At 67.1% G+C, this 55,589-nt stretch carries 53 protein-coding genes and 4 pseudogenes (1 of these 57 only partly in view); 26 read left to right on the top strand and 31 right to left on the bottom strand.

The window, feature by feature from the left end:
• The 5 genes from HWX36_RS29635 to HWX36_RS29615 form a co-directional block, all read right to left on the bottom strand.
• Positions 1-2,480, bottom strand: the 5' portion of a protein-coding gene (locus tag HWX36_RS29635; RefSeq protein ID WP_175957210.1) for an efflux RND transporter permease subunit. 727 nt of this gene lie to the left of the window's left edge; only the first 2,480 of its 3,207 coding nucleotides appear in the window; it begins with the start codon at positions 2,478-2,480; the stop codon falls past the left edge of the window.
• Positions 2,477-4,012, bottom strand: coding sequence for an efflux RND transporter periplasmic adaptor subunit (locus tag HWX36_RS29630; RefSeq protein ID WP_175957208.1), 1,536 nt, complete (start codon positions 4,010-4,012; stop codon positions 2,477-2,479). The genes HWX36_RS29635 and HWX36_RS29630 overlap by 4 nt, the downstream gene beginning before the upstream one ends.
• Positions 4,013-4,023: 11 nt before the next feature.
• Positions 4,024-5,316 (bottom strand): TolC family protein, encoded by a 1,293-nt coding sequence (locus tag HWX36_RS29625; RefSeq protein WP_175957206.1) that lies wholly within the window; start codon positions 5,314-5,316, stop codon positions 4,024-4,026.
• A gap of 92 nt (positions 5,317-5,408) precedes the next feature.
• Positions 5,409-5,795, bottom strand: a complete 387-nt coding sequence (locus HWX36_RS29620; RefSeq protein WP_175957204.1) for a hypothetical protein — start codon at positions 5,793-5,795, stop codon at positions 5,409-5,411.
• 93 nt (positions 5,796-5,888) lie between these two features.
• The gene (locus HWX36_RS29615; protein WP_175957201.1) at positions 5,889-6,521 is read right to left on the bottom strand and encodes a glutathione S-transferase C-terminal domain-containing protein; all 633 of its coding nucleotides are present in this window, start codon (positions 6,519-6,521) and stop codon (positions 5,889-5,891) included.
• Positions 6,522-6,657: 136 nt separating this feature from the next.
• Here HWX36_RS29615 and HWX36_RS29610 point away from each other — a divergent pair, with 136 nt between their 5' ends.
• From HWX36_RS29610 to HWX36_RS29595, 4 genes are all read left to right on the top strand, one after another.
• Complete coding sequence (locus HWX36_RS29610; RefSeq protein ID WP_175957199.1) at positions 6,658-7,053, top strand: helix-turn-helix domain-containing protein; 396 nt, start codon at positions 6,658-6,660, stop codon at positions 7,051-7,053.
• Positions 7,054-7,084: 31 nt separating this feature from the next.
• Positions 7,085-7,453 (top strand): hypothetical protein, encoded by a 369-nt coding sequence (locus HWX36_RS29605; RefSeq protein ID WP_175957197.1) that lies wholly within the window; start codon positions 7,085-7,087, stop codon positions 7,451-7,453.
• A 47-nt stretch (positions 7,454-7,500) separates the two neighbouring features.
• On the top strand, positions 7,501-8,370 hold the full coding sequence (locus HWX36_RS29600) for a hypothetical protein (RefSeq protein ID WP_175957195.1): 870 nt from the start codon (positions 7,501-7,503) through the stop codon (positions 8,368-8,370).
• A 182-nt stretch (positions 8,371-8,552) separates the two neighbouring features.
• A complete protein-coding gene (locus HWX36_RS29595) occupies positions 8,553-9,938 on the top strand; it encodes an MFS transporter (protein ID WP_175957193.1) in 1,386 nt (461 codons plus the stop codon).
• Positions 9,939-10,008: 70 nt separating this feature from the next.
• On the opposite strand, the gene HWX36_RS37705 is transcribed toward HWX36_RS29595, so the two are convergent.
• Positions 10,009-10,137 (bottom strand): hypothetical protein, encoded by a 129-nt coding sequence (locus HWX36_RS37705; protein ID WP_279613406.1) that lies wholly within the window; start codon positions 10,135-10,137, stop codon positions 10,009-10,011.
• A 20-nt stretch (positions 10,138-10,157) separates the two neighbouring features.
• Positions 10,158-10,585, bottom strand: a pseudogene (locus tag HWX36_RS37415) (FAD-dependent oxidoreductase); the annotation flags it as partial.
• A gap of 199 nt (positions 10,586-10,784) precedes the next feature.
• Here HWX36_RS37415 and HWX36_RS29590 point away from each other — a divergent pair.
• Entirely contained in the window at positions 10,785-11,669 is an 885-nt protein-coding gene (locus tag HWX36_RS29590; RefSeq protein WP_175957191.1) for a helix-turn-helix transcriptional regulator, read from the top strand.
• 215 nt (positions 11,670-11,884) lie between these two features.
• Positions 11,885-12,205 (top strand): annotated as a pseudogene (locus HWX36_RS29585) (aldehyde dehydrogenase family protein); the annotation flags it as partial.
• 141 nt (positions 12,206-12,346) lie between these two features.
• Here HWX36_RS29585 and HWX36_RS29580 read toward each other — a convergent pair.
• Positions 12,347-13,231, bottom strand: coding sequence for a patatin-like phospholipase family protein (locus HWX36_RS29580; RefSeq protein WP_175957189.1), 885 nt, complete (start codon positions 13,229-13,231; stop codon positions 12,347-12,349).
• A gap of 547 nt (positions 13,232-13,778) precedes the next feature.
• Here HWX36_RS29580 and HWX36_RS29575 point away from each other — a divergent pair.
• On the top strand, positions 13,779-15,116 hold the full coding sequence (locus HWX36_RS29575; protein ID WP_175957187.1) for a DUF2325 domain-containing protein: 1,338 nt from the start codon (positions 13,779-13,781) through the stop codon (positions 15,114-15,116).
• Between the two features lie 96 nt (positions 15,117-15,212).
• On the opposite strand, the gene HWX36_RS29570 is transcribed toward HWX36_RS29575, so the two are convergent.
• The 4 genes and pseudogenes from HWX36_RS29570 to HWX36_RS29560 form a co-directional block, all read right to left on the bottom strand.
• Positions 15,213-15,578, bottom strand: coding sequence for a LysR family transcriptional regulator (locus HWX36_RS29570; protein WP_226198995.1), 366 nt, complete (start codon positions 15,576-15,578; stop codon positions 15,213-15,215).
• A 63-nt stretch (positions 15,579-15,641) separates the two neighbouring features.
• Positions 15,642-15,838, bottom strand: a pseudogene (locus tag HWX36_RS37410) (molybdopterin-binding protein); the annotation flags it as partial.
• A 50-nt stretch (positions 15,839-15,888) separates the two neighbouring features.
• Positions 15,889-16,656 (bottom strand): DeoR/GlpR family DNA-binding transcription regulator, encoded by a 768-nt coding sequence (locus HWX36_RS29565; protein ID WP_175957185.1) that lies wholly within the window; start codon positions 16,654-16,656, stop codon positions 15,889-15,891.
• Between the two features lie 43 nt (positions 16,657-16,699).
• Positions 16,700-17,380, bottom strand: a complete 681-nt coding sequence (locus HWX36_RS29560) for an MgtC/SapB family protein (RefSeq protein WP_175957182.1) — start codon at positions 17,378-17,380, stop codon at positions 16,700-16,702.
• Positions 17,381-17,648: 268 nt separating this feature from the next.
• Between HWX36_RS29560 and HWX36_RS29555 the strand changes: the two genes are divergently transcribed.
• The 4 genes from HWX36_RS29555 (at position 17,649) to HWX36_RS29540 (ending at position 22,099) form a co-directional block, all read left to right on the top strand.
• Positions 17,649-18,593: a choline ABC transporter substrate-binding protein gene (locus tag HWX36_RS29555; protein WP_175957180.1), complete on the top strand. Its 945-nt coding sequence runs from the start codon at positions 17,649-17,651 to the stop codon at positions 18,591-18,593.
• Positions 18,594-18,616: 23 nt separating this feature from the next.
• Positions 18,617-19,297, top strand: coding sequence for an HAD family hydrolase (locus tag HWX36_RS29550; RefSeq protein ID WP_175957178.1), 681 nt, complete (start codon positions 18,617-18,619; stop codon positions 19,295-19,297).
• 169 nt (positions 19,298-19,466) lie between these two features.
• Positions 19,467-19,604 carry a hypothetical protein gene (locus HWX36_RS37405; RefSeq protein WP_226198990.1) on the top strand — a complete coding sequence of 46 codons (138 nt, stop codon included), beginning with the start codon at positions 19,467-19,469 and terminating at the stop codon, positions 19,602-19,604.
• Between the two features lie 44 nt (positions 19,605-19,648).
• Complete coding sequence (locus HWX36_RS29540) at positions 19,649-22,099, top strand: phospholipase C, phosphocholine-specific (protein WP_175957174.1); 2,451 nt, start codon at positions 19,649-19,651, stop codon at positions 22,097-22,099.
• Positions 22,100-22,430: 331 nt separating this feature from the next.
• On the opposite strand, the gene tam is transcribed toward HWX36_RS29540, so the two are convergent.
• Entirely contained in the window at positions 22,431-23,216 is a 786-nt protein-coding gene (gene tam / locus HWX36_RS29535; protein WP_175957171.1) for a trans-aconitate 2-methyltransferase, read from the bottom strand.
• A gap of 137 nt (positions 23,217-23,353) precedes the next feature.
• Between tam and HWX36_RS29530 the strand changes: the two genes are divergently transcribed.
• Positions 23,354-24,244 (top strand): LysR family transcriptional regulator, encoded by an 891-nt coding sequence (locus tag HWX36_RS29530; RefSeq protein ID WP_175957169.1) that lies wholly within the window; start codon positions 23,354-23,356, stop codon positions 24,242-24,244.
• A gap of 146 nt (positions 24,245-24,390) precedes the next feature.
• The gene (locus HWX36_RS29525) at positions 24,391-25,674 is read left to right on the top strand and encodes a cystathionine gamma-synthase family protein (protein ID WP_175957167.1); all 1,284 of its coding nucleotides are present in this window, start codon (positions 24,391-24,393) and stop codon (positions 25,672-25,674) included.
• Between the two features lie 187 nt (positions 25,675-25,861).
• Here the strand turns inward: HWX36_RS29525 and HWX36_RS29520 are convergent, their stop codons facing one another.
• The 4 genes from HWX36_RS29520 to HWX36_RS29505 all read right to left on the bottom strand — a co-directional run bounded on the left by HWX36_RS29520 (position 25,862) and on the right by HWX36_RS29505 (position 27,853).
• A complete protein-coding gene (locus HWX36_RS29520) occupies positions 25,862-26,296 on the bottom strand; it encodes a GNAT family N-acetyltransferase (protein ID WP_175957165.1) in 435 nt (144 codons plus the stop codon).
• 64 nt (positions 26,297-26,360) lie between these two features.
• Positions 26,361-26,621 (bottom strand): hypothetical protein, encoded by a 261-nt coding sequence (locus HWX36_RS29515; RefSeq protein ID WP_244136556.1) that lies wholly within the window; start codon positions 26,619-26,621, stop codon positions 26,361-26,363.
• A gap of 71 nt (positions 26,622-26,692) precedes the next feature.
• Positions 26,693-27,163 (bottom strand): cyanase, encoded by a 471-nt coding sequence (gene cynS, locus HWX36_RS29510; RefSeq protein ID WP_175957163.1) that lies wholly within the window; start codon positions 27,161-27,163, stop codon positions 26,693-26,695.
• Positions 27,164-27,193: 30 nt separating this feature from the next.
• A complete protein-coding gene (locus tag HWX36_RS29505) occupies positions 27,194-27,853 on the bottom strand; it encodes a carbonic anhydrase (RefSeq protein WP_175957161.1) in 660 nt (219 codons plus the stop codon).
• A gap of 113 nt (positions 27,854-27,966) precedes the next feature.
• On the opposite strand from HWX36_RS29505, the gene cynR reads away from it, so the two are divergent.
• Positions 27,967-28,899 carry a transcriptional regulator CynR gene (cynR, locus tag HWX36_RS29500; protein ID WP_175957159.1) on the top strand — a complete coding sequence of 311 codons (933 nt, stop codon included), beginning with the start codon at positions 27,967-27,969 and terminating at the stop codon, positions 28,897-28,899.
• Between the two features lie 37 nt (positions 28,900-28,936).
• Here cynR and HWX36_RS29495 read toward each other — a convergent pair whose 3' ends face one another.
• On the bottom strand, positions 28,937-29,140 hold the full coding sequence (locus tag HWX36_RS29495) for a hypothetical protein (protein ID WP_175957157.1): 204 nt from the start codon (positions 29,138-29,140) through the stop codon (positions 28,937-28,939).
• A 52-nt stretch (positions 29,141-29,192) separates the two neighbouring features.
• Positions 29,193-30,512, bottom strand: a complete 1,320-nt coding sequence (locus HWX36_RS29490; protein ID WP_175957155.1) for a DUF3422 domain-containing protein — start codon at positions 30,510-30,512, stop codon at positions 29,193-29,195.
• A 161-nt stretch (positions 30,513-30,673) separates the two neighbouring features.
• Between HWX36_RS29490 and HWX36_RS29485 the strand changes: the two genes are divergently transcribed.
• The gene (locus HWX36_RS29485) at positions 30,674-31,549 is read left to right on the top strand and encodes a LysR family transcriptional regulator (protein WP_059605089.1); all 876 of its coding nucleotides are present in this window, start codon (positions 30,674-30,676) and stop codon (positions 31,547-31,549) included.
• On the opposite strand, the gene HWX36_RS29480 is transcribed toward HWX36_RS29485, so the two are convergent.
• From HWX36_RS29480 to HWX36_RS29470, 3 genes are all read right to left on the bottom strand, one after another.
• A complete protein-coding gene (locus HWX36_RS29480) occupies positions 31,550-32,110 on the bottom strand; it encodes a hypothetical protein (protein ID WP_175957153.1) in 561 nt (186 codons plus the stop codon).
• A gap of 148 nt (positions 32,111-32,258) precedes the next feature.
• Positions 32,259-32,609: a hypothetical protein gene (locus HWX36_RS29475; protein WP_175957151.1), complete on the bottom strand. Its 351-nt coding sequence runs from the start codon at positions 32,607-32,609 to the stop codon at positions 32,259-32,261.
• Between the two features lie 224 nt (positions 32,610-32,833).
• The gene (locus HWX36_RS29470; protein ID WP_175957149.1) at positions 32,834-33,754 is read right to left on the bottom strand and encodes a LysR substrate-binding domain-containing protein; all 921 of its coding nucleotides are present in this window, start codon (positions 33,752-33,754) and stop codon (positions 32,834-32,836) included.
• 325 nt (positions 33,755-34,079) lie between these two features.
• Here HWX36_RS29470 and fae point away from each other — a divergent pair, with 325 nt between their 5' ends.
• From fae to HWX36_RS29450, 4 genes are all read left to right on the top strand, one after another.
• Entirely contained in the window at positions 34,080-34,604 is a 525-nt protein-coding gene (fae, locus tag HWX36_RS29465) for a formaldehyde-activating enzyme (protein ID WP_011356415.1), read from the top strand.
• A gap of 41 nt (positions 34,605-34,645) precedes the next feature.
• A complete protein-coding gene (locus tag HWX36_RS29460; RefSeq protein ID WP_175957146.1) occupies positions 34,646-35,668 on the top strand; it encodes an aldo/keto reductase in 1,023 nt (340 codons plus the stop codon).
• Positions 35,669-35,724: 56 nt separating this feature from the next.
• Positions 35,725-37,176 carry an NAD-dependent succinate-semialdehyde dehydrogenase gene (locus tag HWX36_RS29455; protein ID WP_175957145.1) on the top strand — a complete coding sequence of 484 codons (1,452 nt, stop codon included), beginning with the start codon at positions 35,725-35,727 and terminating at the stop codon, positions 37,174-37,176.
• A 167-nt stretch (positions 37,177-37,343) separates the two neighbouring features.
• Positions 37,344-38,678, top strand: a complete 1,335-nt coding sequence (locus HWX36_RS29450; protein WP_244136562.1) for an MFS transporter — start codon at positions 37,344-37,346, stop codon at positions 38,676-38,678.
• A 116-nt stretch (positions 38,679-38,794) separates the two neighbouring features.
• Here the strand turns inward: HWX36_RS29450 and HWX36_RS29445 are convergent, their stop codons facing one another.
• Entirely contained in the window at positions 38,795-39,688 is an 894-nt protein-coding gene (locus tag HWX36_RS29445; RefSeq protein ID WP_175957141.1) for a LysR substrate-binding domain-containing protein, read from the bottom strand.
• A gap of 230 nt (positions 39,689-39,918) precedes the next feature.
• Here HWX36_RS29445 and HWX36_RS29440 point away from each other — a divergent pair, with 230 nt between their 5' ends.
• The gene (locus tag HWX36_RS29440) at positions 39,919-40,857 is read left to right on the top strand and encodes a LysR substrate-binding domain-containing protein (protein ID WP_175957276.1); all 939 of its coding nucleotides are present in this window, start codon (positions 39,919-39,921) and stop codon (positions 40,855-40,857) included.
• Between the two features lie 48 nt (positions 40,858-40,905).
• Positions 40,906-41,440, top strand: a pseudogene (locus HWX36_RS29435) (IS630 family transposase); the annotation flags it as partial.
• A 293-nt stretch (positions 41,441-41,733) separates the two neighbouring features.
• On the opposite strand, the gene HWX36_RS29430 reads toward HWX36_RS29435, so the two are convergent.
• The 4 genes from HWX36_RS29430 to HWX36_RS29415 form a co-directional block, all read right to left on the bottom strand.
• On the bottom strand, positions 41,734-42,477 hold the full coding sequence (locus HWX36_RS29430; protein ID WP_244136555.1) for a cupin domain-containing protein: 744 nt from the start codon (positions 42,475-42,477) through the stop codon (positions 41,734-41,736).
• 10 nt (positions 42,478-42,487) lie between these two features.
• Positions 42,488-43,066 (bottom strand): hypothetical protein, encoded by a 579-nt coding sequence (locus HWX36_RS29425; RefSeq protein ID WP_175957139.1) that lies wholly within the window; start codon positions 43,064-43,066, stop codon positions 42,488-42,490.
• Between the two features lie 252 nt (positions 43,067-43,318).
• Positions 43,319-43,735, bottom strand: coding sequence for a type II toxin-antitoxin system VapC family toxin (locus tag HWX36_RS29420; RefSeq protein ID WP_175957137.1), 417 nt, complete (start codon positions 43,733-43,735; stop codon positions 43,319-43,321).
• Positions 43,726-43,980, bottom strand: coding sequence for a type II toxin-antitoxin system Phd/YefM family antitoxin (locus HWX36_RS29415; RefSeq protein WP_124619309.1), 255 nt, complete (start codon positions 43,978-43,980; stop codon positions 43,726-43,728). Before HWX36_RS29415 ends, HWX36_RS29420 begins: the two co-directional genes overlap by 10 nt.
• A 254-nt stretch (positions 43,981-44,234) precedes the next feature.
• Between HWX36_RS29415 and aldA the strand changes: the two genes are divergently transcribed.
• The 4 genes from aldA (at position 44,235) to HWX36_RS29395 (ending at position 50,014) form a co-directional block, all read left to right on the top strand.
• The gene (aldA, locus tag HWX36_RS29410) at positions 44,235-45,659 is read left to right on the top strand and encodes an aldehyde dehydrogenase (RefSeq protein WP_175957135.1); all 1,425 of its coding nucleotides are present in this window, start codon (positions 44,235-44,237) and stop codon (positions 45,657-45,659) included.
• A gap of 133 nt (positions 45,660-45,792) precedes the next feature.
• Entirely contained in the window at positions 45,793-47,115 is a 1,323-nt protein-coding gene (locus tag HWX36_RS29405) for an MFS transporter (protein WP_244136554.1), read from the top strand.
• Positions 47,112-48,329 carry a mandelate racemase/muconate lactonizing enzyme family protein gene (locus tag HWX36_RS29400; protein ID WP_175957131.1) on the top strand — a complete coding sequence of 406 codons (1,218 nt, stop codon included), beginning with the start codon at positions 47,112-47,114 and terminating at the stop codon, positions 48,327-48,329. The genes HWX36_RS29405 and HWX36_RS29400 overlap by 4 nt, the downstream gene beginning before the upstream one ends.
• A gap of 17 nt (positions 48,330-48,346) precedes the next feature.
• Entirely contained in the window at positions 48,347-50,014 is a 1,668-nt protein-coding gene (locus HWX36_RS29395; RefSeq protein WP_175957129.1) for a GMC family oxidoreductase N-terminal domain-containing protein, read from the top strand.
• 48 nt (positions 50,015-50,062) lie between these two features.
• Here HWX36_RS29395 and HWX36_RS29390 read toward each other — a convergent pair whose 3' ends face one another.
• Positions 50,063-50,968 carry a LysR family transcriptional regulator gene (locus HWX36_RS29390; protein ID WP_175957127.1) on the bottom strand — a complete coding sequence of 302 codons (906 nt, stop codon included), beginning with the start codon at positions 50,966-50,968 and terminating at the stop codon, positions 50,063-50,065.
• 122 nt (positions 50,969-51,090) lie between these two features.
• Here HWX36_RS29390 and HWX36_RS29385 point away from each other — a divergent pair, with 122 nt between their 5' ends.
• Positions 51,091-52,122 carry an NAD(P)H-quinone oxidoreductase gene (locus HWX36_RS29385; protein WP_175957125.1) on the top strand — a complete coding sequence of 344 codons (1,032 nt, stop codon included), beginning with the start codon at positions 51,091-51,093 and terminating at the stop codon, positions 52,120-52,122.
• Between the two features lie 15 nt (positions 52,123-52,137).
• Here the strand turns inward: HWX36_RS29385 and HWX36_RS29380 are convergent, their stop codons facing one another.
• The 3 genes from HWX36_RS29380 to HWX36_RS29370 form a co-directional block, all read right to left on the bottom strand.
• Entirely contained in the window at positions 52,138-52,959 is an 822-nt protein-coding gene (locus HWX36_RS29380; protein WP_175957123.1) for a betaine/proline/choline family ABC transporter ATP-binding protein, read from the bottom strand.
• A 14-nt stretch (positions 52,960-52,973) separates the two neighbouring features.
• Positions 52,974-53,939 (bottom strand): proline/glycine betaine ABC transporter permease, encoded by a 966-nt coding sequence (locus HWX36_RS29375; RefSeq protein WP_175957121.1) that lies wholly within the window; start codon positions 53,937-53,939, stop codon positions 52,974-52,976.
• Positions 53,940-54,009: 70 nt separating this feature from the next.
• A complete protein-coding gene (locus HWX36_RS29370) occupies positions 54,010-55,047 on the bottom strand; it encodes an ABC transporter substrate-binding protein (protein ID WP_175957119.1) in 1,038 nt (345 codons plus the stop codon).
• Positions 55,048-55,589 lie beyond the last annotated feature (542 nt).

Here is a 55,589-nt window from a genome sequence, read left to right as displayed (position 1 = left end):
TCGACGTACACGTAGCCGGACAATCGCGCGTTCTCGCTGCGGATCATCGGCGGGCCGTCGGCGATCGCGATGCGCGCGACGTCGCCCAGGCGGATCTGCGCGCCGCGCGCGGTGACGACCGGCAGTTGCCGCAGGTTCTCGACCGAATCGCGCACCTCGCGCGGGTAGCGGAGGTTGATCGGGAAGCGCTCGCGCCCCGCGATCACTTCGCCGACATCCTCGCCGCCGACCGCCGACGACACGACCGACTGGATGTCGGCCACCGACAGCCCGTAGCGCGCGGCGGCGAGGCGGTCGATGTCGACGTCGATGTAGCGGCCGCCGTTCAGCCGTTCGGCGAGCGCGGACGTTACGCCCGGCACGGGCTTCACCGCGGCCTCGACCTGCTTCGCGATCGCGTCGATCCCGGCCAGGTCCGGCCCGGAAATCTTCACGCCGACCGGCGTCTTGATGCCGGTGGACAGCATGTCGAGCCGGTTGCGGATCGGCGGCACCCACACGTTCGACAGCCCCGGCACCTTCACCGTGCGATCGAGTTCGTCGACGAGCTTCTCCGGCGTCATCCCGGGCCGCCATGCGCTGCGTGGCTTGAAGCGGATCGTCGTCTCGAACATCTCGAGCGGTGCGGGATCGGTCGCGGTATCGGCGCGGCCCGATTTGCCGAACACCGTATCGACCTCGGGCACGGTCTTGATCAGCCGGTCGGTCTGCTGCAGCAGCGTGCTCGCCTGGTCGGCCGAGATGCCGGGCAGCGCGGTCGGCATGTACAGCAGATCGCCTTCGTCGAGCGGCGGCATGAATTCGCCGCCGAGCCGCGACAACGGCACGGCCGTCAGCACGAGCGCGACGACCGCGACGCCGATCGCGGCCCACGGGCGCCTGAGCGTCGCTTCGAGCAGCGGCCGGTATGCACGGATCAGCACGCGGTTGATCGGATTCGCGTGCTCGTGCGGAATGCGGCCGCGCACGAGATAACCCATCAGCACCGGCACCAGCGTCACCGACAGGCCGGCGGCGGCGGCGATCGTGTAGGTCTTGGTGAACGCCAGCGGCGCGAACAGCTTGCCCTCCTGCCCTTCCAGCGAAAACACCGGGATGAACGACAGCGTGATGATCAGCAGCGAGAAGAACAGCGCGGGCCCGACCTCCGCGGCCGACGTCGCGACGAGTTCCCAGCGTCGCGCGGCCGTGATCGGTTCGCCGGGATGCGCGTGGTCGTACGCCTCGAGATTCTTGTGCGCGTTCTCGATCATCACGATCGCCGCGTCGATCATCGCGCCGATCGCGATCGCGATCCCGCCGAGCGACATCAGGTTCGCGTTCACGCCCTGGTAGCGCATCACGATGAACGCGGCCAGCACGCCGAGCGGCAGCGACAGAATCGCGACGAACGCGCTGCGCAGATGAAACAGGAACACCGCGCAGACGATCCCGACGATCACGAACTCCTCGATCAGCTTGTCCTTCAGGTTGCCCACCGCGCGCTCGATCAATTGCGAGCGATCGTAGGTCGTGACGATCTCGACGCCGGGCGGCAGCGAACGCTTCAGGTCGGCCAGCTTCGCCTTGACCGCATCGATCGTGGTCAGCGCGTTCTTGCCCGAGCGCATCACGACGACGCCGCCCGTCACCTCGCCCTGCCCGTTCAGCTCCGCGATCCCGCGCCGCATCGCCGGGCCGACCTGGATACGCGCGACGTCGCCGAGCAGCACCGGCGTGCCGGCGTCGTTCGTGCGCAGCACCACGTTCCGGAAGTCGTCGAGCGTGCGCAGGTAGCCGGTCGAGCGCACCATGTACTCCGACTCGGCCAGCTCGACGACCGAGCCGCCGGACGCCTGGTTCGCGTTGCCGAGCGCACTGGCGACTTCCGCCTGCGTGATGCCGTACGCGCGCAGCTTGTCCGGATCGAGCACGACCTGGTACTGCTGCACCATGCCGCCGATGCTCGCGACTTCCGACACATCGGGCACCGCCTTCAGCTCGAACTTCAGGAACCAGTCGTTGAGCGCGCGCAGTTGCCCAAGATCGTGACGACCGGTGCGATCGACGAGCGCGTACTCGTACACCCAGCCGACGCCGGTCGCATCCGGCCCGAGCGACACCGTCGCGCCGGCGGGCAGCCGGCTCTGCACCTGGCTCAGGTATTCGAGCACGCGCGAACGCGCCCAGTACGGATCGGTGCGGTCGTCGAACAGCACGTAGACGAACGCGTCGCCGAACGACGAATACGCGCGGACGGTTTTCGCGCCGGGCACCCCGAGCAGCGTGGTCGTCAACGGATAGGTCACCTGATCCTCGACGATCTGCGGCGCCTTGCCCGGATACGACGCCTTCACGATCACCTGCGTATCCGACAGGTCGGGCAACGCATCGAGCGGCGTCTGCCCGAGCGAGTGGACGCCCCAAGCGGCGATCAGCACGGTGGCGAGCAGCACGAGGAAGCGGTTGTGGACGGACCAGCGAATGATGCGCGCGATCATCGTTCGCCTCCCTGCGGTTCGACCTTCGTCAGCCGATAGCCGTCGTCGCCCTGCGTGAACGCGAAGCGCACCGTCTGGCCCGGCTTCACGTCCGGGAACGCGGTGGCCGACGGTTTGCCGAACGTCATCGTCATTGCCCCCCAGCCGAGCGCCGGAACGGGTTGATGCGAGAACGTGATGTCGTCGGCCGTGACCTGTTCGACCTTGCCGGTGGTCTCGTAGGCGGGTGCCGCCGCTGTCGGCGCCGACGCGGACGTCGCCCCCGCCGCGCTCGCGCCGGCGCCGCTTTGCAGCCGCGGTAGCACGCTTTTCAGGCTCGCCTCGGAATCGATCAGGAACTGCCCCGACGCAACGACCGTGTCGCCTTCGTTCAGCCCGCCGAGCACTTCGGTGTCGCTGCCGACGTCGTTACCCGGCGTCACCGTCACGGGCTGAAGCCGGCCATCTCGATTCTTCACGATGACGATCGAGCGCTTGCCCGTCGCGATCACCGCTTCGGACGGCACGAGCAGGCGCGACACGGTCTGCCGCGCGGCGACCCGCACGCGCATCAGCATGCCGGGCGTGAGCTTCAACGCGGCGTTGTCGATCTCGACGCGTGCCTGCAGCGTGCGGCTGCTCGTGCTGATGCCGGGCAGCACTTCGCGGATGCGTCCGGTGACATGCTGCGCCGGGTCGCCGGCGAACGTCGCGTCGACCGCCATCCCCGGCTGCACGTCCAGCGCAAGCGCTTCCGGCACCTCGACGATGAGCCACAGCGTCGACAGCCCGGCGATCTTCGCGAGCGTCTGACCGGGCGCGACCATCGCGCCGTCGCGCACGTTCAGCTCGCTGACGACGCCGGTTTCCGGCGCCGTCAGCACGACATGCGTCTGCGCGCGACCGGTGCGATCGAGGCTCGCGATCATGCCGTCCGGAATCGACAGCGCCCGCATCCGTGCGCGCGCGGCATCGAGCAGGCTGCCGTCCATCCCGCCGCGCTTGAGCGCGAGGTATTCCTCCTGCGGCGCGAGCCAGTCCGGCACGAACAGCGACGCGATCGGCGCGCCCTTCACGATGCGCTGCATCGGCGCGCGCGCATAGAGACGGTCGATGTAGCCGGTGACACGCGACTGGACGACATCCGCGCGCGACTCGTCGAACTGCGTGGTGCCCACCGCATCGAAGCCGGCCGCCGTCTGCCGGCGGCGCACGGTCGCATAGCGGATGCCGAGGTTCTGCTGCAGGCCCGGATCGATCCGGATGCCTGACGAACCGCCGCCTTCGTCCGCATAGACGGGTTGCAATGGCATGTCCATGAACGGCGATTTGCCCGGTTTGTCGAAGTGCTGGTTCGGCACCATCGGGTCGTGCCAGTACAGCACCTTGCGGCCGCTTTTCGGATCGGCGTTGCCGGGCGAGGGCGATGCGGCGATGTCGGTTGCCGCCGCGGACGTCGCCGCGTGGCGTGCGCCCACGAAATAACCCGCGCCGAGCAGCGCGGCACCGGCGAACGCCAGCACGGCCGCGCGGGCCCATATTTGCTTCGTCATGTCGTTCTCCTTTATTGCGCCGCGGCCAGCGTCGACGGCACGACCTGGTATTCGAGCTGCGCCCAGGTCTGCGAGACCTCGCGCCGGAGATCGAGCACCTGCAGTTGCGCATCCAGTTGCGCGCGGCGCGCGGCGAAGGTATCCGCGAGCGAGCCGGTGCCCGCACGGTAGGCCGCGTCCGCCAGTTGCACGCGCTGATCGGCGGCGGGCAGCAATGCGTCGCCGAGATTCGCGATGCGCGCGCGACCGCTCGCGAGCGTCGCGGACTGCATGCGGATATCGGCCTGCACCTGGCGCAGCGTGTCCTCGTACATCAGGCGGGCCTTCGTCGCGAGCGCGGCCTTTTCGGCGACGTCGCGGTCCTGGCGGTTCTTGCGATTGAGCGGCAGCGGAATCGTGACGCCGATCGACACCATGTTCGAATACGCGCCGCCGCGCTGCTGGTACGCGACTTCCCACGTCCAGTTCGGGCTGCGTTCGCTGTTCGCGACGGCGGTATCCGCTTCGGCAACCGCGATATCGTCGGCGGCCGTGATGAGCGCCGGTTGCGACAGGCGCAGTTCGTCCGGCGGCAGCGACGATACGAACGATTCCGGCGCGGGCGGCGTGCCGGCGACATCGTCGGCCGGCACGGCGGTCCAGCGCGACAGTGCGATGAGCGCGGTCTGGTAGACCTGCTGCGCTTTCAGCCGTTGATCCTGCGTCTGCGCGAGCATGGCCCGCGCCTGGACGACATCGGCCGCACTGGCCTTCGCGCCGCGATACGACGCCTTCGTCGCCTCGAGCTCATGGTTCATGTGATCGAGCAACGCCTGCTGCAGCGCGAGCGCCTGCTTCGCGTAGACGGCGTTCAGCCACGCCGTCGCGGTTTGCTGGCGCACGCTCGCGAGCTGCGCGAGATAGCCCGCGCGCTCGCGCCCGACCTGCTCGTTGGCGAGCGCCGAGCGCAGGCGCCGCTTGTCGCCGGACACCCACTCCTGCTCGATGCCGATGCGGCGCATCGTCATGAAGTCCTGGCCGATGGTGAAGCGCTGGCCGCCATTGACCGGCAGGTTGTCGATGCCCGCCTTGAGCATCGGGTCGGGCAACTGGCCGGCCTTCACGGCCGACTCCGAGCGGGCGCGCACCGACGCCTGGGCGGCCTGCATCGAGGCCGAATGATCGGTGGCGGACTGCAGCGCGGCGTCCAGCGTGAAAGACGGTTGCTGCGCGTGAACGGCGCCCGCAACCAGCAGCGCCGCCCAAAGCATGGGCGCGCGCCGACGCGCACGCCGCGCAGGCGGCGTGCCGAGATGGAATGACATGGTTTAACCCCAACGGCGGAACCCCATAGGGATTCCACGTCCTGATACAGGACGAACCTCACCGCGAATGCGGCGAACCTATCGGATCGGGATCAGCTGATGCGTGGAGGGCGCCACAATCCGTTCGGATCGCGGACCGGGAGAATTTGCGCGTAGTGGAACGCGACGGTACGGGCGTATGCAGCGGGGCGACTGACGTCGGCGCGAGCGGCCGGATGATAGAGACTGCCGAACTGGCATTGCGCCGTCAGCTTGCAGGACATGCCCTTCGCCTTCGCGTGAGACTTGCCGGTGGGCGACGACTTCATCGAATCGCAGCCCGGCATGTCGGCGGACATGCCGGACATGCCAGCGTTCATGTCCACCGACATGCCCTGCTGCATCATCGGACATTCCCCGGCCAGGCCGCTGGCTGCCAGCCCGCTGATGGGCAGCACCGCGCAGAGCAGCAGCAGGATGATGGTCCGGAGGAATTTCATGGCGGGGATTATAGCGCGGGGTTGTGCTGTGTGGCGGCGCGTCGATACGGCGAAACGGCGGGCCGCCACCGGTGTCACCGCCGCCGTAACACGCTACCGCGCGAGCCCGTCGGCTTCCAGTACCGCCTGCACCGCGGGCCGCGCCCGCACCCGCTCGTACCACGCACGCAGATGCGTATACCGGGTGAGGTCGATATCCGCGTGGTACACCGACCGCATCCATTCGGCCTTGCCCCACCCCGTCAGCGCGAACAGGTACGCATCGGCGACCGTGAACGTGTCGCCGGTCAGGAACGCGTTGCCGTCGAGCTGACGGTCGATCCAAGCGAAACGGCTGTCGAGCTTCGCTCTCGCCGGGTCGACGTATTGCCCCGCCTGCACCGCGTACAGCAGCGGAATGAAACCCTTGTGGATTTCCGCCGTGAGAAAGTTCAGCCACTCCATCAGCCGATAACGGCCGAGCGTGCCGTAGGCGGGCGCGAGCGCGGCGGGCGGGCACCGATCCGCGAGATACTGCGCGATCACCGGCCCTTCGCGCAGCAGCGTGCCGTCGTCGAGTTCGAGCAGCGGCACGTAGCCGAGTTCGGTCACATCGTAGTAATTGCGCCCGTCTTCAATGACATGCTTGCGCGCGTCGACCTTGACGATCTCGGCCTCGATGCCGCCTTCGCGCAGCACGATGCAGATGGCCTGGGAGCAGCTTCCGGGAGCGTGATAGAGCTTCATGCGTGTCCTTCGTGGGTTGTCCATGTATCGATTCGCCGCGACGCGGGCGCTAATATCTCGCATCGGCGCAGGGCTGGGAAGACGGCAGTCGTTTGTGCCGTAGTCACAAAAAATTTACCGACCAGGATTGGGCACGATGAAAACGAGTGCGACAGGATGTTCCGTTGAAGAAGCGATGCGCCTGCTCGGCGGCCGCTGGCGGCTGCTGCTGGTGTCGTATCTGCTCGACGGGCCGCGGCGCTTCAGCGACCTGCGGCGAGACATGCCCGGCATCTCGCAACGGATGCTGACGCTCGACCTGCGCGCCCTCGAAGACGCCGGGCTCGTGCGGCGGACCGTCTATCCGGAAGTGCCGGTGCGCGTCGAGTACGATCTGACCGCCGACGGCGACCGGCTGCGGCCGGTGGTCGAGGTCATGCGCGAATTCGGGCTGTGGCTGAAGGCGCGCGACGCCGATGCGTCGTGCGACACCGGCGTGACGCCTCCTGGTACGGAAGCCGCGATCGAAGCGGCCCTCCCATCAACCCGATAACCGTTACCCCCTTACGCAGGAACCCACATTCATGGAACTTCACGCCACGATCGGTGCGGCAACGTCTGATCTCGACGACGACGAAAGCTTCGCCAACATCTACTGTCACGACGCCGAGCAGAACTATTGCTTCTCGCTGTTGCGCTTTCCTGACGACGCGCTGATCGAAGTGATGGTGCGCGACCAGATCAACGTGCGCGTCAAGGATCTGTCGGTGCGCCTGACGGACGACACGATCGAGGTCGAGATCGAACCCGCCCTCGCCGCGCGTCTCGACGGCCAGACGCGCTACGTGATCCATCTCGCGCCCGGTCAATACGATCCGGTCACGCTGCGCGCCGCGCTGAAGGAGATCTTCGTCGGCAAGAACGGGTTTCAGGACGACAGCACGCGCGGTTAGGCAGTCGTCAGCCCGCTCATCCTCGACCCTCGCTCCTACGTTCGCCCATGATGCGCACCTCGCGATTTCGCCCGCTTCCCCGCCTTGCCGCGACCGCGCTGCTGCTCGTAGCCTTCGCATCGATCGCACCCGCCGCGCATGCGGCCAAGCCGCTGCTCACGTTCAAGGTCGACGACACCGTCACGGCCCGCGTCGAACGCGCGGACAGCGAGCACATCACCGTGCGCTTCCTGCCGAGCGGCAAGACGCAAACGCTCGACGTCACCGCCGCCGACGAGGAAGGCCACTATCACCTCGCGTCGGACGACTACAACTTCGACGGCTACCGCGATCTCGCCACGCACGCGACGCTCGGCATGGTCAACGACAGCTACGGCATCTACCTGTACGACGCCGCGCGCCAGCAGTTCGAGCCGCTGCGCATGCCGGCGGGCAACCTGCCGCATGGCAACTGCGACGACCTCGTCAACGTGGTCGCGAAGCCGAAAACGCACACACTGTACAGCTCGTGCCGCGGCGGCCCGATCTGGTACACCGACGCGTACCGCTTCGATGCCGGCGGCAGGATGTACCTGTACCAGTCCAGCGAAGCGATCCCGGACGACCTGCGCGACCTGCTCGACGGCGATTCAGGCCCGTCGTCGATGCTGCTGACCTACGACGCGCAAGGCAAGCGCGTATCGCGCCGCCCCGACGCGTACGGCGGCGGCACGGTCACGTTCAAGGTGCGCCCGGCGCGCCTGCCGCTGCACGATGCGATGAACGACGCGCCCACGCGCCGCTACGTCGTCGCAGGCGACACGGTCGAGCTGATCGACGCGAGCGCCGATTTCCAGTGGCTGAAGGTGCGGTATCGCAATCCGCACGCCGGTGCGGTGCAGGGCTGGGTCAGCGCGAAGGAGGCGATGGGCCACTGACGCACGCGGCGACTCGATCGCCGCTCTTTCCCGCATATTGAGCGCCTCACGTCCCATTAATAGGGATGCCTGTCCAAATGTTGACGCGCCGCGCGCCACGGCTCTAACGTTCGCCCCAACGCCATTCGATTCGGCCGCCCCGCTCGCGGGCGACGGCCGGGCACAGAACACAGGAGACAACCGTGGCCCATTCCGCGTCGCGCACCCACGCCAACCCGCCGGAACGACAGCCCGCGCGCGGCGGCATCGCATCCGATCCCGCCGCACGCACAGCCGCGGCGCAGACAACAGCACCCAGCCGCAAGCGGCTGCTGATCCTCGCGTTGCTGTTCGTCACGGTCGTGATCAACTATCTCGACCGCAGCAACCTGTCGATCGCCGCGCCCGCGCTGTTCAAGGAGCTGAACATCGATCCGGTGCGTGCAGGCCTCGTGTTCTCCGCATTCGGCTGGACCTACGCGCTGATGCAGATCCCGGGCGGCTGGCTCGTCGACAAGGTGTCGCCGCGCGTGCTGTATGCGGGTGCGCTCGCGCTGTGGTCGGCCGCGACGCTGCTGCTCGGTTTCGCGGGTTCGTTCGTCGGGCTGATCGTGCTGCGCCTCGCGGTCGGTGCGCTCGAAGCGCCGGCCTACCCGATCAACAACCGCGTGGTGACGACCTGGTTCCCGACCCGCGAGCGCGCGAGCGCGATCGGCGGCTATACGTCGGGGCAGTTCGTCGGCCTCGCGTTCCTCACGCCGGTGCTCGCATGGCTGCAGGTGCATCTCGGCTGGCACATGGTGTTCGTCGCGACCGGCCTCGCCGGCATCGCCTGGGCCGCGATCTGGTATGCGGTGTACCGCGAGCCGCGCGCGTTTCGCGGCGTCAACGCGGCCGAGATCGCGCTGATCCGCGACGGCGGCGGCCTCGTCGATCTCGAAGACCGTATCGCGGCGCGCGGCGAACGCGCGCCGTCGACGTGGCGCGATCTCGGCGTCGTGCTCGGCCGGCGCAAGCTGTGGGGCATCTACCTCGGCCAGTTCGCGCTGAACTCGACGCTGTGGTTCTTCCTCACGTGGTTCCCGACCTACCTCGTCAAGTATCGCGGGATGGACTTCATCAAGTCGGGCTTCCTCGCATCGTTGCCGTTCCTCGCCGCATTCGTCGGCGTGCTGTGCTCGGGCGTGCTGTCGGACTGGCTGATGCGCCGCGGCGCCTCGCAGGGCTTCGCGCGCAAGCTGCCGATCATCTCGGGCCTGCTGATCTCGACCTGCATCATCGGCGCGAACTACGTCACGTCGACCGGCTGGGTGATCGCGTTCATGACGATCGCGTTCTTCGGCAACGGCTTCGCGTCGATCACGTGGTCGCTGGTGTCGGGGCTCGCGCCCGCGCGGCTGCTCGGCCTCACGGGCGGCGTGTTCAACCTGATCGGCAACCTGTCCGCGATCGCGACGCCGATCGTGATCGGGCTGCTCGTGAACGGCGCCGACTTCTCGCGCGCGATCACCTACATCGCCGCGATGGCGCTTGCGGGCAGCCTGTCGTACGGGCTGCTCGTCGGCAAGGTCGAGCGCATCGACGCATGAGCGTCGCGCGGGCGGCACGTGCATGCCGCCCTGCGTGACCGCTACCGCTGGCCGCATGTCGCGCGCCGCGTCAGAACCGCCGGGCCCCGTCGCGCGCGAGATCGTGCGGATTGCCGGCCACGTAGTCGAGCACGCACGCGTCGGTACCGATGGCGACGGTCGGCAGCGTCGACGCGCTCACGCGTGCAGTGCGCGCCATGTCGATCGCGTCCTGCGCGGTCCGTCGAACGCATGAAACGTGATCTTCGCGGCGACCCAACGCATCGGCCCGGACGGGATGCAGCTCGGGCTCCGGTTCGCGATGTCGAGCTTGGCGCTCGGGGCCGTCTCGGTCGAAGGAGGTTCAGCCCCATGAAAGCGCCGAACCGGCTCGCCGCGACGCCGAAGCCCGTATAGCCGGCGGCGAATACGGCCTTGTCGCCGAGATGGCGCTTCTCGAACACCGAGCCGCGCGAGTTGCTCGCCGGTGAGCGGCTCGGTCGCGAGCACGTGGTCGCGGTCACGAGCGGCGTGTGCTCGTACCGCTTCACGCCGAGCTTCAGCGCCGCGCGCTTCAGCCCCCACGCAAGCGTCGCCGGGTGCGCGATGCCGCTGCGGTTGCGCAACCACGGCGCGCCGGCGAACAGCGGCGAATTCAGTTTGGTCATCCGAATCTTTCGACTCTTGATTGAAAAAAGCACGGACAAAGTTACTCATTTACACTGCCCCGGTATGCCCCCTTTCGGGGGGCACAAGCGGCGTTTTCCGGGGCGAACGGGTCGGCAGGACAACCGGCGGTGTTTCCCCCTAATGACGCTTTTCGTTGCCGACGCTACAATCCGCCCGCTTTTCAGCCCGGGCAACCGCATGCTGCTCAACGTGAACCCCTTCCATCGCGACAACGACCGCTTCAACGTGTCGTTCAAGGCGCTGGGCGAGCTGATCGAGACGGTCGGCACGCCGCACTTCGTGCCGCGCCTCACGCAACTGCTGAACGAGGTGGTGCCGCTCGACGTCGCGCACGTCGAACGCTCGCGCGTCGACGGCTCGATGCCCACCGGCTACCGATGCGAATGGATCGGCAGCAGCGGCATCGATACCGCATCCGCCGAAATCTCCGCCGTGATGACGCTCTACTACGAGCGCTTTCTCGACAGCGACCCGCTGTTCGCCGGGCTGCGCGGCAAGACGGGCACGATGCTCGTGGTGCGCGACATCGCGGCGATCCCGCCCGGCGAATTCCGCCAGCGGCTGTTCGACGACGTGCATATCGGGCACGAATGCGTGCTCGCGCGCGGCACGCGCTATTCGCAGCATTCGATCGCGCTGGAGCGCGGCCGCGACCGGCCGCCGTTCACGCTCGCCGAGATGAACCGCTTTCGCAGCATCAGCGACGTGCTGTTCCCGCTGCTCGAACTGCACGCGTCGACCACAGCCGTGCGGCGCGTCGCGCACCCGACGCCCGACGTCCATCCGCTCGCGCAGTTCGATGCGCGGATCGCGGCCGACGGCGTGAAGCTGTCGAAGCGCGAATACGAAACCTGCAAGCACCTGCTCTCCGGCAAGACCGTGCCTGAGACGGCCGAGATCCTCGGCGTGCGCGTCGCTTCGGCCGAGTCGTACGTGAAGCGCGCGTTCGCGAAGCTCGGCGTGCGCACGAAGCGCGAACTCGCCGCGTGGGGGGCAGCCGCCACCGCGTTCCCTTGCGCCGGCCCGCACGACGGCGCCGCGCCGCCTGCCGTCCCGCGCTGACACGCCCGGCCGCGCCGCCACGTTCGGTTGCGCCGCGTCGATACGGCGGCGCCACTTGCATCGAGCCCCGTCGATGTAAACGTTGCGACTTCAAAATCTTCGCGCGGGCGTTCTCCTCTACCATCGGCCGATCGCTTTACCTGAGAAAAAGGAGACGGCCCATGCCCCGCGAGCTGAATCAGCCGATGGGCGGCAACGCCACGATGATGCGGGGCGCCGACAACCCGCTGTGGACCGACGAAGTGTTCGGCCCCGTCGCATGCGTGAAATCGTTCCGCACCGGTGACGAGGCGATCGCGCTCGCGAACGACACGCGCTACGGGCTCGTCGCGACCGTCGTGACGCGCGATGCGGAGCTCGCGAAGCAATTCCAGCAGCGTGTGCGCGCGGGGCTCGTGTGGATCAACGCGCCCCAGCTCATCTACCCGCACGTGTGCTGGGGCGGGTTCGGGCTCGACGGCATCGGCCGCGAAGTCGGCGTTGCAGGGCTGCGCAGCTATCAGGCGCTGCGCCACGCAATGCGCGCGATCGACTGACCAAGCGGGGCCTTTCAGGCTGTTGGCGGTACCGTGTCTCGCACACGGCGCCGTTTTTTTGGGTGCTTCGCGGAATTTCCGGGAGCGGACCCGGCAATCAGCGCCCGTCGATCATGCGTTTGCATGGTGCGCGAACCCGCTTCAATGCGACAGCGCCGCCGCATGATCGTGCTCGCGCAGCGGGTCCGGAATCGCGCATTCCGCGAGGCCGCCCTCGTCGATCCACGCGCGCGTGCGTTCCGCGGCCTTGTCGATCAGTTGCGCGCACTGCGAGTAATCGTATGACGATACGTCGAGCGGACACAGCGGCGGCACGACATGGATTTGCGCGCGCGCCGCGTACAGTTCCAGATCGCGCACCAGTTGCCGCGCGATCACGAGCGTCAGCGCGTGCGTCGCATGCGCGATCGCGCTGCGCGGCGGCACGCGCAACGCGCAGGCGAACCCGGCCGGCAGCACGACGATCCGCTTGACGCCGAGCGCGATCGCAACCGAGATCGGCGTATTGTTCGCGACGCCGCCGTCGACGAGTTCCAGGCCGCCGATGCTGACCGACGGAAACACGCCGGGAATCGCCGCGCTGGCCTGCACGGCATCCACGACCGGGCCAGCGGACAGCACGACTTCGCGGCCGCTCAGCACGTCGGTCGCGACGATGTGGAGCGGCAACGCGGCCTGCTCGATCCGCCGGTACGGCAGGTTCGTTTCCAGCAGCAGGCGCAGCGCATCGGCCTCGACCAGATGCGGCCGGTTGCGCAGCAGCATCGCGATGATGCTGCGCATCGAGAACGGCATCACGTCCTGGCGGCGGATTCTGCACCACAGCGCGGCGAGCATCGCGACGCCGTCCGCATCCGGCCGGCCGGCGAAATAGGCGGCATTGATCGCGCCCGCCGACGCGCCGACGACGCAATCGGGCCGTTCGCCGCTCGCGACCAGTTCGCGGAGCATGCCGACCTCGATGGCGCCAAGACTGCCGCCGCCGGCGAACACGAAGGCGGTCGAGGGAGTGGGATCGGACGTCACGGCGCGCCCTCCTGCGGTTGGCTGCGACAGCGCTTTCTCCATGATGGATCGTGCGGCGCGCCGGATGTCCTGATGAAAACCCTGCCGGTACGCGGGCCCACCGGTTCTCCGGTGACGCGTGCGGCGCGTTGGGCTCGCCGGCATCCGGCGATGCGCCATCGTTGAGGCGGGCTACGTCATTCCCGCCCTGTTTCCGGCTCGCATCCATGCAGAGAACGCGTGACGACGTGTTCTCCGATTCGTTCGGCAACGACCCGGCCGCGATGCGCGAGGCGGTCGCCGCGCTGGAGCGCGTCGACGTGCTGTTCGTCGGGCTATGCGTCGAGGATGTGATGGCGCGTCACGCATCGGCATCGCTCCCCGTTTCGCCCGCGCCCCGGCCCCTGCCGCAATGCCGCTCACCGGCCATTCAACCGCACCCTGCTGACCGCGCCACGCCGCGTTGCCCGGTGATTTCCGTGGAATTTCTCTCGTTATATTCCATGGTATATTTCGCGAATCTTTCGCGCATCCGTCCCCGGCCCGACCACGCCGGACAGAGGTCAACATGCACGCTCCGCCCTTTCGCCTTGCCCGCACGGCGGATCTCTCGTCGCCCGGCGGTAACCTGCCCGCGGCAACCGGCATGCGGGTCGACCCGTGCTGCGCGCCGTCGCGCGCGCAACTGACCGAGCTGAAGCGCCGCACGCGCTTGTCCGAGCTCGATGCGAACCTGCACTGCTCGATCATCGGCACCTGCCTGACCACGCACGAACTGCGCAGGCTCGTGCCGAAGTTCACCGACCTCGACCGCCAGCACGCGACCGACCTCGAGATCCATCACGCGGCCGTCGCGCTCGCGATCGACGGCACGGCGGGCGCCAAGGCGTTGCACAAGGCGCTCGACGCGCGCTACGCCGGTGCGATCCACGCGTTCGACAGCGCGCAGGACGCGGATGAACTCCTCGCGCGCTGGAAGGATGCGCTGCAGAGCGGCGACATTGCGCCCGCGTACTGGGCGCTGATGACGCATCCGCGCACGACGATGGCCGTACGCCAGGCCGCGTTCGGCGACCTGCACATGCTGTCGCATCTGGTCGGCGCGGCCAATCGCGCCGATATCCGGCGGCTGGTCGCGCTGGAGGAAGAGAATGCGGCGCTGCACGCGAAGATCGAACGGCAGCAGGCGCGCCTGCACGAAATGAGCGCGCAGCGCGACGCGGCGTTACAGGAACGGGATGCCCTCGCCGCACGCCAGAACGCGCAGCCGCCGCCGGCGGAAAGCATATTGCGTGACGAAGTGCACGCGCTGCGCGACGAACGGCTCGCGCTGCATACGAGCCGCCGCGAGGCGGCCGAGCAGCGGATCGCCGCGGAACAGGCGAGCGCCCGCGCGATGCGCGCGCGGCTCGACGACCTGATGGCAATGGTGAAGACGCTGCGTGCCGAAGCGAGCGCGATCGAACAGGCGGTGCAGGCGTCGGCGGACGAGCCGGCCGAACGCGCGGCCAATCCGCTGTCGATTCTGCAGGGCATGCGTCTCGTGTATGTCGGCGGGCGTCCGGGCTCGAACCGCGCGATCCAGCGGATCGTCGAAACGGCGGGCGGCGCGGTGACGCTGCACGACGGCGGCGTCGAGGATCGCAAGGGCCTGCTGGCGGCGGCGCTGCCGGGCGCGCACATGGTCGTGTTCCCGGTCGACTGTATCGACCACGATTCGGTGAACCAGCTCAAGCGCATCTGCGAACGCCACCACATCGCGTACTACCCGCTGCGGACGGCGAGCGTCGCCAGTTTCGTCGAGCTGATCGGGCGGCTCGATGCGCAGGCGCGCGACGTCATGGCGCCGGAGGCCGCCAGGGGTGGCATGGGCGGCACGCCGCGCTTCTGCCTGCGGCATGGCTAGGGCACGGTTCGCTTCGCCGCAAGCGTTGCGCGCGGCCCTTCAGGGGGCCGGTGAAAGCCCATCGTCGCGTGACCCGGCCGCAGGCAAGCGCACGCTTCAGCGCCTGACCATTTTCGTGAGCGCGGCGATATCCGCCGCGCAAGCCGCGTAAGCACGCGCCTCGATCCCGCGATAGAGCCGGATGATCTCCTCGCCGACCGGCGTGAGCACGCTGCCGCCGCCGCTCTGCCCGCCATGTTCGGACACCGTCGCCGGTGATTTCAGCGAGCGGTTCAACTCGTCCATCAGCAACCACGCACGCCGATACGACATCTTCAGGCTGCGCGCCGCCGCCGAAATCGAACCGTGCTCGCGCACGGCTTCGAGCAGCGCGACCTTGCCCGGCCCGAGCGCGATCGTATCGGCTTGCTGGATACGCATCCTGAACCGCACCTCAGGCTTGGGGTGTGCCGGTTTCTTCATGTTGTCCTGCCCTTTGAACGATGCGGGCAAGCATACACGATGGCCCGTGCGGCCCGCGCCGGATCAGACCTCGAGCACGCGCGCGACGATGCCGGCCAGCCGCTTCACGTGGCGCGGCGCGGCGCGGGCAGGAGGTCGGCGCCCGGGAACAGCCGCGGCGCGTCGCCGCATTCGAACGCGGCGATCGCGTGTTCGCCTACGGGCGTGTTGAACTGTTCATGCCAGGAAAACGTGACCGCGTAGCGGTCGTGCGCATGCGCGCCGCATGGGCGGCATGACGGAGGCCGATCGCGCCCCGCACCGCCCGGCGCTACGCCAGCACGATGTTCTTGATGGCCTTCTTGAGGCGCTTGAAGCTGTCGACCGATTCCGCCTTCTGGTCCGTCACGAGTGTGCCAATGCGCGCCGGCTCGCAGAAGCCGATCCGGCTGTTCGTGCCGAGCTTGCTGAAATCGGCCAGGATCGCGACGTCCGCCGCGTTGCTGACCATCGCGCGCGCCACTTCGGTTTCCATCCGGTCATAGTTGGTCGCGCCACGCACGGCATCGACGCCCACCGGCGACAGCAGCGCGAGGTCGGCGCGGTAGCGGAAGATTTCGGCAACCGTGCCGTCGCCGACGGTCGCGGCCGCGCGGCTGCCGATCATCCCGCCGAGCAGGATGGTTTCGTTGTTCGCCTGCGCCGGGTCGCTCGAGCGCATCTTCAGTGCGACGTCGATCGAGTTCGTGATGATCGTGAGGCCCGACAGCTTCGCCAGCTCCTCGGCCAGCAGCGTCGTGGTCGTGCCTGCGTCGATGAACAGCGTCTGCGAGCCCGTGACCAGCCGGGCCGCCGCGCGGGCGATCGCCAGCTTCGCTTTCACGTGCGTCTGCGCGCGTTCGGCGATCGGCGCTTCGTCGCCTACCTGCACCGCACCGCCATGTACGCGCTTCAGTTCACCGAGCGCCTCGAGATCGACGAGATCGCGCCGCACGGTTTCCCGCGACACGTTCAGTTCAGCCATGATCCGGTCGGTGGAAACGCGCTGCATCTTCGATAACAGAAGCCGGATCCTCTGGTATCGCTCTTCTTGCCACATGGAATGTCCTCGGAATGAACGTCAATGTTATTCGAACGGCGAACTAGGCTGCGCTCTCCTCCATCTTTTTGATGCCCACGAGGGTCTGCAGGGATTGACGGACTGCCTGGAACTCGCTGCTCGTCATCTTCGAAAACACCACGTGGATGCGGTCGTCGTCCGGCGCGGCATCGTCCTGTTCGATGATGAACTGGACGATGCGCGCCTGGTCGATGCCAGGCATCGCCTGCAGCGACGTCAGCTTCACGGCGCCGCGGCTCGCGAGGATACGGACGCCCCAACGCTGCCGCACGGCGAAGAAGCGCTTCTCGATCGGTTTCAGGCCGGCCAGGATCGCGAGCACGATCGCCGTCGCGGCGATCGCGGCCACGTACATGCCGCCGCCCACGGCCAGCCCGACCGCCGCCACGACCCACAGGCTCGCCGCGGTCGTCAGGCCGCGGATGCTCTCGCCGCGCAGCATGATCGAACCGGCGCCGAGAAAGCCGATGCCCGACACCACCTGCGCGGCGACCCGCGACGGGTCCAGCGACACATTTTTCGCGTTCTGGATATCCGCGAAACCGAACGCCGACACGACCATCACGAGCGCGGCGCCCACGGCCACCAGCATGTGCGTGCGCAATCCGGCCGCCCATGACAGGCGCTCGCGCTCGATGCCGACGATGCTGCCGAGCAATGCCGCCAGCAACAGGCGGGATACGATTTCCAGCTGACTGATCATGCGAGATCTCCTTGCTTTGCGTGGTCTACCTGATGAAGCACGGCCCGCCTGGGCCGTCGCCCGATGCTTCCTGCCCTCGCCCGCCCGTCGCCGGGCCCGGCAACCGGCAGGTTGTATTTTTGTGCGATCTTGCGATTTTGTGCGTTCTAATATACGGTACGAAAAACGACAAAGCCAGACCCAAATTCGTTTGTTTCATCCGATCAGCACGATCAATCGTCAGACCATTCAGGCAACACGATCCGGAACACTTGCTTAGGAGACCAACATGATGAAGAAGGCATGGATGCTGGCTGCAACACTGCTGGCGGCGCTGGCCACGGCCCCCGTTCACGCGTCGGAAGGCGACACCTGCAAAAAGGTGACGCTCGGCGATGTCGGCTGGAGCGACATTGCGGCCACCACCGGCGTCGCGATGATGCTGCTCGACGGGCTCGGCTACGAGGCGACCAAGACGATCGCGTCGCCGCCGATCGTGCTGGCCGGCGTGAAGAAGGCGCAAATCGACGCGTTCCTCGGCTACTGGGATCCGAGCATGACACCGACGGTGAAGCCGTTCGTCGATGCCGGCGCCGTCCACCAGTTGCCGCAGCCCAACCTGGTCGGCGCGCGCTACACGCTGGCCGTGCCGCAATACGCGTCGGACAGGGGCCTCAAGCGCTTTGCCGATATCGCGAAGTTCCGCGATCAGCTCGACGGCAAGATCTACGGGATCGGCGCCGGCAACAACGGCAACGCGCTGATCCAGCGGATGATCGACAAGAACGAGTTCGGGCTCGGCGGCTTCAAGCTGGTCGAATCGAGCGAGGCCGGGATGCTCGTGCAGGTCACGCGCGCGGTGCAGGAGCACCGGATGATCGTGTTCCTCGCGTGGGAGCCGCACCCGATGAACATCAACTTCAAGATCGCCTATCTCGACGGCGGCGACAGCGTGTTCGGCCCGAACTACGGCTCGGCGAAGGTCTATACGCTCGTCACGCCCGGCTATCTCGAACGCTGCCCGAACGTCGGCCGGCTGCTGACCAACCTGAAGTTCACGACCGACGAAGAGAACCAGCTGATGGTGCCGATCATGAATCACGCCGATCCGGTCGCCGTCGCGAAGGAGTGGGCGAAGAAGAACCCCGGCGTGCTGTCGAAGTGGCTCGACGGCGTCACGACCATCGACGGCAAGAACGCGAAGGACGCGATCGAGAAGCTCATCGGCGCATGAACACGCCAGACAAGGAACCACCCATGTACAAGAATCTCGCGCTGTTCGACCTCGACCACACGCTGCTGCCGCTCGACAGCGACCAGGCCTGGAGCCGCTTCATCACGCGGGTCGGCTGGCGGGAAGACGACGCGCACGTGGCGCTGATCGACGAGCACTACGGTCACTATGCGGCCGGCACGCTCGACATGGACGCGTACCTCGCCGTGACGCTCGCGCCGCTCACCCGCTATCCGCGCAAGGTGCTCGAACGCTGGCATGCGCTGTTCATGGACGAAGTGATCCGTCCGGCGATCACGCCGCAGGCGCGCGAGCTGGTCGACCGCCATCGCGAGAACGGCGATCTTTGCTGCATCGTGACGGCGACCAACGTCTTCGTCACGCGGCCGATCGCGGCGGAATTCGGTATAGAGCACCTGCTCGGCATCGAGCTCGATACCGACGACGGCACGCCGGACGGCGCGTTTACCGGGCGCAGTACAGGCGTGCCGAGCTTCCGCGAAGGGAAGATCGTGCGCACGACCGCGTGGCTGGCGTCACTCGGCTACGCGCCGGCCGATTTCGAACGCACCTACTTCTACAGCGATTCGATCAACGACGTGCCGTTGCTGGATTACGTCACGCATCCGGTCGCAACCAATCCCGACTCGAGGCTGTTGCAAGTGGCTGGCACGCGCGGGTGGCCTGTCATGAAGTTGTTCTGATTCGGGCGATATTCTCTGCTGTCCATTTTTCATGTCTGGAGGGGTAATGAAATACGGAGCACGCAGCAACAGTCTCGATCATTCAGGAATCCGACTCGAACCGGATCGAAAGCCTGTCGTCAAGCCGAGCCGGCCGGAAAGCCGCTTTCCGCACTGGCGCGGCGTTTTCATGATCGCACTCCTGTGCACGCTGGCCGCTTGCGGCGATGGCGACCCGGGCACGCCGGCCAGCGTCGCGGCCGCGCGCGCGGCCGCACCGGGCTCGGCGTCCACGCCGGTCCTGCACTGCGCGAGCGCGTGCCACTGACCGACGCCGGCCCTCACGCCAGCCATCCACGACAGAGAGCGATCATGCAAAACAAACCCACGACACGACGTCAATTCCTCGCCGATGCGTTGAAGCTCGCCGGCGCCACCGCGATCACGGGCATGCTGCCCGAAAGCATCGCGCGCGCGCAGGCCATTCCCGCAGCCACCGTGACCGGCACGATCCAGGACGTGAAACACGTCGTGATCCTGATGCAGGAAAACCGCTCGTTCGACCACTACCTCGGTACGCTGGGCGGCGTACGCGGCTTCGGCGATCCGCGGCCGGTCGTGATTTCGAGCGGGTATCCGGTGTGGCGCCAGCCCTGGCTGACGTCCTACGTGTTCCCGTTCAACCCGTCCCCGCCCTCCGGAACGGCGAACGGCGACACCTACTACGGCGACCTCGACCACAGCTGGAGCGGCACGCACAGTGCCTGGAACAACGGCTGCTACGACAACTGGGCCGACGCGAAGACCAGCGGCACGATGTACTACTTCACGCAGAACGACATTCCGTTCTACTACGCGCTGGCGAGCGCGTTCACGGTGTGCGACGCCTACCACTGCTCGATGCTCGGCCCGACGGACCCGAACCGCCTGTATCTGTGGACCGGGTGCTGCGGCAACGTCCCCGGCTATGCGCCGTACACGACCAACACGATGACGGGCACCGGCTGGACCACGATGCCGGAGCGCCTGAACACGGCCGGCGTCACGTGGAAGTTCTACCAGGACAAGGGCAACGGCCTGGACGCCGGCCATGGCTACGGCGAATACAACGGATCCCAAAGCGATCTCTGGTGGAACGGCAACTACGGCGACAACGTCATCCTGAACTTCAGGCAATACCAGAACCTCGGCGCCAGCGATCCGCTCGCGCCGGCGCTCAACGGCACGCAGATCGATCCGTCAGGCGGCGGCAAGGAATACGACACGAACCTCTTCAGCCAGCTGCGGGCCGACGTCGCCAACGGCACGCTGCCGCAGGTGTCATGGATCGCCGCCCCGTACGCGTACTGCGAACATCCGTCGTGGGCCGCGAGCGGCGGCGAATGGTACGTGAGCAACGTCCTCAATGCGCTGACGTCGAATCCGGCGGTGTGGGCCAGCACGGTGCTGCTCGTCATGTACGACGAGAACGACGGCCTGTTCGATCACATGCCGCCGGCCGTCCCGGCCAGCGTCGCTGCCGGCACCGGTCGGTCGACGGTCTCGACGGCCGCCGAATTCGTCGCCAGCGGCGGCGCGGCATCGGACGGCTCGGCAAGCGGCGACGTGCCGATCGGGCTCGGCCCGCGCGTGCCGATGTTCGTCATTTCGCCATGGTCGAAGGGCGGCAAGGTCAATTCGCAGGTCTTCGATCACACATCGGTGATCCGCTTTCTGGAAGCGCGCTTCGGGCTGCAGGAAACCAACATCACGCCGTGGCGGCGCACGGTGTGCGGCGACCTGACGTCGGCCTTCGATTTCTCGAACGCGGACCAGACGGTTCCGGCGATCCAGCCGCCGGCCAGCAACATGAACCCGAACGGCTCGACCGTCCTGATCCCCTATCCGACCACCACCGCGGTGCCGGCGCAGGCCGCCGGCCGCAGCACCGCCTGCCGCCTGCCCTACGAGTTCTTCGTGCAAGGCAAGGTCAACCGCGCCGGCAACGCGCTGGCGCTGACGATGACCAACACCGGCGCCGCCGGCGTACACCTCCAGGCGTGGGTCGACGGCACGAGCACGATCCCTCGGCATTACACGATCGCGGCCGGCGCGGGCCAGTGCGCGAACCTGTCGGATTCGCTCGCACTGACGAGCGGCGGCGGCTACGACTATTCGATCTACGGGCCGAACGGCTTCCTGCAGACGTTCCGCGGCAGCATCGGTTCGTCCGGCAACACGGGATCGAGCGCCGAAATCAGCCTGTGCTACGACGTGGCGAACGGCAACGTGCAGATCACGCTCGACAACTCGGCCGGGGCCAGCGCGACGACGTTCCAGCTCACCGACAACGCCTACGGCATGAACACGCCGCAGTCGGTCACCGTCGCCGCCGGCGCGACGCAAGCCGTGACGTGGTATGGCGACGGTGGCTGGTACGACGCAAGCATTCGCGACGCGAACGACCCGAACTTCCTGCGCCGGGTGGCGGGCTGCGTGCAGACGCAATCCGGCGCGCTGCTCACGGATTCGGCGATCGGCAATACCGGCAAGAAGTTCGTCGCGTCGCTCGCGTCACAGGGCTCGACGTTCGGCACGCTGCGGTTCGACTACGTCGCGCCGCCCTGGAACCATAGCCCGAAGAACTGGGTGGGCATCTTTGCGCATGGCGCGCAGCCGACCAGGGGCAGCTACAAGTCGTGGGCGTACTTGCCGAAGAGCACCGGCTCGCTGCTGTTCTCGTCCACGGCCAATCGCTCGCTGGCGTCGGGGCAGTACGACGCGTGGTACCTGTTCGACGACGGCTACACGCCGCTCGCGGGCCCCGTCACGATCACCATCTGACGGAATGGCCGGACCGTGCCGGCCGCCCGCATGGGGCCGGCACGCATTCGGGCGCGACGCACCACGTTGCGCCCGAATGCTTTTCCAGCCGCGCGGTACGCGCGATACGAGCAGGTCGTCGTGGCACGCGCCGAACGGCCGCGTCGGGTGCGCGATCCGGATTTCGAGGATCCACAGCCCGAGCGCCGGCGCGGCGCAAGCACGCCGGCTTCGATCCGGCGGCTGGGCGAACGAGGCGTCCGGCAAGACGGCTCGCTTTCGCGCGACGGCCGGCGGCCGGCGGCCGGCGGCCGGCAAGCTGACGCACCGCCGCCCGCCCGTCATTGCCGCGTTACGTCCGCGTCGCGACGATGAACAGGCGCGGGAACGGCAGCAGCACGGTGCCGTCGGCGAGTGCCGGATAGCCGTCCGGCCCCGCGATCGCGTCGCGATACCGCGAGAGAAACGCCGTGCGCTCGCCATCGTCGAGCGCCGCGAGGAATGGCCGCAGCGCACTGCCCTTGAACCACTCCACGACCGCGTCGGCGCCGCCGCGCAGCGGGTGGTAGTAAGTCGTGCGCCATACGTCCACGCGCGAGCACAGCGGCGACAGCAGCGCGTGGTAGTGGCGCGCGTCGAACCGCTCGGTGCGCGCCGCGCCCTTCAGCTTGTCCGCCCACGGCCCGGCCGCGGCGACCTCGCGCATCAGCCGGTGCGCGGGTTCGTCGAGGTTGTCCGGCATCTGTACCGCAAGATGACCGCCCGGCGCGAGCCGGCCGACGAGTGCCGGAAACAGCGTGTCGTGCGCGGGCACCCATTGCAGCACCGCATTCGCGAGAATCAGGTCATAGCCGCCCGGATCGTCCCAGGTGGAAATATCCACGACATCGAAACGCAGGCCCGGCAGGCGCTTGCGCGCGGCGTCGATCATGTCCGCCGATGCATCGATCCCGTGAACCGTTGCGTCCGGCGCATGCGCGATCAGCACCTCCGTCGAATTGCCGGGCCCGCAGCCGATGTCGATCGCGGTATGGATCGGCGTGTTCGGCACGGCAGCCAGCAGATCGCGGATCGGCCGCGTGCGTTCGTCCTCGAATTGCACGTACTGGGCGGCGTATCGATCGAGTGGGGTCGTCATGTCGTTCCTCCTGGTCGGCGTGGACGGCCTTGCCTGCTCCGCTCGCGGGATGCCGGCGGCCGTCGATGCACCGCATTCTGCGATCGTCACGAAGTTCAGTAAAATGAATTTAATATCGTGATTGATTCAAATTTCTGATGAAAATCGATACGCTCGGTGTCCAGGCCTTCGTCGCGATCGCCGACGGCGGCAGCTTCCGCCAGGCAGCCGAAACGCTGCACGTCACGCAGACCGCCATCACGCAGCGGCTGCGCAAGCTCGAGACCTTTCTCGGCGTCGCGCTCGTCGAGCGCACCACGCGCCGCACCACACTCACCGAAATCGGCCGGCGCTTCCTGCCGCAAGCGCGCCGGCTGCTGAACGAGCTGTCCGACGCGCTCACCGAAATTCGCGAAACCGGCCTGAGCCAGCGCGGCGACGTCACGATCGCGTGCGTGCCGACGGTCGGCGTGCAGTACCTGCCCCGCATCCTGCGCGCCTTCTCCGCGCACCGGCCGCACGATCGCGTGAAGATCCTCGATCACGCGTCGGCGTCGGTGCTGCAGGCCGTGCTGCATCGCGAGGCCGAGTTCGGCATCGGCATCGCCGGCGACCAGCATCCCGAACTGGTCAACGTGCCGCTGACGAGCGATCCGTACGTGCTGGTGTGCCGCGACGATCATCCGCTCGCCAGGCGGCGGCGCATTCGCTGGGCGGCACTGCAGCCGCATCCGCTGATCTTCGCCGGCGAAGTGAGCGGCAATCGCGGGCTGCTCGACGGCGCACTGAAGACGAGCGGCGTGTCGCTGCATTCGTTCTACGAAGTGCAGCGCAGCTCGACGGCGCTCGGGCTCGTTGCCGAAGGGCTCGGTGCAGCCGTGGTACCGAAGCTCGCGATCCAGAAGAACGCGTATCCGATGATCCGCACGATCGAACTCGTCGAGCCGGCGGTATCGCGCACGCTCGTGCTCGTCACGCGCAGGAGCGCGCAACTGTCGCCGGCCGCCCGTGCGTTGTACGACATGATCGTCGAACAGGCGACACCCTGACGATAGTGTCAGGGCTGCGTCACGAAGCAGCGCCTTCGGGGTAGTATCGCCACACGCGGTCGCGACGACCGGCGCCTACCCGGCGCCGAGCACGTCACGCCACCGCTGCAACGGCCGTTCCTCACTACCCCTGCACGGAGCACTGCATGGCCTATCGCAACTATCACAAGCGCAAGATTGCAGACCGGGAACTTCATCCCGAAACCCAGATGATGTCGTACGGCTACGATCCGTTCCTGTCGGAAGGATCGGTGAAGCCCCCCGTGTTCCTCACGTCGACGTTCGCGTTCCGCACGGCCGAGGACGGCGCCGAATTCTTCGACGTCGTGGCCGGGCGCAAGCCTTCGCCCGAAGGCGAAGGCGCGGGCCTCGTCTACAGCCGTTTCAATCACCCGAACCTGGAGATCGTCGAGGATCGCCTCGCGCTGCTCGACGATTCCGAAGCCGCCGTCGTGACGTCGAGCGGCATGTCGGCCATCGCCGCGATCCTGCTGACGTTCCTGCGGCCGGGCGACTGCGTCGTCCAGTCCGTGCCGCTGTATGGCGGCACCGAGACGCTGATCTCGAAGTTCCTGCCCGAGTGGGGCATTCGCTCCGAAGCGATTGCCGACGGGCTGTCCACCCACGCAATCCGCACCGCGCTCGAAGCGGCCGCGCAAAAGGGCAAGGTGCGGATGTGCTACATCGAGACGCCCGCCAACCCGACCAATGCACTGTTCGACCTCGAAGGGCTGCGCAGCGAGATCGACGCATTCGAAGCGCGCCACGGCTATCGCCCGCTGTCGGTCTGCGACAACACGCTGCTCGGGCCGCTGTACCAGAAGCCGTCGCGGCAAGGTATCGACCTGAGCGTGTACTCGCTGACGAAATACATCGGCGGGCATAGCGACCTCGTCGCCGGCGGCGTCACGGGCACCCGCGAGCTGATCACGAAGATCCGCTCGATCCGCAGCACGCTCGGCTCGCAGCTCGATCCGCATTCGTCGTGGATGATCACCCGCTCGATGGAAACGCTTGTGCTGCGCATGCAGCAGGCCGCCCGCAGCGGCAGCGCCGTCGCGCGCTGGCTCGCCGACAATCCGCACCGGCAGGTGCGCGTGCTGCATCCCGAGCTCATCGACGATCCGGTCTACCAGGCCGTCTATCGGCGCCAGTGCACCGGGCCCGGTTCGACGTTCGCGTTCCTCCTCGACGGCGGCCGCGAGCAGGCGTTCCGGTTCATCAACCACCTGACGCTGTTCAAGTCGGCGGTCAGTCTCGGCGGCACGGAATCGCTGATCTGCCATCCGGCGTCCACGACGCATTCGGGCGTACCGGCCGATGCACGTGCCGCGGCGGGTGTGTCGGAAGGGTTGATTCGCGTGTCGGTCGGGCTCGAACATCCGGACGACCTGATCGCCGACCTGTCGTACGCGCTGGAACATTGCTGACCTGCGCGGCATGCCCCGTGCCGGTTTGCACGGGGCGGCGCCGGGATGACGGCGTTCGGCCGCGTGATCGTGCTTGCCCCAGGATCCGCACCATGAACACCACGCGGCATCGATAGCTGATCGGCAATCGGCAACACGCGCCGAACGTGACCATGACGATCGCGCGACGCCAACCGGCCGAACCGGCTTACAGCACCTTCACCATGAACACGCGCGACGCGCCTTCCGGCTCGCACGGCACCTCGCCGAACGCTTCGTAGCCCTGTTTCCGGTAGAAATCCGGCGCCTGGAACGAGATCGTGTAGAGCACCGCACGCGCGCAGCCGCGCCGTTTCGCTTCCGCTTCGGCCTCGCGCAGCAGCCGGCTGCCGAAGCCGCCGCCGCGCAGCGATTCGGGCAGGTAGAACAGATCGATGAAGAAAAGGCCGAGCGACGTGCGCCCCGTGAGGCCGCCGAGGATCTCGCCGGTCGCGGGATCGTTCACGTACACGTCGAGCGCGGCCGCGTCGGCGCGCCCCGTCATCGCGTGATTGAATTCGCCGAGCTTGCGGCTGATGAAATCGCGGGCGGCCGGCTGCCCGGTGTCGGTGAGCCGGATGGAAACGTCGGGTTGCGTCGTCATGGAGCGGGTTCGGTCGAAGAGACAGACTTCCGGGCATGCAGCACCCGGGGCGGGAATCGCTCGACTATAGCGCGTTGGCGGGCATGCCGTGGCGGCGCGCCCGCCGCCTTCGCCGCGCATCGCGCACCGCGAGGATCCCGGCGTGCGCAGCCGGGTCGCTGGTCCGCGCGACGAGGTTCGGGCTTTCGGCGACGATCTCGCCGCCACGGACGATCACCGTCGCGAACGGGCGGCCGCCCGCTTCCGCGTTCTTCCTCGCAAGATCGATCGTGCGTTTCACCGGATCCATGGCTGCGTCCTCGTTGAAGCGCAGTGGCGTAAACATGCGCCCACCGGCGGCCGGTGCACGTCGGACGGGAAGCGGCGCGGCACCGCTGCCGCGGCGCCGCATCGGCGTCAGAACGGCTTGGTCGGCAGGTACTTGCCGTCGAGCGTGATCACCGCGCGCGAACCGCCTTCGGGATCGTCGACCTTCTTCACGTCGAGCCGGAAATTGATCGCGCTGATGATGCCGTCGCCGAACTTCTCATGAACGAGCGCCTTCAGCGTCGTGCCGTACACCTGCAGCATTTCGTAGAAGCGGTAAATGGTCGGGTCGGTCGGCACGCGATCGTCGATGCTGCCGCGCAGCGGGATCGTCTGCAGCAGCAGCACCGCGTCGTCGTCGAGGCCGAGCTTGTCGGCGACGTTGCGCGCCGCTTCCGCCGGCAGCGCGTGCTGGCCAAGCAGCGCGGCGGTCACGAACGCTTCGCTCAGGCCCGTGCCTTCGGTGAGCTGTGCGAACGACAGGTTCTTGCGCGCCTTCGCGAGCACGACGGTCTCCGCGAGCGCGTGGCGGGCAGTCTGGCTGAGTTGGGACTGGATCATGGCAATTCCTCGTGGTTGGGTAGGAGCGGTTCAGGCCGCGACGGGGAGCGTCGCGGGCGTGGCGCGGACCTCGGGGTGGTCCGCCAGGCAGACGAACCGGCCGGTCGCGCCGTCGTAGGCGTCGATGCAGCCCGATTCGATGTCGTAGACCCAGCCGTGCAGTGCGAGCCGCCCTTCTTCGAGCGCAAGCCGCACGGCAGGGTGCGTCTTCAGGTTCGCGAGTTGCGCGACGACGTTCTCGCGCACCATCGAGTCGATCCGCTCGCGTTCGCTGCGATGCGGGCGCGCCTCGTTCACGACGCGCGCCGAATCGGCGTAGCGCAGCCAGTGGCCGACGGCCGGCATGTGGTCCATGCACTGGCAGGTGGCGATCGCGGTCATCGCGCCGCAATCGGAATGGCCGCAGATCACGACGTCGGTCACGCGCAGCGCGGCCACCGCGTATTCGACCGACGCCGATACGCCGCCCGGCTCGGGGCCGTACGACGGCACGATGTTGCCGGCATTGCGGATCACGAACAGGTCGCCCGGTTCGCGCTGCGTGACGAGTTCGGGCACGAGCCGGCTGTCCGAGCACGAGATGAACAGCGCGCGCGGGTTCTGGCTGCGCGCGAGATCGCGGAACAGCGCGGCGCGTTCCGGATAGGCGTCGCGCTGGAACTTCAGGAAGCCTTCGATGATGTCCTTCATCGTGTGTTCTCCGGTGCAGGTGGAATCGATGAAGGGCAGGTTACGCCCGACTTCCAATAAGGTAAAAGACTGATTTATGATCCAGCAGATAAGCAGGACTTATAGGAACCGCCATGCTGCTGCGCCATATCCACTACTTCCTCGCCGTCGCCGAGCACCGCAGCTTCACGCGCGCGGCCGCCGCGCTGCATGTGTCGCAGCCCGCGCTGTCGCAGCAGATCCGCCAGCTCGAGGAGACGCTCGGCGCGCAACTGTTCGACCGCAGCGGGCGCGTGACGCGGCTGACCGACGCCGGCGACGTGTATTTCCGCTATGCGCGGCAGGCGCTGCACGATCTCGCGGAAGGCCGGCGCGCGATTCACGACGTGCAGGATCTGAGCCGCGGCTCGCTGCGGATCGCGGTCACGCCCACTTTCACGAGCTATCTCGTCGGGCCGCTCGTCGAGGCGTTTCACGGCCGCTATCCGGAGGTGTCGCTGTCGGTGCGCGAGATGTCGCAGGAACGCATCGAGGCGCTGCTCGTCGACGACGAGCTCGATGTCGGCATTGCGTTCGAGGAGGTGCAGACGGCGGATATCGAGGCGGAAACACTACTGGTCGAAACGCTCGCGCTCGTCGTGCGCCGCCAGCATGCGCTCGCCGGTAAGCGCAAGGCCGGCCTGCGCGCGCTGCACGACGCGCCGCTCGTGCTGCTCACGGCCGAGTTCGCGACACGCATGCAGATCGACCGCTATTTCCGCGAGCATGACGTGCGGCCGCGCGTCTTGATGGAAGCGAATTCGCTGGGGGCGGTGATCGAGATCGTGCGCCGCACGAACCTCGCGACGCTGCTGCCCGCGACGATCGCGACCGGGCACGACGATCTCGTTGCCGTCGCGCTCGATCCAGCCGTCCTGCGGCGCACGGCCGTGCTGCTGCAGCGCAAGGGGGCGTACCGGAGCGCCGCTGCGCGCGCGTTCGTCGAGCTGGCGTTGGCGCAGCACGCGGGGAAAGGGAAAAAGGCAGGCGAACCCCGCCCGGCACGCCCCGGGACGGCCGGGCAATGAAGGCCGGCGTTGCCCCGGAGCCGGGCAAGCAACCGCGTCAGTTGTACCCGAGGATCGCCACCGCCGCGACGTCCGGCCGGTCGATCGTATTCCCGACGAGCGACGTCATCGGCTCCTGCAGCACCGCCTGATACGACGTCACGCGCGGCGCTTCCGGCGCGCCCGGCTCATCCGGTGCCGGTTCGTCGAACGCGGCATCGAAACCGCTGTAAAAGCCCGGCTGCTTCTGCGAAAAAGTCATCTCCACTCCTTTACCTGTTTTACCTGTTTTACCTGTTTATGTTTTCGAAGTTCTAACCAACTTGCTTCAATGCCGCCGCCCGCACCGGCGTGCCGTCGTGCGCCGCCTCCGATCGCGCCAGCTGCGCGCGCGTGCGCCGCGTAATGTGGATCACCGCGAACACGACCGGCGCGATCAGCAGGCCTTCCGCGAGCTCGGGATCGACCGGCAGGTTCATCACGTGCAGCGCCTTGAACGCCGCCGTCGCGAGCGACAGCACGTAGTACGAAATGGCCGCCACCGACAGCCCTTCGACCGCGTGCTGCAAGTGAAGCTGATTGCGCGCGGTGCGCTCCATGCCCGCCAGCAGGCGCGTCACGTCCTTTTCCTGGGCAAGATTCACGCGCGTGCGCAGCAGGTCGACCGCCCGCGCGATCCGCGCGGCGATCTGCTCGTGGCGCGCCCATACGCTGCGGCAGGTTTCCATCGCCGGCGCGAAGCGGCGTTCCATGAATTCGGCGATCGTCGGCATCCCTTCGATGCGCTCCTCGCGCAGCTCGTGGATGCGTGCCAGCACGAGCTTCTCGTACGCACGCGACGCGCTGAAACGTGCGCCCGATCCCGCCAGCGATTCGACCCGCACCGCGAGATGCGTGAGCTTGACGAGCAGCGCCGTGTCGTCGCCGTCCGCGCCGCTCGCGTCCATCCGCTGCATCAACGCGTGCAGCGCCGCGTGGATCTCGTCGAGCTCGCGGCTCATCCGGCGCGCGACGGGCAGCGCCAGCAGCGCCATCATCCGGTAGGTTTCGATTTCATGCAGGCGCTGCAGCAGGCGGCCGCCCTGCTCCTCGCGAAAATCCTCGTCGACCACGAGAAAGCGCATGAAGCCGTCGGCGCGCACGTGCCAGTCGCAGTACACCTTGCCGCCGCCGAGCACGTTGCTGCCGACGAGCGCGGGGCCGTCGATCCAGCGGCGCAGGTCGCCGCACACGAGCCGCGCGGCGTCGCCCGTCAGCAGTTCCATGCGCACCGCGACGAAGCGGATGCCGGCGAGCCGCGCGAACCACGCAGCCGGAATGCCTTCGATCGCGAGATCGTCGAAATAGCCGGTGTCGCGGCGCGGCGCGACGAACGTGAAGGTCGAGAACTCGGTATGGCGTTCCCACTTCAGGTGCCAGCCGCTCGGCGACTGCACCGCGTAGTGCGTCGCGCCTTCGTGCGGCGCGGCGATGCCGGTATCGCGGCACAGTGCGTGCAGCAGCGTTTCGTGGATGTCGGGCTGGCCGTCCGCGTAGATCGCGTAATGCGTGAGCGACACGGCTTCGGCGAGCCGCAGGAACGGCCGGGCATGCAATTCCGCGGCCAGTGCGGCGCGCAACGGATGGTCCATCATCGAGACACCACGCTTTCCTGTTCAGTGCTGCACGCCGGATCGACCGGCCCGAACGCCGCGCCCCTTTCGGATGAAACGTCAGCGTGATCGCACTATGGCAGACACACAGCAACAATAAAAACGCATAATGCTGATCGTTACGTTCAGTTTTCCTGATACCCATGAAGATGCTCGATCACGACGTGCTGGCCACCGTCGTCGCCGTCGCGGAAACCGGCAACATGACCCGCGCCGCCGAGGCCGTGAACCGCTCGCAGTCGGCCGTGAGCATGCAGATCAAGAGCCTGGAAGACGCGATCGGCCGGCCGCTGTTCGTGCGCAAGCCGCGCAGCATCGTGCTGACACGCGAAGGCGAGGTGCTGCTGGGATTCGCCAGACGAATGCTGGCGCTGCGCGATGAGGCGTGGGCGGCCGTGGTGCGGCCGGAAGTGACCGGCAAGGTCGTGATCGGCGTGCCGGACGACTACGCGTCGTCGCTGCTGCCGTCGGTCCTGAAGAAATTCTCGGCGACCTACCCGAAGGTCGAGATCCAGGTGATGGGGCTGCCGAGCAGCGCGCTCGCGCCGCTGATCAAGGAGGGCACCGTCGATCTCGTGTGCGGCACGCGCATCAAGGGGCTGACCGGCGACTTCATCCGCCACGAGCCGATGGCGTGGGCCGCGATGACGAACGGGCCGCGCGTGTGGGAAGAACGGCCGCTGCCGATCGCGGTGTTCATGCCGGGCAGCGTCGCGCGCGAGAACGCGATCCGCAGCCTGGAGCGCGCCAAGGTGCCGTACCGCACCTCCTATGAAAGCCCGAGCCTGCTCGGACTGCTCAGCATGGTCGAGGCCGGCCTCGCGGTCGCGCCGCTCGCGCGCTGCGCGATTCCCGCGCAACTGTCGATGCTCGGCCGCTCGCACGGGCTGCCCGACCTGCCGCCGCTCGAACTGATCCTCGCGCGCAGCACCAAATCGAAGCGGCCGCCGTGCGACTTTCTCGCGGAGCAGTTGATGGAAGACCTGCAGCGGCAGACCGGGCAAACCGCCGACGCGTGATCAGCGCGTCGCGCCGAATCCCGCCGCGGCCAGCGCCGCGTTGACGTTCGCGGCCACCGCATCGACGAGCGCCTCGAGCGTATCGCCGCGCAGCTGCGCGTGTTCCGGTGCGATGTGCTCCTTGCGTTGCCAGCCCCACTGCGCACCCGACGCGACCGACAGCGTCGCGCCGAAGCGGTTGCCGTGGCAGCGGCCGAAGGTGCTCACGCGCCGCCCGGCCACGTAGTCCTGCTCGGGCAGGCAGAGCCGGATCTCGACGGCGACCTGGTCGCGATCGTTGACGCGCGCGGCCGGGCTCACCGTCGCGGCGAACACCTTGCCGATCCGCCAGGTCACGCAGGTTTCCCACGCCGCGAGCGGCCCGCCGGCCGCGTCGACCCGCTCGGTGTCGACCGACCACTGATGCCCGTCGGGCACGACGATCGCCTGATGCAGCAGCACTTCGGCCACGCGCACCGTCGTCACGAGCTGACGCGCGAGTTGCTGGCCCGACGGCAGCGACGCCGTCCGTACGCGACGGCTCGCCGGCCGCGCGACAGGCACTGCTTCCATGAGGTCCATGACCCCTCCATATTCAGGATCGGCGCCGCGCACGCGATGGCGCTCGCCGCCGTGCCGCCTGCGGGCGGGCAGCACGGCGGCCGGCAACCGGCGATCGGGCGGCGGATCGGACAAACCATTCAGGAACGAGCAACAACCGTTCCTCGCTTCACCGCGCCTTCGGCCCGACGCGCAAACGGCGCGCGACCGGCCCGATCACCGCATCGGCCTGCTGCGCGATCAGCGTGCGCAGCGTGAAATCCAGGTCTTCCGGTGCGATGTCGAAGTGCACGTGAACCACGTCGCGCACGGCACGCGCGCTGACGACATGGACGCCGAGCGGGGAATGCAGCAGCGCCGCGAGCAGGGCGTGCGCGCGTTCGCCGGAGTCGGCCGTCAGCGTGACGGGCAACTGCAGGCGCGGGCGCGGCGGCGGGAACGGAATGACGTTGTTGCGTGCGCCGGCGCGCAACTGGCGGCCGGCGACATCGAAGGCGGGAACGGGATGAATGAAGGTCATGGAGCGGACGGAAGCCGTCTCGGCTGTTCGACACCTCCCCAGCTTAGAAGAGACGGCATAAACGTCGTGCAAAAAAACGCGCCGCCGATGCAAAAAACGCCATCGGGGACACAACACGATACCGGCCGGAAGCTGTCCGTGCGGTCGTCACGCACGCGCGGCGATCTCGCGCCGCAGCTTGCCCCAACCTCGCCCGCGCGGCGTGCGGCCCCGCGGTCGTTCCGTTACGCGGCGAACGCGTCGAGCGACGCACGCCGCCGCTCGTCGACCATCGATTCGATCATCGACACCAGATCGTCGGTCAGCGGGTCGCAGATGCCCGGCGAGCGATGCAGTTCGAGATCGGCCGCCGGCAGCGGCGGCAGCCCGTCCGTCTCGTCGAGCACGCGCCAGTTCTCGGGCAGCGTGCAGCGGTCGATCATCGTCACGGCCGCGCCGTGGTTCACCGCGATCTTGATGCCGGTCGGGCTCTGGCTCGTATAGACGACGTGATACGGCCGCTCGGCCGTCGCGAGCGCCTGCAGCCCGCGCTGCCGGTAGCAGCACGTCTCCGGAAACAGCGCGAGCGGCACCGACGCCTGCGGGTCCAGCGCGAAATCGCGGTGCGCCGCCCACACGACGTCGTGTCGGCCGAGCAGCCGCCCGCTCGCGTTCGGCCCATGCCGCACGACGAGCGCGACGTCGAGCTCGCCGGCCTGCAGCCGTTCGAGCAGTTCGAGCGACGTGCGGCAATGCACATGAAAACGCGCGCCCGGCCGCGTCGCATAGAACGACTTCAGCAGGTCGGGCAACCACAGCTCCGCATAGTCCTCGGGCAGCCCGAAGCGCACGACGCCGCGGTCGCTGCTCGCCTGCTTCAGCGCGAGGATCGCGTCGTTCTGCACCTGGATGATCCGGCGTGCATGAATCAGGAAATTCTCGCCGTCGCGCGACAGCTCGAGCCGCCGGCTGTTGCGCATGAACAGGTGCGTGTCGAGCCGCTCCTCGAGCGTGCGGATGCGCAGGCTGATCGTCGATTGCGTGCGATGCAGTTGCCGGGCCGCCGCGGTGAAACCGCCGCTCTCGACCACGGCGACGAATGCCCGGATCAGCTCCGGATCGAGCGAACTGAGCTTCGACCAATCGGGCCTTTGAATGGCAGCCATCGGAATTACTCGCTTTCGAAAAAAAAAGGGAAGACGAAAGATAGGGCTCGGAGTACGCCGATTGTTGTCCAGATGCGCTCGGCCCTCCAACCCCTGCCCGGGTATGACAAACCCGGAGCCGGTACGCGATTGCCCACCCGCCGATCCCGCCCCGCCCGCCGTCACGACAACGGCCGAGGCCCGCCCGGCGGGCATTCGCGCGCCGGGATCAGGACTTTCCCGGAGACGACGAAAACTCATAGCCCGATCAGAAAACATCGATTCACCGGCCGCGCCACGGCCCACCACAATCGCCTCACACCCACCTCATCGACGAGACACCGCAATGACCGCATCCCAACCCAGGCAGCTTTACATCGGCGAAGGCTTCGAAGGCCCCGGCGTCAACCTCGCGCACATCAACGTGCTGGTCGGCCCGCGCAACGGCCCGGCGGGCCAGGCGTTCGCCACCGCACTCGCCACGCCGTCGGCCGGCCATGCGCCGTTCGTCGTGATCGCGCAGCCGGGCGTGCCGACCAAGCCGCTCACGCTGTACGTGAACAAGGCGCAGATCGCCAGCGACTTCCACGGCAATGCCACGTGGGGCGCATCGCAGGCCGGCATCGCGAAGGCCGTGGCCGAAGCGCTCGAGAACGGCACGCTGCCGCCCGAAGCGGAGAACGACTGGGTCGTCGTGTCCGCGAACTGGGTGAACCCGCAGACCGACGATCTCGACGCCGTGTTCGAGAACAACTACCGCGCGTGCCGCAACGCGATCGTCGCGGCGATGGAAGGGCTGCCGCATCGCGACGCGGTGTTCGCCGCCGCGCGCGACGTGTCGAACCCGTTCTACACCCCGAAGAAAAACTGACGACGACAAGCGGCCGATACAAGGCCGCACCTGGAGGAAACATGGAATACGTCCGCCTCGGCCAGTCCGGCCTGAAGGTGTCCCGCCTGTGTCTCGGCACGATGAACATGGGCACCCCCGAATGGAAGCCCTGGATCTTCGACGAAGCGCAGAGCGAGCCGATCGTGCGCCGCGCACTCGACGCCGGCGTCAACTTCATCGATCTCGCGGATTTCTATTCGACCGGCGTCGGCGAGGAAGTGGTCGGCCGCATCCTGAAGCGCAACGCGCGCCGCGAGGAGCTGGTCGTGACGACCAAGGTCGGCTACGACATGGGCAGCTATCCGAACGCGGGCGGCCATTCGCGCAAGCACGTGCTCGACGGCATCGACGGGTCGTTGAAGCGCCTCGGGATGGATTACGTCGACATCTTCATGCTGCACTTCTTCGACGTGAACACGCCCGTCGAGGAAACGATGAGCACGCTGCACGACATCGTGCGCGCGGGCAAGGCGCGATATATCGGCGTGTCGACGATGTACACGTGGCAGTTCGCGAAGATCATGCAGGCCTGCGAACGAAACGGCTGGGACAAGCCGATCAACATGCAGCTGCAGCTGAACCTCGCGTATCGCGAGGAAGAGCGCGAGATGGTGCCGTACTGCATCGACCAGGGCGTCGGCGTATCGGTGTTCAGCCCGCTCGCGCGCGGCCTGCTCACCTGCGAGCCGCAATCGACGCGCAACCAGACCGACTTCTTCACCGCGCAGATGTACGGCGACGCATCGTCGCTCGCGATCGCGGAATCGGTCGCGAAGGTCGCGAAGCGCCGCGGCGTGCCGCCCGCGCAGATCGCGCAGGCATGGGTGCTGGGCCGCCCCGGCATCGCGAGCATGCTGGTCGGCGCGGATTCCGTCGCGCAGTTCGACAGCGCGCTCGGTGCGCTCGAAACGCAACTCACCGACGAAGAGCTGCACGAGCTGGAACGCAACTACACGCCGTGCGACCTGATCAACGACTACACGGCCGGCAAGCGCATCGCGCGCACCTCGCGTCCGGCGCAGGGCAGCTTCGCGACGGACTGAAAGTTTGAAGGACTGCGGTACCGAGAGGCTCCGAGGCACTGAAGGAACGACACACAATGAACGCATTTCTGAGGACCGGCCATTTCATCGGCGGCGAATGGCATGAACCGCATGGCGCGAGCGATGCGACCTATCCGGTGTTGAACCCCGCGACCGGCGAGACGATCGCGAAGGTCGCGAAAGGCGGCGCCGACGACACCCAACGCGCGATCGACGCCGCCGCGCACGCGTTTCCCGCGTGGCGCGCACTGACCGCGAAGGAACGCGGCGCCCGCGTGAAGCGCTGGGGCGAGCTGATGCTCGAACACCGCGATGCGCTCGCCGAGCTGCTGACGCGCGAGCAAGGCAAGCCGCTCGCGGAAGCGCGTGGCGAAGTCGCGTATGCGGCGAGCTTTCTCGAATGGTTCGCGGAAGAAGCGAAGCGCATGTACGGCGACGTGATCCCGAGCCCGAAGCCGAATTCGCAGATCGTCGTCACGCGCGAGCCGGTCGGCGTCGTCGCGGCGATCACGCCGTGGAATTTCCCGCTCGCGATGATCACGCGCAAGGCCGGCCCCGCGCTCGCGGCCGGCTGCACGATGGTGCTGAAGCCGTCCGAGGAAACGCCGCTGTCGGCGTTCGCACTCGCGGTGCTCGCCGAGCGCGCGGGCGTGCCGGCCGGCGTGTTCAACGTCGTGTCGGGCGATGCGGTTGCGATCGGCGAGACGCTGACGAGTTCGTCCGTCGTGCGCAAGCTGTCGTTCACGGGCTCGACGCGGGTCGGCAAGCTGCTCGCGAAGCAGTCGGCCGACACGCTGAAGAAGCTGTCGCTCGAACTCGGCGGCAATGCGCCGTTCATCGTGTTCGACGATGCCGATCTCGATGCGGCGGTCGAGGGCGCGATCGCATCGAAGTTCCGCAACACGGGCCAGACCTGCGTGTGCGTGAACCGCTTTCTCGTGCAGGACGGCGTGTACGACGCGTTCACGCGCAAGCTCGCCGACGCGGTGCGCACGCTGCGCGTCGGCAACGCGCTTGCGGGTGAAGTCGACCAGGGGCCGCTGATCAACGACGCGGCGCTCGGCAAGGTCGAGCGGCACGTGGCCGATGCCGTCGCGAAGGGCGCGCACGCGCTCACCGGCGGCAAGCGTCACGCGCTCGGCGGCACGTTCTACGAGCCGACCGTGCTCACCGGCATGACGGCCGACATGCTGATCGCCGAAGAGGAAACCTTCGGGCCCGTCGCCGCCTGCTTCCACTTCGCGACCGAGGCGCAAGCCGTGGCCGCGGCCAACGACACGCCATTCGGGCTGTCCGCGTACTTCTACACGCGCGACCTCGGCCGGGCGTGGCGCGTATCGGGTGCGCTGGAAAGCGGGATGGTCGGCGTCAACGACGGGATCATCTCGACCGAGGTCGCACCGTTCGGCGGCGTCAAGCAATCGGGGCTCGGCCGCGAAGGCTCGAAGTACGGCCTCGACGAATACGTGGAACTCAAGTACACGCTGATGGCCGGCCTCGGCCGCTGACCACCGGCCGCTCCCCGCGGCCGACCCGCGCCGCGCGCCGCCCGGCCGCGCGGCGCCTCGCACGGCATGCTCGACGGCGTTCCGCCGCCGCGCGCCGCTGCACGCACACCCACAATCCAGGAGGCAGCTTGACTCAAGCCAACGTTCAATCCGGCACGGCGCGCGCATTGCCGCTGTCGCGCGGCGCCGAGGCGCCGCACCGCCCCGTCGCGCTCGACGACGTGCCGCTCAACCGCTTTCACGTGAAGATCGCCGGCCTGACGTTCGGCGCGCATTTCACCGAGGGCTACACGCTCGGCACGATCGGCTACGCGCTCGCCGCGCTCGGCAAGCAGATGCCGATCGACGCGTTCTGGATGGGGATGATCGGCAGCTCGGCGCTGATCGGCATCTTCTTCGGCAGTCTCGTGTTCGGCTGGCTGTCCGACCGGATGGGCCGGCAGAAGATCTTCCTGACGAGCTTCGTGATCATCACCGCGGCCGCGTTCGCGCAGTTCTTCGTCACGTCGCCGCTCGAACTGTGTTTGCTGCGCGTGCTGATCGGCTTCGGGATGGGCGGCGATTTCACGGTCGGCCACGCCATCCTCGCCGAATTCTCGCCGCGCAAGCATCGCGGTGCGCTGCTCGGCTCGTTCAGCGTGATCTGGACGATCGGCTATGTCGCCGCGAACGTGCTCGGTCTCGCGTACAGCGACGTCACGCCCGACGCCTGGCGCTGGCTGCTCGCGTCGGCGGCGTTGCCCGCGCTGGTCGTGCTGGTGCTGCGGATCGGCACGCCCGAATCGCCGCGCTGGCTGCTCGGCAAAGGCCGCGCGCAGGAAGCGCGCGCAATCGTCGCGAAGCATTTCGGGCCGCACGTGATGCTCGACGGCTCGACCGAGCCGCATGCGCATGGCGGCTTCGCGCGGCTGTTCCAGCGTGACCTGATCCGCCGCACGATTTTCAACTGCGCGTTCTTCGTGTGCCTCGTGATTCCGTATTTCGCGATCTACACGTTCCTGCCGACGATCCTGAAGACGATCGGCCTCGCCGAAGGCTTCGGCGCGGACCTGCTGCTGAACGGCTTCCTCGTGCTGGGCGCGCTGCTCGGCATCTGGCTGACGATCCGGCTGTCGCGGCGCGGCTTCCTGATCGGCTCGTTCGCGGTGACATGCGCATCGCTCGTCGCGCTCGCGGTGCTGCCGTCGTCGGCGGCCATGGCGATGATCGTCGCGTTCGCGATCTTCACGCTGACGATGTCGGCGTTCAGCAATCTCGTCGGCGTGTTCCCGCCCGAGTGCTTCCCGACCGACGTGCGCGCGAGCGGCGTGGGGCTCGCGATCGCGTGCAGCCGGCTCGGTTCGGCGATCGGCACGTTCCTGCTGCCGGCCAGCATCGCGACGCTCGGCTTTCACGCGACGATGTTCGCGCTCGCGGGCGTGCTGCTGGCGGGGATGATCGTGTCGATCGCATGGGCGCCGGAGACGAAGCACCTGACGCTGGAGCAGGCGTCGGGGCATTGACGGTGGCGGCGGGTTGCGTGCCCGCCTGCTTCATCGCGCTCGATCAAGGCGTTCGCATCGACGCCGTGCCGATGCGCCGCTGCGACGACGCGCACGAGCGTGTTCCGACGGCAAAATCAGCCGCGCCCCGCCGCCCTCGCCGCCGCCCCCGCCTGCTCCCGCAACCACGCAGCAAACGCGACCACCGGTTCGACCGCGACACTCTCCGGCTCGACATCGAGCCAATAGCCGAACGGCCCGATCGGCTGCACCGGCGACAGCCGCACGAGGCTGCCCTCGCCGATCTCCTCCTCGATCATGTTGAGATCGACCACCGCGAGCCCCGCGCCCTTGCGAGCCGCACGAATCGCCTGTTCGAGCGTGGAAAACTCGATGCCGTCGCCGATCCGCGTCAGCGGCACGCCCGCCTGCTCGCACCAGTCGGCCCACAGCGTCAGGCGCTTGCCTTCGTGCAGCACATGCAGCGACGGCAACCGGCCGAGCAGCACATCGAGCGCATCGCCGCGATAGCGCGGCGCGCCGACGAGCGCATGCCGCTCCATCATCAGCAGTTCCGACTGCATCCCGGCGCGCGCCGTGCGCCCGAAGCGGATGTGGCAATGGCAATCGTCGGCCGGCTCCGTGCGGATCGACAGCTCGACGTCGGGCAGCGCCTCCGCGAGGGTGCCGAGCCGCGGCGAAAACCACTGCGTCGCGAACGTGGGCGGCAGCGACACCGTCAGCCGCCGCTTGGCGCCCGGCCGCGTGGCGGCGATTTCGCCGACGCCACGTTCGATCGTGTCGAACGCCTGCCCGATGAACGGCAGCAGCCGCTGGCCCGCATCGGTCAGGCGCACGCCCTTGTGATCGCGCTCGAACAGCCGCGCGCCCAGCGCTTCCTCGAGCAGCCGGATCTGCCGGCTCACCGCCCCCTGCGTCACGCACAGCGAAACCGCCGCGCGGTTGAAGCTCAGGTGACGCGCGGTCTCCTCGAAAAATCGCAATGCGATCAACGATGGCAGGCGTCGCATGATGTGTGTCCCTTTCGTTTGTATCGTTTGTATCGTTCGTGTTGTTGCCGGCAGGCGCCGCCGGCCATCCCGAGAGCGGCAGTGTCGCACCCCGGCGCGCCAGCCGCCGCGCCGTCGAAGCCTCCTGGGCCCGCGCGCTCCGTCGCCGCCATTCATCGTCCCCGCGCCCGCGGCCGTCCGCCTACAATAAGCATCCCGCACCAAACACCACACCGCCCGTGAGACGCAAGATGCCGGCGCTGAATGCGCTGAAAGCCTTCGAGATGGCCGGCCGCACCGGCAGCTTCACCCGCGCGGCCGAGTTGCTCAACGTGACGCAGAGCGCGGTGAGCCGCCAGGTCCGCCAGCTCGAGGGCCAGCTCGGCGAAACCCTCCTCGAGCGCCGCCATCACCAGCTCGAACTGACCGCGGCCGGCCGCGTGCTGCTGCGCGCACTGCAGCAATCGTTCGACAAGATCGAGCTGACCGTGCGCAGCCTGCAGGAAAAAACCCACCTGAACCGTCTGCGCGCGAACGTGCCGCCCACCTTCGCCGCGCGCTGGCTGGTGCCGCGCCTCGGCCGGCTGCGCGACGCGCATCCCGAATTCGAGCTGAGCCTCACGACCCGCATTCACGACAGCCTCGGCGAATCGCGCGTGCTCGACTGCGCGATCCGGTTCGGCGACGGCGAATGGGACGGCTTCGACAACGCACTGCTGATGCAGGAACAGCATATCGCCGTCTGCGCGCCCGCGCTGTATGCGCGGCTGCGACAGGACGGCGCGCCGATCGACCTGAACCGCTTCACGCTGCTGCACGTGCTCGCCACCGACGACCAGCGCTACCTGACCTGGCAGCACTGGCTGAAAGCCGCCGGCATCACGGACGTCGACACACGCGGCGGCTACGAATTCGACCTGCTCGACCACGCGATCCGTGCGGCGATCGACGGTCTCGGCATCACGATCGCCGACCGCCACATGGTCGCGCGCGAACTCGCGACCGGGCAACTGATGCAGGTGCTCAACGTGCATGTCGACGGCCACCAGTCGTACTGGTTCGTCACGCGGCCCGAGCAGACGAACCTGCCGCACATCGTCCAGTTCCGCGACTGGCTGCAGCAGGAAGTGTGGCTCGCGAAACGCCATCTCGAACCGTCGTCGCCGCTTCCGCAAGTGCCGCTGGCGTAGTGTTGCGAGTTGGAAATTCGTTGAATAAATTACCGCCTGTCGTAGTAGAAGAGCCAGATCCGGGCGTTGGACCGCACGCAGCCCATACTACCGTTGGCGCCCGGCATTCCCGAGCGTCGTACCCGAGTACATGCGCCACGGCATCGCCACCTCGCTTGCCGCGCTGGACATTGCCACGGGCGAAATCATCGGTGAATTGCATCATCGCCATCGCAGTAGTGAATTCCTGCAATTCCTGCGCGCGATCGATGCCAACGTGCCCGCTGATCTGGACGTGCATCGGGTGACGGATAACTACGGCACGCATAAGGCGCCTTCGATCAAAAACCGGTTCGCTCGACATCCGCGCTTCCGGGTTCACTTCACCCCAACGTCTGCATCGTGGCTCGATCAGGTGGAACGTTGGTTTGCCACGTTGACCGAGAAGTACATTCGACGTGGCACGCATCGCTCGACACGGCAGCTTGAAGAGGCAATCCGGCATTACCTCGACGTCCATAACGCGAATCCTCAGCCGTTCGCCTGGAGCCAGTCGGCCGATGAAATTCTCGCGAGCCTCGAACGGTTTTGCGCACGGGTCTAAACGATAATGTGTGGTTGAGTTCGCCCGCTTCTCGCTCGCACGACGTCGGCACATATCGGCACATATCGGCGCTGGCGTCTGGATGCGTCGTGCGGAGATACGGGCGATAGACCTGAAATTCACACGAATTCTTGCCCCCGACGAGCGCTTCCCACCATCTTTTGGAAAGATCGCCTCTACTTGGCAGGTTGGAATACTGTTCACCGTTGACACGAATGATCCCGTCCAAAATTCATTCGCGCAGACGACTATCGAACCACGAAGGCAGAGCACTCCAACACCACGCCCGCCTTTTATTTTGGAAAATTTTTGTATGCCATTTTCAGTATGGCATTCCGATTTTCTGGATATTTTTCCAACAATTCAGACTGAATTAATATTCTGTAGTCAGCCTCGTCAAATCCCGGCACGACCGTACAACTAACCAAAGTATAATCACCCGAGTCAACCGACGCGCCAAAAATCCAGCCACCATGCATGACCACGGATAGCACCTCCCCACGATCCGGATTGGGGCCGATACGGACGGTGCGGTATTTCCCTGCTTCATCGATGACATGCATCGTCAACGCATCCCCAGCGTGGTAATACCATATTTCATCGGACTTCATCTGATGAAAGTGTGACGGACTATCATGCGTCACCATGAAATATATTCCGCTATAGTCTTTTCGTTCAGCTCCGTCCTCTGTTTTTCGGACCACATCTGAACCGAACTCGTATCTGAAGTACCCACCCTCTGGGTGCGGCGCCAGACCAAGCTTTTTAATCCAAAATTCCTTCGATTTTTCAATCTTGTGCGTGCTTTCTTCCGCCATAACTTCCCCAACATAGATCAGGCCAAGTGCGATAAAAGTTGAAATGACAGCGGCTTGCACGATCCCCGCCACCGACCCTCTACAAAAAATTCTATTTTTTATTGTCACCATACGATGTGATTGTTGAGATTTGCAATTCTTTACTGCTTCGTATCCGGAAGCTGCTTTAGCCATCACCGGCAAGCAAACCGTGAATTCGTAGCGACAGGCCAACAGCATACAGCTAGTTTCATTTGCATTGAGTCGATGATGAACGACCGCAGCAACGCGGTGCCGGTATCGGCACGATCTGATCGCTGTCGACATGCCAGTAGCGATCCGCTCGCACACTGCGCGCGTGGATCAACACGGTCTCGCAATTCACGTTGAACGCGGCATACACCGTCTCGCCTCGATCCTGCGCATCGACCCTCACCACGGCCCGTTTCACGTCATAGGCCTGCGGCTCGACTTTCCGCAGTACGGCCTCGACGTCTTGTGGCCGACCAGCGCGGTAAGCGGCACGTCGGCATAAATCCAATCTTCGCAGCTGCGGCGCAACCCGAACGTCGCGGGGGTCAGCTCGCGATCGAGCGCGACCGGTCGGTCGACGATCGAGCACGGTGCTTGCGACGACATCGGCGATCACCGCTTGTTCGTGCGGCGCCGGCGCGCAGCCGAGCATCGGCTTGATGGCCTCGCCCACGCCGGCGGCAACCAGGCTAATCAGATCGATGCGCGGCAGGTAGACGGCCAGCTGTTCGGCCATGCCTTCCTCGAGCGACAGCGTGAAACCCTCGCGGAAATACGGCGCGTGCTCGTAACGCATTTCGCGCGCCTCGACCACAATGTCGACCAGACGGAAATCGTGCCGACGTCGTACGCCTCCAGGCGCACATTCCGATCGGACTCTGTCAGCGCGGGGCGCGCCAGCACGCCGATGTTCACGGTCGGCGCATCGAGCTTGCCGCCCGAGCTGGCTGACGCCAGCTGGATAACGTAATGCGGGCCTTCAAGGCTGACGCCAGCCTGCAGGCGGTGAACTTCAATCGCGGATGAGTCCCTGTGGCGTAGGTATGGATCAGGCCGCCGCTGCCGGCACCAACACGGTCAGCCCCGGCAAATCCGCGAAATCCGCGGTGTTCAGCGTCATCAGCGCGTAGCCGTGCTCGATCGCCTGCGCCGCGATCCACAGATCGTTATAGCGCGGACGCGGCGAGCGGCCGGCTTGCTTGACGGCCGCTGCCAGTACGCCGAACGCGGCCGCGGTGTGGCGCGTGACGTCGAGCACCGGCCGGCGCTCGAGCTGCCTCAGGTGTGCGGCCCGCCGCGCACGGTCAGCGGCGTCCGCGCATGCGTGCACGCCGAATGCCAGTTCGCCGAGCGAGACCGTCGAGATGAACACCGGCGCATCGCCAGCCGTGTCGATCACGGCGCGCGGCTCAACTGCACCACCTGCCAAGCCCACCCAAACGCAGCTGTCGATGATCACGCCCACGGGTCACGCACTCCATCTTCGAAGCCAGTGCGGCTATCGCGCAGCCAGCGGGCCGCGTCCTCGGCGCCTAGCGTTTGCGGCAAGCCCTCGAGCGCCTGCGCCGCGTTCATGACGGGTTCGGCCGGCACCAGGCGAGCGATTACGGTCTGATTACGTTCGACCACGACGGTTTCGCGACGCTGCGCGACCTGGTCGAGGATCTGGCGCGTGTTGCGTGCCAGATCGGTTGCAGTAATGGTTGGCATGGCGACCTCCGGGGGCTGTTGGATGCGTATTATACGTAAATTACGCATTCTTCGCAGAGGAGTGCAAAAAAGGCCGTCCTTTGCCGGACGGGCGACTCCGCCCGACTCACTCGGTAACGTGCGTTTTTCTCATGGTCGCCACGAAAATAAGTCGTTTGTCGTGCGCTAAACGCATGAACAAAATGGCCTCCATCCCGTGCCGCGCGTGTCGCCAATCGAAGCGATCCGCCTGCATTCATCGGAGGAGTCACTTCATGCGCACCGAACGCAACTACGTGAACGGCCGTTTCGTCGCTCCGGAAAGCGACACGTTCATCGTCGTCCACAATCCCGCCACCGAAGCGCCGTTCGCGCGCGTGCCGGCCGCGACGCCGGCAGCGGCGCTCGCCGCCGTCGACGCCGCGGCCGCCGCGCAGAAAGCCTGGCGCAAGCTGCCGAGCGCCGAGCGCGCCGCCTATCTGCACCGCTTCGCCGACGCGCTCGCCGCACGCGCCCCCGAGATCGGCGCGGCGCTCGCGCAGGAATCCGGCAAGAGCGTCGAGGACGCGTCGAACGAAGCCGTCTACGCGGGCCAGATCACGCGCTACCACGCCGAGTGGGCGCGCCGGATCGAGGGCGAGATCATCCCGAGCGACACGCCGGACGAGAACCTGTTCCTGCACCGCGAGCCGATCGGCGTCGTCGCGTGCCTGATCCCGTTCAACTACCCCGTCTACACGCTGCTGCGCAAGGTCGCGCCCGCCCTGATCGCCGGCAACACCGTGGTCGTGCGGCCGAGCAACCACACGCCGGTGTCCGCGTTCGAGATCGCGAAGGCCGCCGACGATGCAGGCTTCCCGCCGGGCGTCATCAACATCCTGACGATGGATCACACGACGGCCGAAGCGCTGTGCACGCATCCTGCAGTCGGGATGATCACGCTGACGGGCAGCGTGAACGCGGGCCGCAAGGTGCTCGACTACTGCAAGGCGAACATCGCGAAGCCGTCGCTCGAACTCGGCGGCAAGACGCCCGCGATCGTCGAGCCCGACGCCGACCTCGAACGCGCGGCCGCCGCACTCGTCGCATCGAAGACGACCCATTGCGGCCAGCTCTGCACGGCGATCGAGCGTGTGTACGTGCACGACAGCGTGCATGATCGCTTCGTCGCGCTGCTGAAAGAGAAGATGGCAGCCGTGCGCATCGGCGACCGTGCGGAAGACCCCACGCGGATGGGCCCGCTCGTCAGCGCATCGGCGCGCGCGCACATCCACGGGATGGTCGAACGCGCGATCGCGGCGGGCGCGACGCTCGAAACCGGCGGCGCAATCCCGGCCGGCCCCGGCTTCTTCTACCCGGCCACGCTGCTGACGAACTGCCGCCAGGACATGGAGATCGTGCAGGAGGAAACCTTCGGCCCGATCATGCCCGTGCTGCGCTACACGACGATCGACGAAGCGATCGCACGGGCGAACGACCACCAGTTCGGCCTGTCGTCGGTGCTCTACACCGAGCACTACCGCACCGCGATGACCGTCGCGAACGCGATCGAGGCCGGCGAGCTGTACGTGAACCGCACGCCGGCCGACCCGTACCAGGGCTTCCACGCCGGCTGGAAGCGCTCGGGCCTCGGCGGCGACGACGGCAAGCACGGCATGCTCGAATTCACGCAGACGCGCCTCGTCGTCATGAAGTACTGACGCCGTCACGCCGACGCACCGTTTCCGGCGCGCGCACCACGACACCCCGCCGCGCGCGCCGCCCCTGACCCGATCGAACACATAACAAATCTGCAGACCTCCGCGTAGAGGAAGTCTGATGGAGGAAGACACCATGCCGACCCAACCGTCGACGCACGCCGCGTCGCTCGCGTTGCACGACGACGCACACGCGTCGCAGCCCGCCCGCGCGCAACGCTACCTGCAACTGCTGCTGCTCGTGATTGCCGCGGGCGCGATCTACCCGATGCTGTATCTGCGGCAGGTGTACCAGCCGACGATGCTGCAGTTCTTCCATATCGACGACGTGCAGCTCGGCTACCTGTATTCGTCGCTCGGCACGATCTTCCTCGTGAGCTACCTGCCGAGCGGCTGGCTCGCCGACCGCCTGTCGCCGCGCTGGCTGATCTGTTTCTCGCTGCTCGCGACGGGCGCGCTCGGGCTCGTCTATGCGACCGGGCCGTCGTTCGACACGCTCGTGCTGATCTTCGGCGGCTGGGGGCTCACCACCGGCCTCACGTTCTGGGCCGCCGTGATCAAGCGCGTGAACACGATCGCGGGCCCCGACGAACAGGGCCGTTTCTTTGGCCTGCTCGACGGCGGCCGCGGCCTCGTCGAGGCGTTGCTCGCCACGATCGCGATCACGCTGTTCGCGTACGTGACGCAGGCGCGCGGCGGCACCGACGCGGCCGGCTTCAAGCTCGTCGTCCACCTGTACGCATTCTTCTGCATCGCGCTCGGCGTGCTGCTCGCGCTGGTGAAGGATCCGGCGAGCACGGGCCGCCGTGCGACGGCCAGCAATCGCCGGCCAGGCAACGTGCTGACCGACCTGAAGACGCTCGCGTCGATCCCCGAGCTGTGGCTCGTCGCCGCGATCGTGTTCTGCGGCTATCAGGTGTTCTGGGCGACCTACAGCTTCTCGGCGTACCTGCACGAAGGCAATTTCGGGCTCAGCGCGACGGCGGCCGGCTTCATCACGACGCTCAAGCTGTGGATGCGCCCCGTCGGCGGCATCGGCGGCGGCTTCCTCGGCGATCGCGTATCGAAGGTGTCCGTGCTGTTCTGGGCGCTGCTGCTCGCCGCGCTGTCGCTCGTCGGGCTGATCGCGGCGCCCGCGCACAGCCCGCAGGCCATGCTCGTCGTGCTCGTGTTGTTCATCGGCATCCTCACCTACGCGATCCGCGGCCTGTACTGGTCGCTGCTCGACGACTGCAAGGTGCCGACGCATTGCGCGGGCCTCGCGATCGGCCTGATCTCGGTGCTCGGCTATTCGCCGGACGTGTTCGTGCCGCTGATCAACGGCTACGTGACGCAGACCTGGCCGGGCGCGCACGGCTACCAGCTCTATTTCGGCTATATCGCGGCCATCGCGCTCTGCGGCGCGGGCGCCGCCGCGTTCCTCAAATACCGCCTCAACCGCCTCCAGGAGTCCGCATGAAGATCGTTTCGCTCGAAACCCATATCGTCGCCGTGCCGCCGCCGCATGTCGGCGGGATGTACTGGATCTTCGTGAAGCTGAAGACCGACGACGGCATCGAAGGCGTCGGCGAGATCTACTCGGCGACGTTTGGCCCGAAGGCGATGGCCCCGATCATCGACGACGTGTTCGAACGCCATCTGCTCGACCGCGACCCGCATCACGTCGAACGGCTGTTCCGCCAGGCCTATTCGAGCGGCTTCACGCAGCGTCCCGACCTCACGATGATGGGCGTCGTCAGCGGCCTCGAAATGGCGTGCTGGGACATCGTCGGCAAGGCCGCGGGCAAGCCCGTGTATGAACTGCTCGGCGGCAAGATCCACGAGCGGCTGCGCTCGTACACGTACCTGTACCCGAAGAACGCGAAGGGCGAATACGACTACGACGACCCCGACCTCGCGGCCGAATGCGCGGCCGAGAACGTGAAGCTCGGCTTCACGGCCGTCAAGTTCGACCCGGCCGGCCCGTACACGGCTTACTCGGGCCATCAGCTGTCGCTCGAGGTGCTCGACCGCTGCGAAACGTTCTGCCGCAAGGTGCGTGAAGCCGTCGGCAGCAAGGCCGACCTGCTGTTCGGCACGCACGGGCAGATGGTGCCGTCGTCGGCGATCCGGCTCGCGAAGCGGCTCGAGAAATACGACCCGCTGTGGTTCGAGGAGCCGGTTCCCCCCGGCCAGGAAGAAGCGATCGCACAAGTCGCGAAGCACACGTCGATTCCGATCGCGACCGGCGAGCGCCTGACCACCAAGTACGAATTCCACAAGCTGCTGCAGGCGGGCGGCGCGTCGATCCTGCAACTGAACGTCGCGCGCGTGGGCGGCCTGCTCGAAGCGAAGAAGATCGCGACGCTCGCCGAAGTGCACTACGCGCAGATCGCGCCGCACCTGTACAACGGGCCCGTGGGCGCAGCCGCGAGCATCCAGCTCGCGACCTGCACGCCGAATTTCCTGATCCAGGAAAGCATCATGACGTGGGGCGGGTTCCATGCCGAAGTCGTGAAGACGCCGATCCGCTGGGAAGACGGCTACATCATTCCGTCGACCGAACCGGGCCTCGGCATCGAGCTCGACATGGACGTCGTGCGCCGTCACACGCCGTACACCGGCGAGCGGCTGCACCTGCAGATGGGCGAGAAGCCCGTCGACGTAAAGGATCTCGCCCCCGCGAAGGGCTGACCAGGAAAAACGCGACCATGACTTACGACTACATCATCGTCGGCGCGGGCTCGGCCGGCTGCATCCTCGCGAACCGCCTGAGCGAATCGGGCCGTCACTCGGTGCTGCTGCTCGAAGCCGGCGAACGCGACGCGTCGTTCTGGTTCAAGGTGCCGGTCGGCTTCACGAAGACCTACTACAACCGCCGTTACAACTGGATGTACTACAGCGAGCCCGAGGCGCAGCTCGCCGACCGCAAGCTGTACTGCCCGCGCGGCAAGGTGGTCGGCGGATCGGGCTCGATCAACGCGATGGTCTACGTGCGCGGCCAGCGCAGCGACTACGACGACTGGGCGAACGCCGGCAATCCCGGCTGGGCGTACGACGACGTGCTGCCGTACTTCCGCAAGCTCGAAACCCACTCGGCCGGCGCGACCGACCCGCGGCATCACGGTTCGACGGGGCCGATCCACATCACGTCGATGAAGGCCGACGTGCATCCGATCGTCCACGAGTTCCTGAAGGGATGCGCACAACTGAACCTGCCGCGCACCGACGACTTCAACGGCGCGCAGTTCGAAGGCGCGGGCATCTACGACCTGAACACGAAGAACGGCGAACGCTGTTCGAGCAGCTTTGCGTACTTGCGTCCCGCACTGGGCCGCGCGAACCTCACGCTGCGCTCGGGCGTGCTCGTGCGGCGCGTGACGTTCGACGGCATGCGTGCGACCGGCGTGGTCATCGCGGGCGAACACGGCGACGAAACGCTCGTCGCGGCACGCGAGGTCATCCTCGCGGCCGGCGCGGTCGATACGCCGAAGCTGCTGCAACTGTCGGGCGTCGGCGATCCGTCGCTGCTCGCGCGCCAGCGGGTGCCGCTCGTGCATGCGCTGCCGGCCGTCGGCCGCAACCTGCAGGACCACCTGTGCGTGAGCTTCTACTTCAAGGCGAACCGGCCGACGCTGAACGACGAGATGGGTACGCTCATCGGCAAGATGAAGATCGGGCTGCGCTACCTGCTGACGAAGCGGGGCCCGCTCGCGATGAGCGTGAACCAGGCGGGCGGTTTCTTCCGCGGCTCGGACGATGCGCGGGAGCCGAACATCCAGCTGTACTTCAATCCGCTGTCATACCGGATCCCGAAGAGCGACCGCGCAAGCATCAAGCCCGAGCCGTATTCCGGATTCCTGATCGCGTTCAACCCGTGCCGGCCGACGAGCCGCGGCACGATCGAGATCGCGTCGAACCGCGCGGAGGATGCGGCAAAGATCCGCATCAACGCGCTCACCACGCAGAAGGATCTCGATGAAGCCGTGCAGGGCAGCAAGATGATCCGGGCGCTGATGCGCGCGCCGGCGCTGAAGTCGATGACCGTCGAGGAAATCTCGCCGGGGCCGCAGGTCGATTCCGACGAAGCGATGCTGCAGTATTTCCGCGAGCAGTCGGGTTCGATCTATCACCTGTGTGGCTCGTGCGCGATGGGGCCGGACGCGGCGACGTCGGTGGTCGATGCATCGCTGCGCGTGCACGGGCTGCAGGCGCTGCGGATCGTCGATGCGTCGGTGTTCCCGAACATCACGTCGGGCAACATCAACGCGCCGACGATGATGGTCGCGGAGAAAGGCGCGGATCTGATCCTGGCGGATGCGTTGCAGGGCGAGATGGCCGGCGTGCGCGCGGGCGAACGGGAAACGGTCGCGCACTGACGCAGCGGCCGCGAGCAGAAAGAGGGGCAACGAAAAACGGCGCTCCGCTCATCGCGGTGCGCCGTTTTTCGTTCGACGCCGCACTGGCGTATCGCCAAACACCCGCACGATGTGATCGATCATCGCGCTCATGCGCGCGGTATGCCGCAGATCCTTGTGCGTGACCATCCAGACTTCGTAAGCACGCGCACCGGTAGATTCCGGCCACACGCGCACCAGCCCGTCGCGCTCCGCGATCGGCACCGGGAGCTCGCCGAGCCCGAGCCCGGCGCGCACCGCGGCGCGCAGCATCAGGTTCGAATTCAGCCCCGACACGATCCGCCCCGCGCGGACCGGCTCGCCGACCACCGTGAGCGAACCGCGCGCGTTCAGGTGCGGCAGGAAGCACACGAGGTCGTGACCGTCGAAACCCGTGCCGGGCACCGGCTCGCCATGCCGCTCCAGGTATTCCTCCGACGCGTACAACCCCGTCGGCCACGCGGCGAGCCGGCGCGTGAGCAGATCGGGGTTGTCGGGCTTGATGGTCCGGATCGCGATATCGGCCTCGCGCTTCGCGAGGTTCTCCACCTGCGTCGACGTGTTGAGCAGCACGCGCACATCCGGATGCTCGTCGTGCAGGTTGCGGATCGCGCCCATCACGAACTCGATCCCGATCGTATCGGTCGTCGTCACGCGCACGTCGCCCGCGAGTCGCCGGTCGACGCCCTGAGTCTGCCGCACCAGATCGATCGCCGATTGCTCCATCTTCTCCGCGTTCCGCACCGCCACCTCGCCCACCGCGGTCGGCGCGTACCCGGCGGACGTGCGCAGAAACAGCGTGGCGCCCAGCGCGCGCTCGAGCGCCGCGAGCCGCCGGCCGACCGTCGCCTGGTCGAGCCCGACGACCCGCGCGGCACCGCGCAGGCTGCGCTCCCGGTAGATGGCAAGAAAAATCCGGGTGTCGTCCCAGTTCAACGGCGCGCTCCTCAGGTGATGCAAATTTGCATCTGTGGTCGTGAAATTCGCTGCGCGAATTCATCATCCCTCAAGCCTATACTTTTTTCACCGACCACTCACCTACCTGTTGCGAGGCAAACATGTCCGATTCGCTTTTCCCCCTTCCCGCCGACATAGCGGCAGTCGAAATCACCCGCCCCGGCGGCCCCGAGGTACTGGCAACGGCGCGGCGCCCCGTGCCGCGGCCGAACGCGGACGAAGTGCTGATCCGGATCCACGCCGCCGGCGTGAACGGCCCGGACGTGCTGCAACGCAAGGGGCTTTACAACCCGCCGCCCGGTGCGTCCGACATCCCGGGTCTCGAGATCGCGGGCGAGGTCGTCGCGATCGGCGAGGCCGTGCGCGGCTTCGCCCCGGGCGACCTGGTATGCGCGCTGGTGACGGGCGGCGGCTACGCGGAATACGCGGTCGCCAACCACCTCGCGACGATGAAGCTGCCGCGCGGCCTCAGCATGATCGAGGCAGCGGCGATGCCGGAAACGTTCATGACGGTCTGGCTCAACCTGATCCAGCGCGGACGGCTGCAGGCCGGCGAATCGGTGCTGATCCACGGCGGCGCATCGGGGATCGGCACCGCCGCGACGATGATCGCGAAGGCGATGGGTGCATCGACCGTCATCACGACGGTCGGCTCGGAAGCGCATCGCGCCGCGAGCCTGCGGCTCGGCGCGGATCACGCGGTTCAATACCGCGAGCAGGATTTCGTCGCGGAAGTCGACGCCATCACCGCCGGCAAGGGCGTGGACGTGATCCTCGACATCATCGCGGGCGACTACGTGGCGCGAAATTACCGGGCCGCCGCGATGAACGGCCGGATCCTGCAGGTCAGCGCGCTCAATGGGCCGGCGAAGGAACTCGACGTATGGCCGATGATGACCAAGCGCCTCACGCACATCGGTTCGACGCTGCGCTCGCGCTCGCCTGAGGAAAAGGGCGCGATCATCGCCGAACTCGAACAGCACCTGTGGCCGCACGTCGCGGCCGGCACGGTCAGGCCGCAGGTGTTTCGCGCGTTCGCGCTCGAGGACGCAAGCGATGCGCACGTGCTGATCGACTCGGGCGTCCACATCGGCAAGATCGTGCTGACGACGGCCGCGCACCGCGCGGCCTGAGCGAGGGGACGCGCGTCAGTTCACGCTCGACCGCTTCTCCACGAACCTGCGCACGTAATCGTCGGCGGGACGCGACAGGATGTCGTCCGGCGTCCCGACCTGCACGAGCGTGCCGTCGCGCAGGATCGCAATCCGGTCGCCGATGCGCAATGCCTCGTCGAGATCGTGCGTGATGAACACTATCGTCTTCGCAAGCGTTGCCTGCAACTCGAGCAACTGATCCTGCATCTCGGTGCGGATCAGCGGATCGAGCGCCGAGAACGCCTCGTCCATCAGCAGCACATCGGTATCGGCCGCCAGCGCGCGCGCCAGCCCGACACGCTGCCGCATCCCGCCCGACAACTCGTCCGGATAGTGATCGCCATAGCCGTCGAGCCCGACTTTCGTCAGCCAGTTGCGCGCGGCCGCGGCCGCATCGTGCCGCGTCTCGCCGCGGGTGCGCAGCGCATAGGCGGCGTTGTCGAGCACGGTCTGGTGCGGCAGCAGCCCGAAGTTCTGAAACACCATGCTGACCTTGAAGCGGCGCAGCTCGCGCAGCCCGTGCGCGTCGAGCTTGATCACGTCGCTGCCGTCGATCACGATCTCGCCGGCCGTCGGCTCGATCAGCCGGTTGAAGTGCCGCACGAGCGTCGATTTCCCGGAGCCCGACAGCCCCATGATCACGAAGATCTCGCCCGACTCGATGCCGAGGCTCACGTCGTTGAGCCCGACGTTGCAGCCCGTTTCGGCCAGCACGTCGGCCTTGCGCTTGCCCGAGCGCAGCAGGTCGAGCACGCGCGCATGCGCGGCCTGCGGCCCGAACAGCTTGTACACGTGTTTGACGTCGATGGTCGCCATGTCTGTCTCCGTTCCTATGCACGCGACGACTGCGTCGCCTGATTCGAATCGACGCCCGCCGACTGCGCCTTGCGCGGCAACCGGTACGGCACGCGCGACGCGCCCTTCTGCCGGCGCTGCTGCGCGAGCCGCCGCCGCGCGCGTCGTTCCTGGCCGAAGCCCTGGCTGATCCGGTCGATCACGATCGCGAGGATCACGATCGCGAGGCCCGCCTGCGTGCCCTTGCCGACGTCGAGCGTCTGGATGCCCGCGAGCACGTCCTCGCCGAGCCCGCGCGAGCCGATCATCGACGCGATCACGACCATCGACAGCGCCATCATCGTCGTCTGGTTGATGCCGGCCATGATGCTCGGCCGCGCGAGCGGCAACTGCACGTTGACGAGCAGTTGCCAGCGCGTCGTGCCGAACGCGCGCGCGGCTTCCGTCACGTCCGGATCGACCTGGCGGATGCCGAGATCGGTCAGGCGGATCAGCGGCGGCAGCGCGTAGATGATCGTCGCGAGGATCGCGGGCACCTTGCCGAGCCCGAACAGCATCAGTACCGGGATCAGGTACACGAAGCTCGGCAGCGTCTGCATCACGTCGAGCACGGGCAGCAGCATCCGCCGCAGCCACGCGCTGCGCGACGCGAGGATGCCGACCGGCACGCCGATCGCGACCGACAGCACCGTCGAGACGAGCATCAGCGCAAGCGTCTGCATCAGCTTGTCCCACAGGCCGAAGCAGCCGATCGCGTAGAGCAGCAGCATGAAGAGCGCGCCGAGGCCGATGCGGCGCGTCGCATTCCACGCGATCGCGCCGACGGCCAGCAGCACGAGCCACGGCGGCGCCACGCGCAGCGCGCCTTCGAGCGGCACGAGCAGGTAGCGCAGCACCAGTACGCTGAAGTGATGGAAGCCGTCGCCGTATTGCGCGACGAACGTCTCGAGCGCGCTGTTCACCCAGTCGGCGATCGACAGGTGCAGAAAGAAGCCGTTCATGTTGATTCTCCGTCGCGCCGCGAAGGCGCGTGACGGCGGCAGCGGGCGCGGGCCCGCCGCCGCGCGCAGGTTACGCGCCCTTCAGGCTGCCGGCGATCTTCTGCGCGACGTCGGCCGGCACCCACTGCTTCCACATGTCCGGGCGGGTCTTCAGGAACTGCGTGGCCATCGCCGCGCCGTCGATCTTCTTCGTCGTCATCTCGAGGATCGTCTGGTTCAGGAAGTCCATCGGAAAACGCACCTTGCCGAACACGCCGACGAGATCGGGGTTCGCATCGGCGAACGGCTTCGACACGCCGACCGTCAGCCGCGACACCATGTACGACGATGCGCACTGGTGCGTGCTGCTCTCGTCGCGCAACGTCTTCCAGCATGCTTCGTTATAGGCCGGCATCTTCAGCGCGGTGAACTTGTATTTCGCCATCAGCGCGGCCGGGCCCCAGTAATAGAACACGATCGGCGCGCCGCGCTGGTACGCGGACACGATCGCCGCGTCCAGCGCCGCACCGGTGCCCGGGTGGAAGTTCGTGTACGACTGGTCGAGCTTCAGCACGCGCAACAGGCGCGTGTTCACGCGCTCGCAATCCCAGCCGGTCGGGCAGTTCAGGAAGCGGCCCTTGTCCGGTTCCTCCTCGTCGGCGAACACCTGCTTGTACTTCGGCAGATCGTCGATCGACACGAGCCCCGGCGCGACCGGCTTGATGTTGCGCGCCGGATCGCCCTTCACCACGTAGTCGGGCACGAACCAGCCTTCCGTCGTGCCGCCCGGCAGCGTGTCGCCGATCAGCTTCACGGCGCCCGACGCGACGGCCTTCGCGGTGATTTCGCTGCGCCCCGTCCACTGCTCGGCCCAGATCTGCAGGTCGTTGCGCGCGAGCGCCGTTTCGGTGGCGGCCGTGCTGCCCGGCACGACGTCCGTCTTGCAGCCGTAGCCCTTCTCCATGATCTGCCGCAGCACTTCGGTCGCGAACGACCCGCTCTCCCACGTGATGCCCGCGAAATGGACCGTCTTGCCGTCGGCGCACGCGCCGCCGGCCGCATGGGCGGCAGGCGCGGACAGGATCGCCGCGGCGGCGAGAAGGACCGTTTTCAGTCGTCGAATCTGCATGGTGGGTCGTCTCCAAATCGAATCTGTTGTTTGTGCGTCGCGGCATGCGCGGCGACCGGCGCATCGTGAGTCCCGCCACGTCCGGTCAGCCTGCATGTTTCAGCCGCCAATTTGTTTAGGGAAACGAGTAATTCCGATCATTGCAATCGGCAGCGCCAATCGATCTTCCGGCTTCCCTGAAAGCCCGCCGGACGGGCCTCCCAGCCGATTCCCCCAGTCCGCTCACGGCCCCGCGCATGCCGTGTCGCGCCCCCGTTCGGCCGTTGCGCGAGCAGCCTTGAAGCGTGGTGCAGCGCACCCCGTTTCGACTGTCGAAACAGCCTGTCGCGACCCCATTGGCGAAGCCGATTGCAATGATCGAAATTACTCGCTTTCGGATCCTTTTCGGCTTGGGAAGAATGCGCGGTGTCATCGGAGGAGACACGACCCGACGCTGCCGGTTGCCGCGCCGCCGCGCGTTGCGCGTTTCCGGCGCCGCACGCGCTGCGCCGGGTCGCCCCGGATGACGGGGCGCGCCTCGCCGGACGCGCTCACGACAACCG

Origin of the sequence: Burkholderia sp. BCC0405, assembly GCF_902833075.1 — a bacterium.
Classification (GTDB): Bacteria; Pseudomonadota; Gammaproteobacteria; order Burkholderiales; family Burkholderiaceae; genus Burkholderia.
The sequence above is the reverse complement of the archived record's forward strand: the minus strand, read 5'-3'. Positions and strand labels throughout refer to the sequence as shown.

Excerpts from the sequence above, each read along its gene's own strand:
- HWX36_RS29630 (WP_175957208.1), bottom strand. The coding sequence starts at position 4,012 with ATGACGAAGCAAATATGGGCCCGCGCGGCCGTGCTGGCGTTCGCCGGT.
- HWX36_RS29625 (WP_175957206.1), bottom strand. The coding sequence starts at position 5,316 with ATGTCATTCCATCTCGGCACGCCGCCTGCGCGGCGTGCGCGTCGGCGC.
- HWX36_RS29620 (WP_175957204.1), bottom strand. The coding sequence starts at position 5,795 with ATGAAATTCCTCCGGACCATCATCCTGCTGCTGCTCTGCGCGGTGCTG.
- HWX36_RS29615 (WP_175957201.1), bottom strand. The coding sequence starts at position 6,521 with ATGAAGCTCTATCACGCTCCCGGAAGCTGCTCCCAGGCCATCTGCATC.
- HWX36_RS29610 (WP_175957199.1), top strand. The coding sequence starts at position 6,658 with ATGAAAACGAGTGCGACAGGATGTTCCGTTGAAGAAGCGATGCGCCTG.
- HWX36_RS29605 (WP_175957197.1), top strand. The coding sequence starts at position 7,085 with ATGGAACTTCACGCCACGATCGGTGCGGCAACGTCTGATCTCGACGAC.
- HWX36_RS29600 (WP_175957195.1), top strand. The coding sequence starts at position 7,501 with ATGATGCGCACCTCGCGATTTCGCCCGCTTCCCCGCCTTGCCGCGACC.
- HWX36_RS37705 (WP_279613406.1), bottom strand. The coding sequence starts at position 10,137 with ATGGCGCGCACTGCACGCGTGAGCGCGTCGACGCTGCCGACCGTCGCC.
- HWX36_RS29590 (WP_175957191.1), top strand. The coding sequence starts at position 10,785 with ATGCTGCTCAACGTGAACCCCTTCCATCGCGACAACGACCGCTTCAAC.
- HWX36_RS29575 (WP_175957187.1), top strand. The coding sequence starts at position 13,779 with ATGCACGCTCCGCCCTTTCGCCTTGCCCGCACGGCGGATCTCTCGTCG.
- HWX36_RS29570 (WP_226198995.1), bottom strand. The coding sequence starts at position 15,578 with ATGAAGAAACCGGCACACCCCAAGCCTGAGGTGCGGTTCAGGATGCGT.
- HWX36_RS29565 (WP_175957185.1), bottom strand. The coding sequence starts at position 16,656 with ATGTGGCAAGAAGAGCGATACCAGAGGATCCGGCTTCTGTTATCGAAG.
- HWX36_RS29560 (WP_175957182.1), bottom strand. The coding sequence starts at position 17,380 with ATGATCAGTCAGCTGGAAATCGTATCCCGCCTGTTGCTGGCGGCATTG.
- HWX36_RS29555 (WP_175957180.1), top strand. The coding sequence starts at position 17,649 with ATGATGAAGAAGGCATGGATGCTGGCTGCAACACTGCTGGCGGCGCTG.
- HWX36_RS29550 (WP_175957178.1), top strand. The coding sequence starts at position 18,617 with ATGTACAAGAATCTCGCGCTGTTCGACCTCGACCACACGCTGCTGCCG.
- HWX36_RS37405 (WP_226198990.1), top strand. The coding sequence starts at position 19,467 with ATGATCGCACTCCTGTGCACGCTGGCCGCTTGCGGCGATGGCGACCCG.
- HWX36_RS29540 (WP_175957174.1), top strand. The coding sequence starts at position 19,649 with ATGCAAAACAAACCCACGACACGACGTCAATTCCTCGCCGATGCGTTG.
- tam (WP_175957171.1), bottom strand. The coding sequence starts at position 23,216 with ATGACGACCCCACTCGATCGATACGCCGCCCAGTACGTGCAATTCGAG.
- HWX36_RS29530 (WP_175957169.1), top strand. The coding sequence starts at position 23,354 with ATGAAAATCGATACGCTCGGTGTCCAGGCCTTCGTCGCGATCGCCGAC.
- HWX36_RS29525 (WP_175957167.1), top strand. The coding sequence starts at position 24,391 with ATGGCCTATCGCAACTATCACAAGCGCAAGATTGCAGACCGGGAACTT.
- HWX36_RS29520 (WP_175957165.1), bottom strand. The coding sequence starts at position 26,296 with ATGACGACGCAACCCGACGTTTCCATCCGGCTCACCGACACCGGGCAG.
- HWX36_RS29515 (WP_244136556.1), bottom strand. The coding sequence starts at position 26,621 with ATGTTTACGCCACTGCGCTTCAACGAGGACGCAGCCATGGATCCGGTG.
- cynS (WP_175957163.1), bottom strand. The coding sequence starts at position 27,163 with ATGATCCAGTCCCAACTCAGCCAGACTGCCCGCCACGCGCTCGCGGAG.
- HWX36_RS29505 (WP_175957161.1), bottom strand. The coding sequence starts at position 27,853 with ATGAAGGACATCATCGAAGGCTTCCTGAAGTTCCAGCGCGACGCCTAT.
- cynR (WP_175957159.1), top strand. The coding sequence starts at position 27,967 with ATGCTGCTGCGCCATATCCACTACTTCCTCGCCGTCGCCGAGCACCGC.
- HWX36_RS29495 (WP_175957157.1), bottom strand. The coding sequence starts at position 29,140 with ATGACTTTTTCGCAGAAGCAGCCGGGCTTTTACAGCGGTTTCGATGCC.
- HWX36_RS29490 (WP_175957155.1), bottom strand. The coding sequence starts at position 30,512 with ATGATGGACCATCCGTTGCGCGCCGCACTGGCCGCGGAATTGCATGCC.
- HWX36_RS29485 (WP_059605089.1), top strand. The coding sequence starts at position 30,674 with ATGAAGATGCTCGATCACGACGTGCTGGCCACCGTCGTCGCCGTCGCG.
- HWX36_RS29480 (WP_175957153.1), bottom strand. The coding sequence starts at position 32,110 with ATGGACCTCATGGAAGCAGTGCCTGTCGCGCGGCCGGCGAGCCGTCGC.
- HWX36_RS29475 (WP_175957151.1), bottom strand. The coding sequence starts at position 32,609 with ATGACCTTCATTCATCCCGTTCCCGCCTTCGATGTCGCCGGCCGCCAG.
- HWX36_RS29470 (WP_175957149.1), bottom strand. The coding sequence starts at position 33,754 with ATGGCTGCCATTCAAAGGCCCGATTGGTCGAAGCTCAGTTCGCTCGAT.
- fae (WP_011356415.1), top strand. The coding sequence starts at position 34,080 with ATGACCGCATCCCAACCCAGGCAGCTTTACATCGGCGAAGGCTTCGAA.
- HWX36_RS29460 (WP_175957146.1), top strand. The coding sequence starts at position 34,646 with ATGGAATACGTCCGCCTCGGCCAGTCCGGCCTGAAGGTGTCCCGCCTG.
- HWX36_RS29455 (WP_175957145.1), top strand. The coding sequence starts at position 35,725 with ATGAACGCATTTCTGAGGACCGGCCATTTCATCGGCGGCGAATGGCAT.
- HWX36_RS29445 (WP_175957141.1), bottom strand. The coding sequence starts at position 39,688 with ATGCGACGCCTGCCATCGTTGATCGCATTGCGATTTTTCGAGGAGACC.
- HWX36_RS29440 (WP_175957276.1), top strand. The coding sequence starts at position 39,919 with ATGCCGGCGCTGAATGCGCTGAAAGCCTTCGAGATGGCCGGCCGCACC.
- HWX36_RS29430 (WP_244136555.1), bottom strand. The coding sequence starts at position 42,477 with ATGCTGTTGGCCTGTCGCTACGAATTCACGGTTTGCTTGCCGGTGATG.
- HWX36_RS29425 (WP_175957139.1), bottom strand. The coding sequence starts at position 43,066 with ATGCGTTACGAGCACGCGCCGTATTTCCGCGAGGGTTTCACGCTGTCG.
- HWX36_RS29415 (WP_124619309.1), bottom strand. The coding sequence starts at position 43,980 with ATGCCAACCATTACTGCAACCGATCTGGCACGCAACACGCGCCAGATC.
- aldA (WP_175957135.1), top strand. The coding sequence starts at position 44,235 with ATGCGCACCGAACGCAACTACGTGAACGGCCGTTTCGTCGCTCCGGAA.
- HWX36_RS29405 (WP_244136554.1), top strand. The coding sequence starts at position 45,793 with ATGCCGACCCAACCGTCGACGCACGCCGCGTCGCTCGCGTTGCACGAC.
- HWX36_RS29400 (WP_175957131.1), top strand. The coding sequence starts at position 47,112 with ATGAAGATCGTTTCGCTCGAAACCCATATCGTCGCCGTGCCGCCGCCG.
- HWX36_RS29395 (WP_175957129.1), top strand. The coding sequence starts at position 48,347 with ATGACTTACGACTACATCATCGTCGGCGCGGGCTCGGCCGGCTGCATC.
- HWX36_RS29385 (WP_175957125.1), top strand. The coding sequence starts at position 51,091 with ATGTCCGATTCGCTTTTCCCCCTTCCCGCCGACATAGCGGCAGTCGAA.
- HWX36_RS29380 (WP_175957123.1), bottom strand. The coding sequence starts at position 52,959 with ATGGCGACCATCGACGTCAAACACGTGTACAAGCTGTTCGGGCCGCAG.
- HWX36_RS29375 (WP_175957121.1), bottom strand. The coding sequence starts at position 53,939 with ATGAACGGCTTCTTTCTGCACCTGTCGATCGCCGACTGGGTGAACAGC.
- HWX36_RS29370 (WP_175957119.1), bottom strand. The coding sequence starts at position 55,047 with ATGCAGATTCGACGACTGAAAACGGTCCTTCTCGCCGCCGCGGCGATC.